Below are 57,671 nucleotides of genomic sequence, written 5' to 3' on the forward strand. Positions count from 1 at the left end.
CTCTACCTATATTGCACTACTTGTATATTTTTGTGATTTTTTTTTTTTCTATCCTATTTCTCCCTCTCCTCTTCATCGACTGCATATCGTCGGTAGCGTCAGATGTGTATCCGTGACATCGCGGAGGTCGAGCCATCACTCACGCGCCCGCGCTCGGCGAGACAATGGTGCTATTCGGCCCCGAGGGGTCGGCTCCAATGAAACACCAGCAGACATACAAAAAGAGCCTCGGCGGGGCCGAGAGCAACGTCGCCATCGCCCTCTCGCGGCTCGGTAACGATGTGGCCTGGCACAGCAAGCTCGGTGCGGACCCACATGGCGAGTACGTCAACTCCTTCGTCCGCGGCGAGGGCGTCGATACCTCGACTGTGAAATTCACCGAGGACGCCCCGACGGGCCTCATGTTCAAGGAGCGCCGCGCGCTCGGCGAGAGTTCGGTGTACTACTATCGGCACGGCTCGGCCGCGAGCACGATGACGCCCGCCGATCTCCCCACCGATGCCATCGCGGAGGTCGATTATCTCCATCTGACGGGCATCACGCCCGCGCTGAGCAAATCCTGCCGCGAGGCGACTCTCGCGGCCATCGAGCGCGCAAGCGAAGCGGACACGATGATATCGTTCGACCCGAACATCCGCCACAAACTCTGGGAAAATGAAAAGCAGATGCGGCGGACGCTACTCGAACTCGTCGAAAAGAGCGATATCGTGCTCCCGGGCATCGAGGAGGGGCGGGCGCTGTTCGACGCCGACACGCCCGAAGGAATCGCGGAAGCGTGTCGCACACGAGGGGCCGCCGTCGCGGTCGTCAAGCTCGGCCCCGAGGGTGCGCTGGTCTCGGATGGAGAGCCGACCCGCGTGCCGGGCTACGAGGTCGAGCGCGTCGTCGACCCCATCGGCGCGGGCGACGGGTTCGCCGCCGGCTTCCTCGACGGCCGTCTCCGTGGACTCGGCGCGATCGAGGCGACGAAACGCGCCAACGCCGTCGGTGCGTTCGCCACGACCGTGACCGGCGACGTCGAGGGGCTGCCCACCGAGCGTGAACTCGACGTGTTCCTCGGCGAGCGCGAGGCGCTCCGGCGGTAGCCCCGTTCCGAGACCGTCGCCCGCAGCTACCGCCAGCGCTCCTGGAGGCGTTCGAGTAGCCCCAGCAGTCGTTCGTGGCCGGCCGGTGCGTACGCCAGTACGAGAAGGGCGAGCGCACGCGGATCGCGCTCGCCGGCGGCGACCGCTCGCTGGAGTTCGTGCCGTGCCGCCGAACTCCAGCCGGCGCGCAGCAGTCGCTTGCCGTACTTGTATCTCGCCTTGCGTTCGAGCGCCGCGCGGTGGGCTGCGAGACCGGGCAGTCGATCGGCGAGATCCGCAATCACCGTCAGTTCGGTCTCGTACATCAGTTCGAGGTCCGAACTCAGCGAGTCCTCCCGGCGGGTGTAGCACGCGAGCGGTTCGGCCACGCGCGCGGGGCGGTAGCGAGCGAACAGCCGCGCCCAGAGGTGACGGTCCTCGGCGACCGGCAGGCGCTCGTCGAAGTGCTCGTCGGCGAAGCAGTCTCGACGGGCGAGCACGGTCGGCATCGGCACGCCACCCTCGTAGAGGAAATCGATGTGGTGGGTTTCGGGATTCCGGATCGGCAGCGCGGACTGTCGGCGTTTTTCGCCATCCTCGACGAGATAGACGTCCGAGTAGACGATATCGGCACCGCCCGCGACGGCCGCGAGCTGTCGGTCGAGCTTTTCGGGGAGCCAGCGGTCGTCGGCGTCGAGGAAAGCGATTATCTCGCCGGTGGCAGCGTCGAGCCCGCGATTGCGTGCCGCCGCGAGACCCTGTGGCTCCTGAAACAGGTAGGTGAACCCATCGACGCGATCGGCGAGGTCGCGCAGCCAGGACACGTCGGAGCTATCGACGACGATCAGTTCAACGTTCCCGTAGGTTTGGGCCGCGATGGATTCGAGCGCCGGACCGAGCAACTCGCTGTCGCCGTAGGTCGGGACGATCACCGACACGAGCGGTCCCTCGCCTTCCTGGAGCGACTCGGGCAGCGAGACCGCTGGCTCGGGCATCGCTGACCCTGGTCGGGCCACTCGCTTGAACGTTCGGAGTCCGTTCGATAGGCGTCGGCGACGGAAAGGTACTAACCGATGTGGTGAGGACACGGAAGCGAATGCGGGACGTGCTGCTCATCACCGTCGATTCGCTCCGGGCCGACCATCTCGGGTGTGACGGCTACGAGCGGGAAACGACGCCGGCCATCGACGCGCTCGCGGCGAACGGTCACCGCTTCGAGAACGCCTTCGCCCACGCCTGCGCGACTCGGGCCTCGTTCCCGTCGATCCTCACCTCGTCGACCGCGCTCATGTACGGCGGCTACGAATCCCTTTCCGAGAATCGAACCCTCGTCACCGAGGCGCTCCCCGCCGCCTACCGAGCGGGGGGCTTTCACTCGAACCTCTATCTCTCGGCGGAGTTCGGTTATTCGCGGGAGTTCGACGCCTTTTTCGACTCGAAGAGTGACCCATCGCCGGCGGCCCGGGTGAAGGGAGCCGTCGAGGAGCGCCTCGACGAGGACGGCTGGCTCTACGGCGTTCTGTCGAGAGCGGTCGACACGGCCGAAAAGGAAGCCGGCATCAACGTCGGCTCGGCCTACGTCAGGGCCGACGACATCACCGAGAAAGCCATCGACTGGGCCGAGAACGAGCACGATGGCCCTCGATTCCTCTGGACGCACTACATGGACGTCCACCATCCCTACCGCCCGCCCGAGCGCCACCAGCGCGCGCTCGGCATCGACCCCATCTCCGAGCGCGAGGCGATCAGGCTCCGCCGGAAGATGATCGAGGCCCCCGACGAGATCACCGACGACGAACGTGGGACGTTGATCGACCTCTACGACGCCGAGATCCGCTTCACCGATGCGGAGATCGGTCGTCTGATCGAGCGCGTTCGTAAGTCCTGGGGCGACGACACGATGGTGATCGTCACCGCCGACCACGGCGAGGCATTTGGCGAGCACGGCGGCTACAGCCACACACAGACCTTCCACGACGAGATGCTCCACGTCCCGCTGATCGTGAGTTTCGGGGGCGATTCCCGAGCAATGACCCACGACGAACTCGTCGGGCTGGCCGACCTCACGCCGACCATCGTCGATTACGCGGGCGGCGAGCAGGCGAATTCGTTCGTCGGCCACAGTCTCCGTCCGCTGCTCGACGGCGAGGGCGACTGGCCGCGCGAGCACGTCGTCGGCGACTGGGCCGACGGAAATCGTGGCGGCGGCGAGCGCCGCTTCGCCTACCGCGACCACCGCTGGAAATATATCGAGCGCGGGGACGGACACGTGCTCTACGACCTCGCGGCCGACCCTGGCGAGCACGAGAACGTCGCCGACGGCCACTCCGAGGTGTGCGAACGGCTTCACAGCGTGCTCGACGAGCATCGAGAGCGGATCGCGGCGAGCGCCGACGACCTGCGGACCGTCGAGATGGACGAGAGTACCAGAAAACGCCTCCGCGACCTCGGCTACGCGGAGTGACCGGCAGCGATGCGCATCGGCCAGACGTCGATCGTCAACTTCCTCTCGCAGATAGCGACGTCGATTTTCGGCTTCGTCGTCACCGTCTATCTCGCGCGCGAACTCGGCGACGCGGTGCTCGGCAACTACTTCCTCGTCGTCGCGGTGTTGGTCTGGCTGAAGGTGCTCGGCGGGCAGGGCATCCAGATGGCTATCCGCAAGCGCGTGAGCGAGGGAGAATCGGAGGCGGCGTTCTTCGGTGCGGGACTCACCCTCCAACTGGTCGCGTTCGTCGTGCTCGCGGGTGCGATTCTCGTCTTCCGCGGCCCGGTCAACGACTACCTCAGAACCGACGCGGCGCTCGGGCTGATCGCGCTGCTCGCCACGGGACTCCTCGTTTGGCAGGTGCGAGCGGCGATCGAGGGCCGTCATCGAGTGGCGCTGTCCTCGCTGCTCGGTCCGTTCGACCGCACCGCCCGCGGCGCGCTCCAAATCGGCGTCGTGGTCGTCGGCCTCGGCACTGTTGGCTGGCTGCTGGCTGGCTACGCGGTCGCCGAACTGCTGACGGGCCTCGTCGGCCTCTCGCTGCTCGCCATCCGTCCGCGGCTGCCGACCCGCAAGCACCTCCGGAGCTTGCTGGGCTACGCAAAATACTCCTGGTTCTCCGGCATCGAATCGCGCACCTTCGCCTCGATGGACACACTCGTGCTCGCGATCCCCGCCTTCGCGATCTCGTCGGGCCAGATCGGCGTTTACGAGGTCGCCTGGAACCTCGCATCCGTGCTCGCGGTGTTCGGCGCGTCGGTCAGCACGACGCTGTTCCCGGCGATCAGCAAGCTGTCGAGCGCCGGCGAGGACGGTATCGATGGCCTCATCGACGACGCGGTAGCCTACTCCGGACTCTTCGTCATTCCTGGATTCGTCGGCTGTGTGGTCGTCGGCCGGCGCGTGCTCGCCATCTACGGCGCGGAGTTCACCCGTGGCTACACGATCCTGCTCGTGCTCGTGGCCGCCAGACTGCTCTACGTCTACCAGTCGCAGTTCACGAACGTGCTCGCGGCGATCGACCGGCCCGACAGCGCCTTCCGGATCAACGTCACCTTCGTCGCCACGAATCTCGTGCTCAACGTGGCGCTCGTCGCGCTCGTCGGCTGGCTCGGCGCGGCCGTCGCCACCGCGACCTCGGCGACGGTCGGACTGGTGCTCTCGTACTGGTATCTCCAGAAATACGTCACGATTCCGATTCCGATCGGCGAACTGGCGAGTCAGGCGTTCGCAGCCGTCGCGATGGGTGTCGTCGTCTTCGTCGGCCGCGGGTTCGCCGGTGCGGGCGTCGCGTGGACGGTCGCGCTTGTCGCCGTCGGTGGTGGGGCGTATTTCGCCACGCTGACCGTGCTCTCGCGGCGCTTCCGGGCGACCGTCCGGCGGAATCTGCCAATACCGAGTTGAGTCGGCGCATCGGTGCGTTCAAGCGCTCGTGGCCACGACTACCCCGAAACGCTTCATGAACGCGACCCGTGATTCGCCGAACCTCCTAGTCATTTGTGTAGACTGCCTGCGCGGCGACGCCATTCGGGAGGGCTGGGGCGAAACGCCGTTCATCGATTCGCTCGTCGAGCGCGGCCGTTCCTACACCGAGCTCTACGCGTCGGCAACGACCACCACCCCTTGTGTGGCGAGCCTCATGACCGGCCAGTACGCCGAACACAACGGCGTGCGCTCGCTCCGCGAGGCACGACTCGCACCCGAGGCGACGACGCTCGCCGAGCATCTGCGCGACGCGGGCTATCACACGAGCGCGATGGTCACCGGCCCGCTCGTCGACGAGACCGATCTCGACCGCGGGTTCGACGAGTACCGCTACCGCGAGAACGACCGCTCGCTGTTCGACGACTGGTCCTGGACGGCGGCCGACGAACTCGAAACCCTCGACAGTCCTTTCTTCTGCTATCTCCACCTCTGGGAACTCCACGAGCCGATCTCGGTGCCGGCGCGGTACGACGACGAGCAATACGGGCGCTGGCCGTACGAACGGGCGCTCTCGGCGCTCGACGCTCAGCTCGAACGGCTCGTCGAACGCGTTCCCGAGGACACGGTCGTGGTGCTCCACGGCGATCACGGCGAGTCCATTACGTGGCGCGGCCACCCGCTCCACGACGCCGCGAAGCGCGTCCGCGACAAGATCCGCTACGAGTTCGGGCTCGACACCCGCCGCGCGGAGCGGATGCTCGATCGGTTCGCCGAGCACCTCGTGCCGGCCGGCATCGCCGATCGGTTCGTGGAGAGCGGCCACGGCGAGACGGTCTTCGACCACGCCGCGAACGTCCCGCTGGTGCTCGCCGGCCCCGGGATCGAGGCGGGCCGCGAGTCGGCCGTCTGCCGCCAGATCGACGTGCTGCCGACGCTGCTCGACGTGCTCGGGATCGATTCCACTCTCGATATCGATGGTGAGACGCTCGTCGGTGGGATCGACGACCGCGACGCCTACATCCGGGCCTGCGGGGCGGCGCTCCGCGGGCGAGAGAACTGGCTGCGTGCCGTGCGGACTCCCCGTTCGAAATATATCGAGCATCCGGGTCGCGATTGGGATTCCGAGTTGTACGATCTCGCCGCCGATCCGGCCGAACGACGACCGATCTCCGATCCCGAGCGCGAGCGGGAGCTCGAAGCACGGCTACCCGATCTTGAGGAGGTCGATTCCGAACGGCTCGCCATCGACGAGCGGCTCCGGGCGCTCGGCTATCGCTGACGCCTCTGGTATGGAGGCGGTGGCCAATGGGGCCGACGGGGCGGCAGAAGCCGAAGGCGTTTGTCGCTGCGGCGCGTCCTCAGGACGATGACGTTCGCCGACTGGCTCGCCGAAACCAAAGCGCGGGTCGATCGCGACGGGATGGCCGGTGTGCGCACGAGCGCCGACGAACTGTGGATCGGCGCGCTCCGCCGGGCCGATCGCTTCGCCGACCCCGGCGTCAACATCTACGACCGTTCGTGGGACGCGCTCGTAATCCTCGATGGCTGTCGCGCCGACGTCCTTCGCGGTGTTGCCCACGGGTACGAGTTTCTCGACGATCCAGGAACCCACCGCTCACCCGGCTCGACCTCCTACGAGTGGATGGAGCGGACGTTCACCGACGAGTACGCCGACGAGATCGCGAACACCGTTCACGTGAGCGCGAACCCATTCACCCACCAATTCCTCGATGCCGACCGGTTCGCGCTGCTCGACGAGGTCTGGCGCGACGCGTGGGACGAAGAGGTGGGCATCGTGCCGGCCCGCCCCGTGACCGACCGCGCGATCCGCGCCGGCCGCGAACGAGGCTCCGACGAGCGCCTATTGGTCCACTACATGCAGCCACACTTCCCGAGCGTGCCGCGCCCGCTCGGCGGCTCAGCGACCCTCGACGAGTGGCGCGACGGCCGCGAGATGGCGTGGCAGGGGCTTCGTCGTGGTGAGTTCACCGAGCGCGAGGTCTGGGGAGCTTACGTGGCGAACCTCCGCTACGTGCTCGACGACCTCGAAATCCTCCTCGACAATCTCGACGCCGAGCGCGTCGCCATCACCGCCGACCACGGCAACGCCAAGGGCGAGTGGGGCATCTACGGCCACCCGAACGTTCCCCTCGACGTGCTCCGGACGGTCCCGTGGTTCGTGACGAGCGCGACCGACCGTCGGACTCACGAACCCGAAATCGAGTCGGGAAAGCGAAGCGACCCCACCGACGAGACGGTCGCCGAACGGCTCCAAGCGCTCGGCTACACCGAAGACGAAACGGGCTGAAGTCGGCCGAAGCGGGCGTCAGGATTCGTGCCGTGGATACTCGCCGACGCTTTCGTACTCCCAAAGCAGGTCGAAATAGCGTTTGAGGCCCGCTACGAACGAGCCGTTCTCGGTGAGCGCGGCCTGTCGCATCGACAGCGGGACGTCTTTCTCCTCGACGAGGACGATCGCCCGGCCCGTCTCGTAGTCCATGCTCGGGTCGGCGAGCGTGCCCCGCCACGGGAGCTTGCCGGTGCTGAAGCGCAGCCCCACGGCCGGATACTCGTGCTCGATGCGCTCGACGACCGCGGCCTGAGTCGCGGCGTTGTCGGCATCCAGATGGTCGGGATGGAGCATGAGCACCGCGACGTCGATATCGCGCTCGGTGGCCGCCGTGAGCGCCGGTGCGACGGTATCCAGATACTCGAAGCTCTTGGTGATGATGCGGAGCTGCTCGTCGGCTTGATGGTACAGCCGCCGGGTTTCGGCCTCGCTCGGTTCGCCGACGTCGACCACCGAGAACAGCTCTTCAGTAGGGGTGACGCCCTCGCTCGCGCGCTCGTAGCGTGGTTCGAACTCCTCCAGAAAGGCCCCGCGGCGCTCGTCGAGGGTGGCGCGAAATCCCTCGTAGTCCTGTCGGCGGTTCTCGACGGCGCGTTCGAGGATCGCTCCGGGTGAACGGGGTTGGTAGCGTTTCGGCCGTTCGGGGATCACCTTCACGAACCCGCGGTCGGCGAGCGCGTCGAGCACGCCGTAGATGCGCGCCTTCGGAACGCCCGTGCTCTCGGCGAGCGTCGGCGCGGTCGTCCGGCCCAGCGTGAAGAGTTCCGTGAGCGTGCGCTCTTCGTACTCGGTGAGACCCAGCCTGTCGAGGGTCCCCGTGGGGTCGACGTCGGTCATGAAAACCGTCCGGCGGGCGGGGTTGTAAACGCGCCGCCGGGGAAAGATATTTATTATTACGTCACAACCGGTTACTCGGAGAGCGAGTAACTATGGGATCCGATACAACGGAGGACGTCGACGAGCATCTCGCGGACGTGCCGGATGGCTGTGGCTGTGCTGAGGTCTGGGAGCACCTGAGCGAACGGCGCGAAGAGTGAGCGTAGCGAGAAAGAGGACGAAGCGGGTGCCAAAGGGTTTTGCGCGTGGCCCGAGGAGGGTCGGGCAATGGCCGAGTGCGGCGACGTCTGCGTACTGATTCCGACCTACGAGGAGGCCGCGACCATCGGTAGCGTCGTCGACGGCTTCCGCGAGCGGGGCTTTTCGAACATCTTAGTGATCGACGGTCACTCGACCGACGAGACGAGGAACATCGCCCGCGAGCACGGTGCGCGCGTCGTCGAGCAGTCCGGCCGGGGGAAGGGCACCGGCAAGGGGCAGGCCGTCCGCGAGGGCGTCGCCCGCACGACCGCCCCGTACATCCTCCTGCTCGACGGCGACGGAACTTACCGGCCGGCCGACGCCGAGGCACTACTCGACCCCCTCCTGAGTGGGAAGGCCGACCACGTCATCGGCGACCGCTACGCCGACATGGCCGACGGTGCGATGACCCGTTTCAATGGCGTCGGCAATCGGATGATCAATCGCGCCTTCCGCACCGTCCACGGCCGCGACGTCGGCGACGTGCTGAGTGGGTATCGCGCGTTCACCCGCGAGTCGTTCGAGCGCTGTCACCCCACCGCGGAGGGGTTCGGCATCGAGACCGAACTCGCCGTCGAGTGCGTCAAACAGGGCGTCGAGATGGTGACCGTCCCCATCACCTACCAGGCCCGACCCGCGGACTCCGAGACGAACCTTCGACCCGTGCGCGACGGCGCGCGCATCCTGCTCACGCTCTACCGGTTGGCCAAGACCAACAACCCCCTGTTCTACTTCGGCAGCGCCGGCGCGCTCTCGGGGTTCGTCGGCGTGGTGCTGGCCACGTACGTCCTCGTCGAGTGGCTCACCCTCCGCATCTCCCACGAGGTGCTCGCGGTCGCGGCGGCCTTCGCGGTCATCGTCGGCGTCCAGTTGGTGATGTTCGGCGTCCTCTCGGACATGATGCTCGCCATCAACCGCGAACAGACGCGCCGCTTCGAGGCGCTCGTCGAGAACGCCCGGCCAGACGGACGTGAGTCGGCCGTCGAGAGCGAGCCACGAACCGAGGGCGCTCGGCTGGACGATCGGCGTGTGAGCGGACGGGCGGGCGAGCGCGACTAGAACAGCGACCGAAGTCGCCCCAGCAGTCCGCTGGGGGCCGACCGCCGCTGCTTTTCGAAGACCGGATGGAGCGCATCAAGCAGTTCGTCCTCGGAGTCGAACCGTTCTTTTCCTACTCGTTCGAGCGCCGTCGAGAGCGCCAGTCCGTTGCCGGCCGGGTCACAGGGGACTTTCGGGTCGTCGAGCGCGCGCACCAGTTCCGCCGAATCGACCGGGTAAGAGACGTCCGCGCGGTCGAGACGCTCGGCGAGCGCGGCGATACCGAACGCGAGACTCTCCGGCTCGTCCGTGTCGTCCTGCGGCGGTCGGACACCCATGTCCGGACGTGGCGACCGACCGACGAAAACCCTCCGGCACTGCTCGCGGCCATCGGTCAAGGATTCGGTCGCCTCGCTGTGTGGGTTCGAGTAGCCGGGAAGTGAAGTGTCGAATGAAGTTATCGGGGATACCGAATGAAAATCCCATCGCACCGAAATCGGCGACAGGTCGCGTGAAATCGGCCGTTCGAGCGCTACTCGACGGTTATCCGTCCCGTGCGAGTGCTCGCGTTGACCGTCACCGAGTAGGCGATCTCGCCGGTCTTGAAGGTGCTCGTGTCGATGGTGAACGTCACCTCCTGCGATTCGCCCGCGTCGAGCGTGACGCTCTGTTCGTCGGTGACGTTCTGGCCGACGGACGTGATGACCTCGTTGGTGAACTTGTCGGTGAAGCTCCCCGGCGCGAGGAGGTCGAACCACGCGCCGTCGGCGACGCGCTCGGCGAGCACGCGCAGGTCGAGTGCGGGGTCGTACGCCTCGCCACGCCGGTTGTTGTAGTTCCGGATGTAGTCGACGTCCGGCGAGACCGAGATGAGCTTCGCCTTCTTGTCGTCGATGAGGGTGACCAACTCGTCCTGTGTCGGGTCCGACGAGATCCGGTCGCTGTCCTCGTTCGTGATGTCGATGAGCACGGTTTTGGCGTCCGAGCGCGCCGAGAGCGCGTTCAGCGAGCCACGGATCGCCCGGTAGTTGGCCTCGAACGCCCCGCTTGCGGAGATACCGTCGATGGTCCGTTCGGTCTGGCCGACGTCGCTGGTGTAGTCCTGTCGCAGCGTCGCCGAGCCTTTGCCGTAGGTCACGACCGCAAAGCGGGCGTCGATGCCCTGACTGTCGAGTTCGTTGTTGAACCCGCGAATGTCGTCTCTGACCTGATCGATGTAGGGCTGCATGCTTCCCGAGTCGTCGAGCAAGAACACGACGTCGACCTTCCCGCTACTCTGTCCGGCGGCGGTGAGCGTCGCGTTCTCGGTGCAGCCGTTCGCCCGGCCGGTGTTGGTGACGTTCGCGGTGACCGTTGCCTGCTCGCCACGCGTCACGGTGTCCGGTGCCGTGACGTCGCTCACCTCGACGCTACACCGCGGGACGAACCCACTGCCCGAGAGGGGTATCGTCACGGCCTGCTGGTTCACGGCGTCGCTTTCGATCGCCAGACTCGCCGCCTTCGGACCGGCCGAGGTGGGCGAGAAGCCGACGGTGATCTCTCGCACCTCGCCGGGTGCGAGCGTGAACGGGCCACCGCCGTCGACGATGCTGAACTCCTCGCCGTTCGCGCCGACGATGCTCGTGTCGGTCACTGCAAGCGGCGCGCTCCCGTCGTTCGTGACCGTAATCGTCGTCGTGTTCGTGGTCCCGGTTGCCACCTCACCGAAGTCGTGCCGAGCCGGGTCCGCGACGAGGTTCGACGCGGTGCCCGTCCCGGTGAGCGCCGCGGTGACGGTGGACTGCTCGGGATCGTTGCTCTGCACTTCGATGGTCGCGCTCTTTGCGCCGGCGGAACCGGGCGCAAACTCCACGGTTATCTCTCGACTCTGGCCCGGTTCGACCGTGAACGGGGCGTCGGGACCGATCACGGTGAACTCGCTCGCGTCCGCGCCGACGACGTTCACCGCACTCACGTCGAGTCCTGCGGTGCCGTCGTTCGTGACGGTGAACGTCGTGGTGTTCACCGACCCAGCCGGCACTTCGCCCAAGTCACGCGTCTCGGGTGTGAGCGAGATGGATGGTGCGATGCTTTCGCCCGACAGCGGTACCGTCACGGTTGGCTGGTTCGCGGCGTCGCTCTCGACGACGAGCGTCGCCTTCTTCTCGCCCGTCGTCGTCGGCGCGAAGTCGATGCGCACCTCGACGCTTTGCGATTCGCCGGGCTGGAGCGTGAACGGCCCACTCCCATCGACGATGGTGAAGTCGCCGGCGTCCGGACCCACGATGCTCGTCGACGAGACTGACAGCGGTGCGTCCCCGTCGTTGGTGACGGTGAAGTTCTTCGTCTGACTGCCACCGTTTGGCACCTGCCGGTAGTCGTAACTCGGTGGGTCGACGACGATATTCGACGCGGTGCCCGTCCCGGTGAGAGCCGCGGTGACGGTGGGCCGGTCGGGGTCGTCGCTTTCGAGTTCGAGGGTCGCGCTCTTCGCGCCCGTCGAGTTCGGAACGAATCTGACCCGGATGTCGCGCGATTCGCCGGGAGCCAGCATGTACGACCGTCCACCGTCGACGAGCGCGAACTCCTCGGCGTTCGCACCGGAGATGGTCGTCCCCGAGACGGTGAGCGGCGCATTGCCGTCGTTCGTGACCGTGAACGTCGTGACGTTACCCGTGTTGACCGCCACGTCGCCGTAATCGTAACTCTCCGACGAGAGACCGATCGTCGGCTTGACGCTCTGGCCGGTGAGTGGCACCGTCACGGTCGGCTGGTCGGGATCGTCGCTCTCGACGACCAACTGTGCGTTCTTCTCGCCGGTGGTCGTCGGCGCGAACTGCACTGTCACTTCCTGTGACTCGCCCGGTGCAAGCGTGAACGGTCCACCGCCGTCGGTGATCGTGAACGCACCTGCGTCGTCACCCCCGATGCTCGTTCCCGAGATCGCAAGCGGCGCGGTGCCGTCGTTCGTGACGGTGACCGTCTGGGTGGCGTTCCCGTCGTTCACCACGTCGCCGTAGTCGAGGTTCGCGGGATCGACGGCGATGTTCGACTCGATACCCGTTCCGGAGATGTCCGACGAGACGGTCGGTTGGTCGGGATCGTTGCTCCGCACTTCGAGTCTCGCGCTCTTCGTGCCCGTCGATTCGGGAGCGAACTCGACGGTTAGCTCCCGACTCTCGCCGGGACCGAGCGTGAACGCGCCGCCACCGCCGACGACGGTGAACGCAGCCGCGTCCGCCCCGGTGATACTCGTTCCGCTCACGTCGAGCGGTGCAGTGCCGTCGTTCGTGACCGTGAACGTCGTCGTGTTCGCCGATCCCGTGGGAATCTCGCCGTAATCGTTGCTTGACGGGGAGAGAGCGACGTTCGGTGCGACGCTCTCACCGGCGAGTGATACCGTGACGGTTGGCTGGTCGCCGTCGTCGCTGTCGATGGCGAGTGTCGCGCTCTTCGAACCGGTCGAGGAGGGCGCGAACTGGACGGTGACTTCGCGGGACTCGCCGGGACCGAGCGTGAACGGTCCACCACCGTCGGTGATGGTGAATTCGCCGGCATCCGCACCCGAGAGCGTCGTCCCGGAAACCGACAGCGGCGCAGTCCCGTCGTTCGTCACCAGGAACGTGCGCGTGCTCTCTCCGTCGTCGGGAACCTCACCGTAGTCGAGGCTCGTGGGGTCGACCACGATGTTCGACTGGGTGCCGGTGCCCGACAGCGAACTCGTCAGCGTGGGACTGTCCGGGTCGTCGCTGTCGATGGCGAGTGTTGCGTTCTTCGCGCCCGTCGAGGTGGGTGCGAACGCCACAGTGACTTCGCGCGATTCGTCCGGTGCGAGCGTGAACGATCCGTCACCCGAAACGAAGGTGTACTGGTCCGCGTCGGCACCGATCAATCGGGTTCCGCTCACGTCGAGCGGCGCAGTGCCGTCGTTCGTGACGGTGAACGTCTGCGTATCGCCGGAACCGACCGCCACGTCACCGTAGTCGTACGTTTCGGGGGTGAGCACCGCGTTGGGTTCGACGCTGCCGCCGGAGAGCGGTACCGTCACCGTGGGCTGGTCGGCGTCGTCGCTCTCGATGACGACTTCCGCCGTCTTGTCACCCGTCGAGGAGGGCGCGAACTGGACGGTGACTTCGCGGGACTCGCCCGGTGCGAGCGTGAACGGTCCACCGCCGTCGGTAATGGTGAATTCGCCGGCATCCCGCCCGGAGATGGTCGCCCCGGAAACCGACAGCGGTGCGTCGCCGTCGTTGGTCACCGTAACCGTCTGCGTCGCCTGGCCGTCGTTCGAGACGTCACCGTAGTCGAGGCTCGCGGGATCGACGGCGATGTTCGACTGGGTGGCCTGTCCCGTGAGCGAACCCGTGACCGTCGGGCTGTCCGCGTCGTCGCTCGCGACTTCGAGCGTCGCGCTCTTCGCGCCCGTCGAGGTCGGCGAGAACGCGACGGTTATCGTTCTGGTTTCGTTCGGTGACAGCTCGAAGGAGCCACCGCCGTCGGTGATCGTGAACTCGCCGGCGTCCGCACCCGCGATGGTGACGTCCGAAACCGACAGCGGCGCGCTTCCATCGTTTCGGACCACGAAGGCCCGTGTCTCGGCCGACTCCACCGGCACGTCGCCGTAGTCGCGTGCATCTGGCGTGAGCGTGATGTCCGGTTCGGTGCTCGTTCCTCTCAAGGGGATCGTCAGCGTCGGCTGGTCAGCATTGTCGCTCTCGACGACGAGCTGGGCGGCTTTGTCGCCTGTCGTGGTCGGGGCGAATCGTACCTCGATCTCGCGTGACTCTCCCGGTTCGAGGTCGAACGCTCCGCCGCCCGAGAGGATGGTGAACGAACCTGGATCCATCCCGGCGATGGTAACGCTCGAGGCCGACAGCGGCCCGTTGCCGTCGTTCGTGATGGTGAAGGTTTGCGTTGCATTTCGGTCGTTGGGAACCTCACCGTAGTCGTGGCTCGGGGAGTCGACCGCGACGTTCGATTGGGTGCCGGTTCCCGACAGCGCCGCCGTGAGTGTCTCGCCCGCGTTGTTGTCGACGGCGAGAGTGGCACTCTTCGCACCAACCGAGGTGGGTGCGAATCGCACTCTGATCTCTCGGGATTCACCGGGTGCGAGCGTGAACGCCCCACTACCGTCAGTGATCGCGAACTCGCCCGCGTTCGGGCCAGTGATAGTCGTCTCCGAAACCGACAACGGCGCAGTGCCGTCGTTCGTGACCGTGAACGTCGTGACGTTCGTGGACCCGGTGGCTACGTCGCCATACTCGTGTTCGGTGGGTGAAATCGTGATGCCCGGTGCGACGCTACTGCCCGCCACCGGCACCGTCACGGTTGGCTGATCGCCGTCGTCGCTCTCGACGACGACGTTGGCGTTTTTCGCTCCCGTCGAGGTGGGCGCGAACTGGACGGTGACTTCGCGGGACTCGCCCGGTGCGAGCGTGAACGGTCCACCGTTGTCCGTGATGGTGAACTCGCCGGCACCACCCTCGACCGACGTCCCGGTGACGTCGAGCGGCGCGTCGCCGTCGTTGGTCACAGTGAACGTCTGCGTCGAGGTGTCACCGTTCGAGACATCCCCGTAGGCGAGGCTCGCTGGCTCGACGACGATGTTCGACTGCGAGCCGGTACCGGACAGCGCCGCCGAGAGGACGCCGCCATCCGCCGCTTCGCTGACGACTTCGAGGGCTGCGTTCTTCGCTCCCGCCGAAGTAGGACCGAACCGTACTCGGACTTCGTGTGACTCGCCTGGGGCAAGCGTGAACTGCCCGCCACCGGCAGTGACGGTGAACTGGTCTGCATCCGCCCCGGTGATCCGGGTCGCGGTCACGCTGAGCGGTGCAGTACCGTCGTTCGTGACCGTGAATGTCTGCGTATCGCCGGAGTCGACCGGCACGCTCCCGTACTCGTGCTCCGTCGGCGTCAGTCCGATCGTCGGCTGGACGCCGGTCCCGGAGAGCGTGGACGAAACCGTGGGGCTATCCGGGTCGTCGCTTGCGACGTCGAGCGTCGCGGTCTGCTGGCCGGTCGCGGTCGGCGAGAATCGGACGGTGACGTCGTGCGAGTCGCCGGGTGCGAGCGTGAACGAGCCACCGCCGTCGGTGATCTCGAACTGGTCGGCGTTCGAACCCGTCAGTGTACTTCCGGCGACCGCAAGGTCGCTGTCACCGTCGTTGGTGATGGTGAACGTCTGGGTTCCGTTCGTCCCGACGAGCGTCTCACCGTAGTCCGACGTCGCGGGTGAGAGGGCGATGTTCGGCGACCCAGGCGGTTCCGGAGTAGTGGTTTCGGTCGGTGGCGTCGTTGTGGTCGTCTGAGTAGTCGTGATTGGCGTCGTGGCCGTGGTTGTCGAAGTGACGGTTTCGGTCGGCTCCGTCGTCGGCGACGGATTCGTCGTAGCCGGCGGAGTGGAAGTCGTCGTGGTGTCCGTCGGCGGGGTGGCGGTTGCTGTCGCGGTCGGCGAAGCGGTAGGCGTTGGAGTCGTCGTCGGGGCTGTGCTGGTTGGGTTCGGTGCTGTCGTGGGTGTTCCCGGCGACTGAGTTGCCGTCTCCGTTGCCGTGCCCGTTTCTGTGGGCTGTTCCGCCGTCGGCGATGACGTCACGGTGGCGGTGTTCGTCGTCGGGGATTCGGTCGTCGTGTCCGATGGCGTGGTCGTGGACGCCGTCGTCGGTACCGTCTCGGTCGAGGTCGAAGGCGGTGATTCGGTCGGTGTGCTGGTCTCGGTGCGTGTGGACGACGGCGGTTGTGTCGTCGATTCGGACGGTTGCGTGGTCGTCGACGTGTCCGGGGACGCCGTCGTCGTGTCGGTTGCCGTCGGCGCTGGTTCGGCAGTCGCTGTCGCCGTCGGTTCCGGTTCGCCGGGCGATTCGGTCTGCGGAGCGGTGGGTGATTGCGAACCGCTACCGGGAACCGTCGGCATCGCCGGTGAGGTGGACGGTGGGGCGGTCGGCTCCGAGGGCGTCACGCCCTCGTCGGTCCCCGAAACGTCGCTGTCGACGGTCGTGTTCGACGGGATCGTCGCGCCGTCGTCGATCGAGACACCTGGACGAATCTTCACGTTTTGACCGATGAGTACGTTCTGACCGATCGAGACGCCGCTCCCGATCCGTGTTCCCGAACCTATCTGAGTGCCGTCGCCGATGGACACGTCACGGCTCACGATGACGCCGGCACCGATGGTGACGCCCGACCCGACCGTGACGTTGCGCCCGAGGAGCGTTCGATGACTCACGCTCGTCTCGCTTGCGACGGTCGCGTTGTCACCGACGACGACGCCGGGACCGAGCGTGACGTTCTCGCCGAAAGTGGCGGAGTCACCGGCGACGGCGGTTCGGTCGCTGGTGGTATCGTAAGCGTCGGGGAGGGCGACCGAGAACGTGTGCGTTCCGGGACCGAGAGTGGCCGAGTCCGCATCGACGAAGGTCTGGTCCGGCTCGGTCTCCGGGCTCCAGCCGGGACCGGGTTTCCGGTAGCTCACGAGCGAGAGAGGGACGTTACACCCGTCTCGAATCGTGACTGTCGTCGTCGCAGTGCCGTCTTTCACGGTGATCTCCCGACTTTCGATACACTCGGTGTAGCTCTCGTTCGAAGCCGTGAGGTTGCCGGAATGACGCGTCAGCGCACGCTTGCTATCGCCGTGGGCGAACCGAATCAGTCGATCGTCCGCATAGGTCCCCTCGTCGTCCCCGAACTGCTTGATCGGAGCCCCGAAGACAAGATCCACTTGGTAGAACGCGACGACTCGGTCCGTTTCCGCAACGGTTGAGACCGACGATCCCGTCCGGGAACCGTTTGGAGCGCCGGACGAGCGATTCGTCGCCGCCGAATCGGACTGGCTGACTGAAATGCTCTCTCCCGAAGCGCTGTCGGAGCGAGAGTCGGCCAGTGATGTATTGGGTTGCGTCCCTCCCGCCGCAGTATCCATCGAAGACCGTGGCTGCGAAGCCGGAGTGGCAAGTATTCCGGCCGGGACCGTCGAGACGACGACTATGAGCGAAACGATAACCACAAGAGAATGTTTCTTGCTTACCATTCGTTAGTAGATTTGCACCTCTCGTGAAGTAAAACAACGATCATAGTGGAAACATCTGCTGGTAGCCACATTATTTTATAGTGGTTGCGGAGCATAGATGTGATACGCACACAAAATTCTACAGGGTGAATATCAGCATCCAACCTCTAAATATTCGCGACGATGATGTTCTACTCTGTATGGCCGACTCTATACCGATAGTTCTCTACCGTTCACGACCGTCTACTCTCGGCTCGAATTGTCGAGAGATCAGCCGTTGAGTTTGTCGATGTCGCGTGCAGCCTCGGCTTGCTCACGAACCGATTCGAGCGTTGCGCTCGGACTCGTTGCGGCGACGGCCGCGTTGACGGCCCCTTCGAGAACCGGCCCATCGGCGATCGCCGCCTCGACGTCGCTCGTCTCGATAGCCACCTCGGCGTTCATGACCGCACTCCCGAGGTCGACGAGGACCACGACACCGTTGCCGTCGTCGGCTGCCACGAGCGCATCCTGGATGTCGTCCGGCACGGTGCCGATGCCGCCGCTTCCGTCGCCCCCGACCGGTTCGATGCGAACGTCGGTGGCCATCTCCGCCGCCACCTCGACGATGCCAGCGGCGGCGGTTTCGCTGTGAGAGACGACGACGAGTCCGATCATGCGTCCGGCTCCTCGTCGGGCACCGTCGGTGAGGTGGCGTCGGTGGCCGATTCCACAGCCACATCGAGTCGGTCCTCCGCCACCGCCGACAGCGTCTCGATGATGAACAGCGTGCTCGTTGCCCCCGGGTCCTGATGACCGACCGACCGCCACCCGAGATACGACGCCCGGCCCTTCGATACGCGAATCGGGACGGTGAACGCAACCCCGCGCTCGGCCGCGTCGACCGCTTTCGCAAGCGCTCGTGCTGGGGGGATGTCGTCGACTTCGATGGATTTTTTGAACGTCTGGACGGCCGGTGTGAGTGCGTCGACCATCGTCCCGTCGCCGACCGCAGCGCCACCACGATCCTGTACCTTCTCCAGATAGGTCTCGGCGAACGCGACGGCACTTTCGGCCGAAAGGCCGTCTTCGAGTTCCGTACTGGCAAAGATTATCGAGCCGCCATACAGCGGTCCGGAGGCCCCGCCGATTTCCGAGAGAAGCGTTCTGCCGACCGTTTCCACGACTGTCGCGACGTCGGGATCGTCGAGGTCCGCGACGGCCGTAACGGCCTTCGACCATCCACGAGCCATGTTGCCACCGTGGTCTGCGTCACCGATCGCCGAATCGAGATCAGTGAGATGATCACGTTCGGCTTCGAGCCGTTCGGCGACGGCTTCGATCGCCTCGATGGCTGCCTCGGCCGCCCCGCTCATCGTTCCGTCAGTGCGGGCGTATCGACCGGCTCACCCAGTAGTTCCTTGAGTTCCTCGTCGACGGCACAGATCGTGATCGAGCAGCCCGCCATATCGAGCGAGGTCATGTAGTCCCCGACCCATGCGTCCCACGTCTCGATGTCGTGGCCGTCGAGCAATGCTTGCAGGCGGCGGTTGACGACGAACAGTTCCATCAACGGTGTCGCCCCCATCCCGTTGACGATGGTGACGACCTCGGTGCCTGAATCGAGATCGAGGTCGTCGAGCACCGTTTCGGTCAACTCGTCGATGATCTCGTCGGCGGACGTGATTTCGGCTCGTCTGACGCCGGGTTCGCCGTGGATACCGATGCCGAGTTCGATCTCGTCGTCGTCCAGATCGAAGGTCGGTTCCCCCTTCTCGGGTGTGACACAGGACGTCAGCGCCATCCCCATCGTCCCGACGTTGTCGATTACTTTCTGGGCAACCCGTTCGACCTCGTCGAGTTCTGCGCCCTGTGCGGCTTTCGCTCCCGCCGCCCTGTGTACGAGAATCGTTCCACAGACACCACGGCGACCGGATGTATACTCGGAATCCTCGACGGCGACGTCGTCGTTGACCACGACCGTTGCGACCTCGACGCCATCCATCTCGGCGAGGTCGCTCGCGGTATCGAAGTTCATCACGTCGCCCTCGTAGTTCTTGACGACGGCGAGAACACCCTCGCCGGCGTCACAGGCATCGAGCAGCGCTTCGAATTCGTCGGCCGTTGGGGAGGAAAAGACGTCACCGGCCGCCGCCCCGTCGAGCATCCCGTCGCCGATGTAGCCGGCATGCGCCGGCTCGTGGCCACTGCCGCCGCCGCTGACGACGCCGACCTTCCCCTCGACCGGGGCGTCCTCACGGACAAGCACCTCCGTTTCCGGGAGACGTCGGAGACGGTCGGGGTACGCCGCGACCATGCCATCGAGCATCTCGTCGACGACGTCGTCCGTGTCGTTGATGAGTTTCTTCATAACTCACCTCACATATACTGTTCACGCATGTAAAGTATAGCCCTGTTCGATCGGTCCGTCGACGACTCGTGGTTACGATCGTTTCGGATTGTTACTTACCACCGAATCCGGGATCAAAACCGTTCGGCGGCTAACGACAGCCCTTTTCACACGCTACCGCTCCAGGACGCGACTGTGATGGGGTCTCATCGGTCGGTTCCCCGCGCCCCTTCGGCGAGTATGTCGTCCACTTCGCGTTTCGTGCTCGCTGCAAGCGCGCGCTCGGCGAGGGTTCGCGCCATCGACGAATCGATCTCCCCGATGCGTGCTTTCACCTCCGGGACGGTGAGCGCGCTCATGCTCAGTTCGTCGAGACCGAGACCGACGAGTAGTTCGGTCAGTTCGGGATCGCCGGCCATCTCGCCACACATCCCGATCCACGTCTCCATCCCTTCGGTTGCCTCGATCGTCCGCCGGAGTGCTCGCAACACGGCGGGATGGCGAGGGTCGTGAAGGTCCCCGACACGCTCGTTACCTCGGTCGGCGGCCATCACGTACTGGGTGAGGTCGTTGGTGCCGATCGAGAGGAAGTCCGCGCGCGCGGCGAGATCGGGGGCCAGGAACACCGTCGCCGGCGTTTCGATCATCGTTCCGACCTCGGGCGTCTCGATTGACTGTCCATCGGCTTCGAGGTCGGCGATCACCGTCTCGACGCGCTCGCGGCCGGTTTCGAACTCGTCGAGTGTGGCGACGAGCGGAAACATGATCGCGAGGTCGCCCGTGGTCTCGATCGCCGCGCGGACGAGTGCGCGCAGCTGTGTCTCGAACAACTCGGAATCGGCATCGAGCGACCGTCGAATCCCACGCTCGCCGAGAAACGGGTTGTCCTCGCTCGGCAGGTCGAGATACGGGATCGGTTTGTCACCGCCGATATCGAGTGTTCGCACGACGACGCGACCGTCCGGGAACGACGCGAGCGCTTCCCGATAGATCTCGTACTGTTCGTCCTCGCCGGGAGGCGCTTCGCGGTCGAGAAAGAGGAACTCGGTTCGATAGAGACCGATCCCGTCCGCCCCGCGATCGATTGCAGCCTCGATCTCGCTCGGTCGACCGACGTTCGCTGCCACTTCGATCGCCGTGCCGTCGGCGGTCGTCACCGGTTCGCTGCGGATCGCTGCACGGGCAGTCCGGGTGGCCTGCTCACGGATTTCATCGCTCGGTTCGGGGATCACGGTACCCGCCTCGCCGTCGATGGCGACCGTCGTCCCCTCGTCGATCGCGTTGAGACCGTCGCCGACACCGACGACGGCCGACAACGCGAGCGAGCGGGCGAAAATCGACGCGTGGGAGGTTCGTCCGCCCGTGACGGTCACGAAACCGGCCACGGTATCGGGGTCGAGGTGGGCGGTATCGCTCGGAGTGAGCCGCTCGGCGAAGACGATCGATTCCCGAGGGAGATCGGAGAGATCCGTCCGGTCGGTATCCGTGAGGATTCGAACGAGGCGATCACGAACGTCCCGTAAGTCGTCAGCGCGGTCCGCCATCCGCCCGTCCATCCCTTCGAATTGCTCGATACCGCTCTCGAACCCGTTTTGCACGGCGTGTTCTGCCGGTAGCCCTTCGTCGATTTCGCCGACGATCGCCCCCTCGATCTGTGGATCGCCGAGGAACTGGCTGTGCGCGTCGAACACCGCTGCCTCGTCCGCTCCGACGCGCTCTGCGGCCCGGTCGCGTTCGGTCTCTAGTTCCTCACGCGCGCGCTCCTGTGCCTCGGTAAACCGTTCGCGTTCGGTTTCCGGATCGACGGTGTCGGCCGGTGGCTGCGCCGGTAGTTCGACGTTCTCGTCGGGACGATACCAGACGACCGAACCGACGGCGCTGAGAGGGGTCGCACCGATGCCGGTCAGCGTGTGGTCGCTCATCCTGTGGTCTCTTCGTCGCCACCTTCCGGCGTCGAGAGCACGTCTTCGAGTGCATCGAGTGCTTCGTCGGCGTCGTCGCCGTCGGCGACGAGCCGGAGCTGTTCGTCGTGACCGACGCCGAGGCCCGTCACCGCGAGCATGCTCCGGGCGTCCACGAGGGTTCCGTCGTCGGCCACACCGACTTCGATGTCACAGTCGTACCGGTTTGCGGTCTCGACGAACTTCGACGCCGGGCGGGCGTGAAGTCCTGCTTCCGGGACGACCGTGACGATGCGTTCGCTCATTCTTCGAGTGTCTCCATCACGGCTTGTATCTCGGAGGGTATATCGCCATCGTAGGATCCGTCCCGAACGCTTCCATCCATCGGTGACCGACAGGAAAGCGAGAACGTCGAGATGCTCGCCGGTACTGCCGACGGTCTCGACGAGAACCGAACCTGTTCGGGACTGCGTTTTTTGCTGTGTCAGTCACAGCATCACCTATCGATGGAACTCAGCCGAAAGACGCTGGCAAAGGCACTCGTCGCGGCCTTCGTCTTCAATCTGATCGTCATGGGTGCGGGCGCGTATCTCACCTACGAACAGTCGCCCGACCGCCCCGATCGGATCGTCGGCCCGAACGGCGGCACGCTCACGACGGACGAAGGAATCGTGAGCGGCAAGGCCGCCTTCCAGCGGAACGGTCTCATGAACCACGGGTCGATACTCGGCAACGGCGCGTACTTCGGGGACGACTACACTGCCGACGCGCTCGACCGGATGGTGGTGCACATGCGCACGTACGTCGCCCGCGAGCGCTACGGGACGCCTTACGCGAAACTCAACGATGCCCGGAAAGCGGGCGTAGATGCGGTCGTCGAACGGCAGCTTTCGGACAACACCATCGACGACACCGTCGAACTCGGTCCTGCCGAGGCCTACGCCTACCGGCAAGTCCGCGGCGAATACGTCGATAAATATCACGGCGGTGCGCCCGAACACGGCATCCCTGCGGGGTTCGTCTCGTCGCCCGACGACGCACGCCGGTTCGCGGATTTCGCCCTCTGGACGTCGCTGTTCTCCGTGAGCGACCGCCCCGGCACCGACCACTCCTACACCAACGAGTGGCCGTTCGACGCCGGCGCGGGCAACGATGCCCCGGCCTCGGCGATGCTGTGGAGCGTGTTCGCGATGGTGATACTCGTTCTCGGCGCCGGGGGCGGCATCTGGCTCTACAACACCATCCAACTCTCCGAACCCGAAACCGAAGGTATCGACGTTCCGCACCCCGATGAAGTCACACTCTCGCCGAGCCAGTTCGCCGCCATCCGCTTCGTGCCGGTCGCGGCCCTCCTCTTTCTCGTCCAGACGCTACTTGGTGGGTTGATGGCCCACTACTACATCGAACGCGAAGGGTTCTACGGCATCGCGCAGGCGCTCGGCATCGACGCGATGGCGACGCTTCCCTTCGCCATCACGAAGGCGTGGCACATCGACCTCGCAGTGCTCTGGATCGCGACGCTCTGGCTCGGTATCGGACTGTTCCTCCCGCCGCTGCTCACGGGCTACGAACCCGACCATCAGAAGACGCTTATCCACGTCCTGCTGGGCGCGCTGTTCGTCGTGGTCGTCGGGGGATTGGTCGGTATCTGGCTCGGCGCGCAGGGCTATATCGATGGTTCGCTCTGGTGGCTGCTGGGCAACGAAGGGCTCGAATACCTCGAAGTCGGGCGAGTCTGGCAGGTCGGTCTCCTCATTGGGTTCGCCCTCTGGACGGTCCTCGTCGCCCGCGGGTTCAAACCGCTGCTCGAACGAGAGAGTCGGTACGGACTCGCCCATATGATCATCTACGCCGGCGGGTCGATCGGACTGCTATTCACCGCGAGCATGCTGTACACGCCGAAGACGAGCATCGTCGTGACCGAGTTCTGGCGGTGGTGGGTCGTCCACATGTGGGTCGAGGGGGCCTTCGAGTTCTTCGTCGTCGCCGTCACCGGCATCGCCCTCGTCGCGATGAACCTCCTGTCGCGCCGGAGCGCGGAGAAGGCCGTCATCATCGAAGCGCTGCTGGTGATGGGTGCGGGCGTCATCGGTGTCTCCCATCACTACTGGTGGATCGGACTGCCCCAGTACTGGGTGCCCATCGGGAGCCTCTTCTCGACGTTAGAGTTCATTCCGTTGGTATTCATCCTCTTCGAGGCGTTCAACCAGTACCGCGCGTACATGACTGCCGGCAAGCGATTCCCATACAAGCTGCCGTTCATGTTCATCATCGCTTCGGGGATATGGAACTTCGTCGGCGCAGGCGCGCTCGGCTTCTTCATCAACCTCCCAATCATCAACTACTACGAGCACGGAACCTTTCTGACGGTGGGCCACGCCCACGCCTCGATGTTCGGTGCGTTTGGCTTCCTCGCGCTCGGGATGGCGACGTATCTGCTGCGCTTCACCACCAAACCCGGTGCGTGGGACGCGACGAACCTGAAACGCGCGTTCTGGCTGCTGAACGCCGGTCTCGCGTGGATGGTGTTCGTCGGCGACGTTCCGATCGGCTTCCTCCAACTGGAGACCGTCTTCACCCAGGGCTACGACGCCGGCCGCTCGCTCGCGTTCTACAACGGCGATCTCGTCCAGACGCTGTTTTGGGCACGGCTCCCCGGCGACGTCCTCATCATCCTCGGTGCCGCCGTGTTCGGCTACGACGTGGTGAGAAAACGCTTCGTGCGCCGCGAGGAGACGGCGGCCACGCCCGGCGGAACGATCATCTCCCGCCGCATCCTCGGCGAGGAGGCCGACACCGGCCGGAGCCTCGATGACGACTGAATCGAGGGTGCGAACCATCGGAGAGACGAACACGTTCGGCACGAAAGCGATGTCCACGTGGCTGTGAGATGAACGGTGAACACCGATGACAGCGACTCCTGAACCCGCGACCGACCCCGAACGCGTATGTCTCGACGAGTTGGAGGGCGCACCACACGCGGCGGTTTTCGAGCGCGACGCGCCGCGAACCGTCCGACTCAGGCTCGACGCCGACCAGCGACTGCCCGCCCACCGCCATCCGGGGACGGACATCGTCTGTCACCTCGTCAAGGGCGCACTCGACCTCGCACTCGATGGCGAGCGCCACCATCTCGCCGCGGGTGACCTGCTCCGATTCAGCGGCGAGCACGAGGTCTCGCCGGAAGCAATCGAAGACAGCGTCGCCGTCCTCGTGTTCGCTCCGCACGAGGGGTGAACGGGTAGGCCATCATCGCCACCCCCAACACCCTTCGTGTCACTCCGAGTCGATACCACGGATCATGGAATTTACTCGGGGCGAATCGTCCAACGACTCCAGAATTGTGTGGCAAACGACGAACCGATCATCGGTGTCGGGGCGGGAGATCTCAGCGACAGTTGTCACCAGACGTGTCGCAGGAGTGTCGGTGCCTTCAGAATGTCTCGTGGGTTGAGTGGGTACAACCCGAGCAGATCCCGCATCGTCAGTTCGTACTGTTGGAGCCGTTCGGTCTGTTCGGCCGATAGCTCCCCAGTTTTCTCGACGAACCTGTTCTGCTGGCTTGCGTCGAAATCGTACAGTAGTTCGCCGACCATACGCTGCATCTTCCACTTCGACCCTTTCTCACGGTTCCATCGTTGCTCGTATTCGACGAGGGACTCGCGCGACGTGTCGCCCGTCTCAAGTGCATCGATGGCGACATCGGCGGCCATCTCGGCCGACTCCATTCCCGGCCGGATTCCCTCCCCGAAGAGGGGGTTGATACTCGAGACGGCGTCGCCGACGGCGACGAGGCCGGTTTCAGCGCGTTGATTGATAGAGTTGTCCGATATTGCCTCCCCCGCATGCACATCACGAATCGTTTCCACTTCCCACCGCGGGTCGCTCTCGATCCAGTTTCTGACGTAGGTATCGATACTCCCGTCCTCCGGAGGGCTGTGGCGTTCGTAGAAATCGTCAATCCAGCAGACGCCGGCCTTGAATACGTCCTCGCCGGCGGGGAAGACCCACGAGTACCCACCCGGTGCGTACTCGTGATCGAACCGAAACAGCATCGAATCACAATCGAAGTGTCCTTCGACCTCGTACTCTTTACCAATGCCTCGTTGTGCAGCGTCGGGTTCCCACATGTCGAGTCGACTAGTCAGCACACCGGCGGGACCCGTCGCGTCGACGACGAGGTCGGCCGAGAACATGTTGTCGCCGAAACTGTTCTGACAGCTCACGCCGCTAACAGTCCCGTCTTCGACGATCGGTTCCTCGACGCGCACCCCGGTATAAATATCGACACCATAGTTAGACGCATCTTCCCCGAGATACTCCAAGAAGGCCGGAAAATCGAGTACGTAGTTCGGGATGGCGAGCCGTTCACTCGCCGTAGGCCCTTCGAAGATCACCGCGGAACTTGCATCCATAACGACCTCGTCGGGGATGTCAAAGCCATTGATCACTTGATGAAACGTCCCACCTGTCGACTTGTCGTTATCCGAGAGATGGTTATTCGCTTCGAGTACTGCAATAGAATACTCCGTTCGCTGGCCGACCTCCCGTGCAAACTGTAGACCGGACGGACCTCCGCCAGCGATCACGATATCGTATGTTGCCATGCTATAACCACTCTGGTTGTCAAACCATGAATGTACTGCGATACAGATGATTCGTCCCGACCACCGCTGGAGATATGTCTACTCACCTCGGGTTGCCCCGTGAGGGTGTCGAGAGGAATCGACTGTAGTCTCCGCCAGAATCGTGTCGTCGCTATCGTTCCGACGATCAGCCAGGTGAGAGTAATATTAACCAAATTGCCAATACACAGATATGTACTCGAGTTGTCGACCACGGCGTGGATACGGAGTCGGTTGCCGAGCAGTTCGAGAGCAACCGGCGGCAGGTCCAACAACTCGCCAAACCTACCGCGAGACCGGAGAAATCCCACACACGCGTCTCGGGAAGGATGCCTAGCGAACATACCGAATGTTGGCATCGCGAAGCCGTGTGAGCGCACGATCGGTCACCCGACGGTTCGGCTGTGACGACCCATCACTCCGATGGTGAATCGGGGTGTGCTTCGACGAACCGTTTGATGACTGCCCCCTCGGCACGGTGGAGCGTTTCGCTGCACGTCGATTTCGCGATCCCCGCATCCGCCGCGAGTTCGGTCAGCGAACACCGCCGCGGCGTGTCGTAGTAGCCCGCTTCGATAGCCAGTTCGAGCAGTTCGAGTTGACCATCGGTCAGCAGTTGCGTCGGTTCGAGCCGCTGGTGGACCTCGTTGACCGTGTACGGGATGCCGAACTGCTCGAATCGCTCGCCGAGTTCGGAGAGTCGCGGCTGGGAGGCAGTGACCTCCCAGTTGGCCTCGCCCGCCGCGATGGTGAACGGCAGTTCGAGCGGCACGCCCGAGTCCTGTACCGGGAGCAAGAGCAGGGGCGTCGTGGTCTCGAACTGGATCAGCGCCTCGTCGTCCTGCCGACGGAGGACGTCGAGTTCGGACACCGCATCGCTCGTCTCGATGGTCGGGAGTATCGCATCGAGGTCTCGACTCGTGATTTCAGCGAGACCGACGCCGGCGGATTCGCCGGCCAGCGCTGCGAGGATCCGGAACGTCGCCGTCGGGTGTGCGCGTGAGACGTCGCCGATCCAGACGCCCTCCGGAATCGTGAGCGTGAGGTTTGCTCGTGGCATCGGGGTCGTCCGAACGTATTCGCCCCACCACTCAATCAATGTTCCCGAACACGTTCGCATGATCGCTTTTCGGCGTACGATTCCAACGGAGAACATGGCACACGCCACCGACGCCGAGGCGGTCACCGACCGGATGCACGACAACTCGTGGTCGGCGAACCTCGAAAAGCCCGTCCACGCCGACGACGAGCGCCTCGTCGTCGAGCAGGCCATCGACGCGATCGACCACACGGTTGCGGGCAATCACGTGAACGTCGTCACGCACGCAAACCACGGCCATCCGAGCGGCTACCTCTTCGGCGCACTCGACGCCGCGTTCGACGACGACATCGAGTACGAGTACGTCGAGCAGTGTGGCTGTGGCGGTCACGTCACCCGTGTCCACGTCTGAGAGAGTTTCCGACCGCGACCGGGTTCTCGAAACCGGCTCTTCTTCCGTTCAACGGGGTCAGACGGCCTCGACGCGCTCGAAGAGGTACGCACCGAGCGAGACCATCACGACCGACGAGAGCACGAGCGCGCCGAGATCCACGACGAGCGGGTAGGTGGATGCGCCGACCAGTGCGGCACGCAACCCGTCAACGCCGTAGGTGAGCGGGTTGACGAAGGCGAGATACTCCACCGGACCAGGAAGCCCCTCGATGGGGTAGATCGCGCCCGAGAGGAAGAAGAGCGGGAAGACGATGAACTGGACGATGAGGCTGAACCCCTCACTGTCGGAGAACTGTGAGGCCAGCACGATGCCGAAGCCCACGAAGGTGACGGCGATGAGCGCGAGGAAGACCGCCGCCAGCGGTATCGACAGCCAGCCAGCGAGTTCGAAGCCGAGCGGAATCGAGAGGGCGAGAACCAGCACGGCCTGTACGATGGCCGTCGTCGAACCGCCAGCGATGCGGCCCAGTACGATCGAGGTGCGACTGACCGGTGCGACGAGGATCTCCTTCAGAAAGCCCACATCCTGGTCGGAGAGGATTGCCAAGCCCGCGAACGAGGCCCCGAGAAGCATTGTAAAGCCCATGATGCCGGGCACGAGATACTGGAGGTAATCGACGCCTTCCGGGAGGCCGGGGATGGCCGCGCCGCTGAAGCCGAAGCCCAGAAAGATCAGGAACATCAGCGGGAAGGTCAGCGAACCGATGATCCGGGAGGGGGTCCGCAGGAACCGTTTGACATCGCGGAGCCAGAGCCCGTAGACCCCGAGCGGATCGACGAGCCTCATTCGACGACCTCCGCGGGTTCGGCCGTCCGGTCGTCGGGATCATCGTCCTCGCGTCGGTCGGCGGCGCTCGCCTCGCGCTCGGTGAACGTGCTGCCGGTCAGCGAGAGGAAGACGTTTTCGAGGCTCGGCTTCCGGAGGTCCACCGAGGCGATGGTCGCGCCCGCCTCGTCGGCGAGGCGAACGAGCTCGGCGACGCGCGTGTCGCCGTGGGCCATCGTGACCGCGACGCCCTCGTCGGTGGCGGTGTGCTCGCGCACCCACGGCTGCTCGTCGAGACGGGCGAACAGCTCCCGGTTCGCGTTCTCTAACCCGAGCGTGACGACGTCGCCGCCGAGGGAATCCTTGAGGTTCTCGGGGGTGTCGACCGCGACGATGTCGCCGTGATCCATGATGGCGACCCGCTCGCAGAGGAAGTCCGCCTCGTCCATGTAGTGGGTCGTGATGACGATTGTCACGCCCGACCGTTCGTTGAGCCGCTGGATGTATTCCCACGTGTCCCGGCGGGTGCGCGCGTCCAGTCCGGTGGTGGGTTCGTCGAGGAAGAGCACCGCCGGTTCGTGCATCAGCCCGCGACCGATTTCGAGGCGGCGCTGCATGCCACCCGAATAGCTCTCGACGGGATCGTCGGCTTTCTCGGCGAGATCGACGAGGTCGAGCACCTCGGGGATACGCTCTTCGCGCTCGGCCTTTCGCTTGCCGTACATCCTGGCGTGAAAGGCCAGGTTTTCGGCACCCGTCAGTTCCTCGTCGACGGCGGGTTCCTGGAAGACGATGCCCAAGCTGTCGCGCACGTCGCCGGTCTCGGTGTCGATATCGTGGCCGTTGACGCGCGCGGTGCCCGACGTCGAGTCCAGCAGCGTCACGAGCATGTTGATGAGCGTCGATTTGCCTGCCCCGTTGGGACCGAGCAGACCGAACACCTCGCCACGCTCGACGCCGAAGGACAGATCGTCGACCGCCGTGACCGATCCGAACTCCTTGGTCAATCCATCGGTGCGTATTGCGTCCATCGGTTACACTAACTGAACAGTCAGTCACCATAAGCCTGTTGTATCGGCCCTCGTTCACACTGGGCACTCCACGAACGGCACCCAGATAGTCCGGCCGTGTTTCCGAGCCAGTTCCGTCCGATAGTATAACGTCCATCGGGTAGTCGTCCCCACATGGTCCGTCTCCTCACCGACGCGGACGTCCGTCGAACGCTCGAACTGGACGCGCTCTTGCCCGTCATCGCCGAAGCGATCCGCAAGCAGGACCGCGGCGCGGTCGAACGCCCCGACCGACCGCACTTTCCGGTCGGTGCTGGCGACGAACCGGCGTCCGGGACCGCACTGACGATGCCGGCGTACATCCACGGCGCGGATACCTACGCGACGAAACTCGCCACCGTCGTCCCGGACAACCCCGACCGTGACCTCCCGACGGTCACCGCGCAGGTGACGCTCACGGACGCGACGACCGGCCAACCGGTGGCGTACATGGCCGGCAATCACGTCACGAACGCGCGGACGGGCTGCATCGGCGGGCTGTCGGCGCGGGCGCTCGCCGACCCGCCCGTCACCGTGGGCGTCGTCGGAGCGGGGACGCAGGCGCGCTGGCAGACGCGGGCCATCGCCGCGGCGACGACCGTCGACGACGTCCGTATCTATTCACCGAGCGGGTCGAAGCACGACTGTGCGATGGACCTGCGCGAAGAAGGGATCGCCGCCACAGCCAGCGAGACCGCAGTCGAAGCGGTTCGTGACGCCGACGTGGTCGTGACCGCGACGACCGCGACCGAACCGGTGATCCCGACCGACGCGCTCGCGCCGAACGCGACGGTCGTCGCCGTCGGTGCCTACACCGCCGAGGGCCAGGAGCTCGAACCCGCGACGCTGACCGGTGCGAGCGACGTATTCGCGGACGTTCCGGCCGAGGCCGCCGCGACGGGCGACGGGCGTGCGGCCGGGCTGAAGGGTGAGGACATGCGGCCGCTCTCGGCGGCGCTCGACGAACAGCCACGCGACGGCCGGCGGGTCGTCCTCAGCGTCGGCTCGGCCGTCTTCGACGCCGCCGCGGCCGCTCACGTCCACGACCGGGCCGTGACCGACGGCGTCGGGCGAACGGTCGAGCTGTAAGCGGGCGTGGCGGCTCACGATGTCCGCGAACCACCCACACGCTTAACTCCGGCGTGGTCGATACTCCCCGCACGAATGATGGGGACGGCTGCTCGTCCGCTCGACTATCGCCGCCGAGACCCGCACCGCCGATGAGTCTCATCGCCACGGTTCACATCGCCCACGCGGACCTCGCGCTCGCGCCGACCATCCGCGAGTGTCCCGACGTGCGGATCCGCGTCATGCCCCAGTCGGCGACCGATCCGGAGACCGGACTGTTCTTCTTCCACGTCGAGAACGGCGGACAGGCGCTCGAAGCGGCCATCGAGCACGATCACACCGTCGCCGAGTGGACGCGGGTCGCCGAGAGTGATTCGGGGAGCGTCTATCGGCTCGAACACGCACCCGAGACGATACTGCTGTCGCCGAAGACGCTCGAACTCGGTGGGCTGATGCGCGAGGCGACCAGCGACGGCACCGGCTGGAGCGTTCGCCTCCAGTTCGACGACCGCGAGGCGCTCTCGCGGCTCTGGAAGCACTGCAAGGACGAGGGCATCGCCTTCGAGCTACAGCGGCTGTTCCGCGATCAGTCGTGGGTCGACGCGGAGATGACGGCGCTGACCGGGCCACAGCTCGACGCGCTGGTGACGGCCTACGAGGCGGGCTACTTCGAGGAACCGCGCACGAGTTCGCTCGAGGAGCTGGCCGACCGGCTCGACATCTCGCCGACGGCCGTCGGCGGGCGTATCCGCCGCGGGACGGCCGCGCTCATCGAAACCACGCTCGCCGAGCGGTGAGGCGACCGTCCGATCGATCGGTCGCCGAGGTCGAGCGGTATAACGATGGCCGGCTATGGGAGGAAAGCTTTATCCGATCGCTTACGAAGGGTTCCAATGCGATAGACTGGCACGGAACGGCCCGCAGTCGCGGTGGCGACGACACACGAATATGGACTGCTGGACCGCCAGCAGACCAGCGAACCGAGAAACGACGGGCCGAACACACTCACCGATCAGCGGACCACCCACAATGACAGTATACCGCCACGAACCGGACCGAACCGAACGCGGACATCGCACGGAGTGCGCCGATGGCTGACCCCGAACACGACGACGCGACGGGCGAGATGTCCGAGGGGCTACAAGTAGAACTGTTCCATCCCGACTCCGACCGGGAGCCGGGTGACACGAACTACCAGGGCTACGGCTTCGATATCCATCCCGTCGTCTTTCCGGTCGCGCTGGCGCTCATCGCGCTGTTCGTCGCGGCGACCGTCCTGCTCGGCGATCAGGCCACCGCCATCTATACCGACATCTTCAACGCCATCAACGCCTACTTCGGCTGGTTTTACATCCTCGCCATAAACGTCTTCATCGTCACCGTCCTCTACTTCGCGCTCGGGAAGTTCGGCAAGATCAGGATCGGCGGCGTCGAGGCCGAGACGGAGTTCAGCACCTTCTCGTGGATGGCGATGCTGTTCAGCGCCGGCATGGGCATCGGCCTCATGTTCTTCAGCGTCGCCGAACCGATGACGTTCTTCGACGAGGTTCCCCCCTACTTCGCGGGCAGCGCACAGGCCAACACCGCCGCCGCGGCCGGGCCGGCGCTCGCACAGACCTTCTTCCACTGGGGCATCCACCCGTGGGTCGTCTACGCGCTGGTCGGTCTCGGTCTCGCCTTCTTCTCGTTCAATCGGGGCCTCCCGCTCACCTTCCGATCCATCTTCTGGCCGCTGCTCGGCGAGCGCATCTACGGCTGGCCCGGCCACGTCATCGACCTTGTCACTGTGTTCGCCACCCTCTTCGGACTCTCGACCTCGCTCGGTCTCGGCGTCGCACAGGTCAATCAGGGTCTCAATGTCGTGGCCGGCCAACTGTTCGGTGCGAGCGTCCCGGTCGAGCCGTGGATGCAGGTCGCGCTCATCGCCGCTATCACGCTCGTCGCCACCGCGTCGGTGGCGGCGGGTCTCGACGGCGGCGTCAAGCGCCTGAGCACGCTCAACCTCTATCTCATGTTCGCCATGCTCGGCTTCCTGCTGATCGTCGGCCCGAGCCTGTACGTTCTCGACGGACTCGTTGGCGGTCTCGGCACCTACCTCGTCAACCTGCCCGGCCTGAGCCTCTTCACCGCCGGGTTCACTGCCGGCGAGGGGGCGAAGGACTTCCTCGGTAGCTGGACCATCTTCTACTGGGGCTGGTGGATATCGTGGTCGCCGTTCGTCGGGATGTTCATCGCGCGTATCTCGAAGGGCCGCACGATCAGACAGTTCGTCCTCGGCGTGCTCGTCCTCCCGTCGCTGTTTTCCTTCGTCTGGCTCGCCACGTTCGGCGGGTCGGCGCTGTCGGCCCAACTCGGCGGTGCCGGCATCCTCGCGTCGCTCTCGAATCAGGGCCAGACCATCGCCATGTTCTCGATGCTGTCACAGTACCCCCTCGGAGCGCTCTCGTCGATCCTCGCGACGCTGCTCGTGATAACCTTCTTCGTCACCTCCTCGGACTCGGGGTCGCTGGTGGTCGACCACCTGACCTCCGGCGGGAAACACGACGTCCCGAGAACGCAGCGGATCTTCTGGGCGCTCGTCGAAGGGCTGGTCGCAGCACTACTGCTCCTCGGCGGCGGTCTCGACGCCCTGCGGACGGCCTCGGTCTCGACCGGGCTTCCCTTCGCGGTCGTCCTGCTGTTGATGTGTTACACCGTCTATCTCGGGCTTCGCAACGAGTACGAGATCCTCGAATCCGAGGAGTTCAGAGAGCACATCGAGGAGATCAGCGACCGCGACGAGGTCGCCGTGACCTCCGCCGGCGGCGACGTCGTGACCGACATCTCCGAAGGCGGCGACACGACGACGGACGACTGAACGCTCCGCGATGCCTCCATCGAGAGCGTTTTACCGCGACGACTTCGACCGAGAGCGAATGAACGTCCCTGCGACGCTACTCGCGGTCGTGGCGGCCGGAGCGATGGCGCTCGCCGTGTTCTTCATGACGGCCGGCGAGTACGGGGTCGCCGGCGGCCTGTTCCTGAGCGCGAGCATCCTCATCTATCTCCGGGAGCGGTGGCTGTAACCGTCACTCGATCGGGACGAAACGCGACCGCGCCGTTCATACTGCACCTCTCCCAACCGGCGAACGATGGCAGCTACACGTCACACACCCGGTCCCGCCGCGGCGGAGGCGTTCACCCTCGGTATGGCGGTCGCAATGACGAGTACGCTCGCCGGAGTCGGATGGTTCCTCTGGGCCGGCGTACTGACGACGACCGGTGCGCTCGCCGCCATCGCGCTGGGATTGCCGATAGTATTGCTCGTCGTCGCGTGTCTGCTCAGCGTCTGGCTCGGTTACGACAAGGACGCCGTCGACGTGGCGCTCTCGTGAGTTGCTACGGTCGCGATTCGCGTTCGCTCATCTTGGTCGAGATCACCGGCACGGTCGCCGTTCGGACGACCTTCTCGGCGATGGTGCCGAGCAGCGCGCCGAAGCGGCCCTGATAGCCCGTGCCCATCACGATGACGTCGACCTCCTCGTTGGCGGCGTATTTGACGATCTCCTCGTGCGGTGTTCCGCTCCGGATGTCGGCGACACACTCGACACCGGCCTCGGTCGCCATGTCGCGGACGTCGCCGGTGACACGCTCGCCGTACTGTTCGTACTCCTCGCGGACCGCCTCCTCGTCGTCCCTGAGCGAGAGGGCGCGGGGAACACCCGGCAGGTCCATGACGTACAGCGTGTGGACCGTCCCCCCGAGCGCACCCGCGAGTTCGATACCGTGTTCGGCGGCTTTTCTGGCCTCGTCGCTGCCATCGGTCGGAATGAGAATCCGGTCGTACATCTTCGATCCCTCGTTGTCGACCCTCCAGTACCCGGACACATAGCGTTTTGGATGACTCGACCCCGTACGAGGTGATCCGCGGGTACGTCCGACTCGCAAGGCAGGTCGGATTCGTGTCGGTGACGAACGCGTTCGAGGTGGAACAGGACGATCCGCCGCTCGTGGACGGTTGGTCGTGGCGGGAGTCGCGGGTCGAAAGAACGGCGACTGCGCCGCGGTGTGCTTACTCGTCGACTCTACTGGCGTTCAGTTTGGCCTGCTCGCGCGCGCTCGGGTTCACTGACTCCTGGAACGGCACCTCGGAGACGGTCGCGTAGACCGGTTCGCCGGGTTCTTCGGCGTACTCGTCGGGGAGATGCACCGCGAACTCGATGTCGGCGTCGGCGTCGTAGATGCTGTCGTCGAGCGGTGCGTCGAGGTCGCGCAGTTTTGCCGCCGGGACGTGCGCGAGCGCGATGTTGGTTTCCAGTTCGGGGCTGTACCACGGCGAAGTGACGTAACCACACTCCTCGCCCGTCTCGGGGTCCGAGACGAGCCAGAAGTCGGGTGCGTAGTCACGGATCGGCTCGCCGGCCATCTTCAATCCGACTAACTTGTGCGTGAACGGGTACTCGCCGTTCTCGATCTGCTCCTGCTGATGTTCGAGCGCTTCCTTCCCGACGTAGTCGACGTCGGTCTCGTCGGGCACCTGATAGCCGAGGTTGACCTGGAACGGCGAGGTCTCGTGGTCCATGTCCTGACCCCACGAGAGGATGCCCGCTGCGATCCGCCGGTGGTGACCGGGCGCGATCTGCATCCCGCCGTGGTCCTTGACGCTTTCGAGCACCGGGTCCCAGACGGCCTCGGCGTTTTCCATTGCATCCTTGACGTAGATCTCGAAGCCCTTCTCGCCCGAAAAGCCCGTCTGGCTCACGAGCACGTCACAGCCGTCGACTTCGGCCTCCATCAGCCCGTAGTAGGGCACTTCCGAGACCGCCTCGCCGACGACGTCGACCATCACGTCCTCGGAGAGCGGCCCCTGGATCTGCATCGGCGCGACGTCGATCTCGTCGATTCCCACCTCGAAATTCTCGCCGACGTTCACGCCCTGCAGCCACTGCATGAGGGTGGAATCGGAGATCGAAAACCAGAATTCGTCCGCGCCGGGCCGCAACAGGACGGGATCGTTCAGGATGCCGCCCTCCTCGTTACAGAGGATGACGTACTTGCCGTGCATGACCTCGATGTCGGTCGCGTCGCGGGTGATGACGCGGTTGACGAACGCCTCGGCGTCGGGACCCTGCACGCGGATCTGGCGCTCGACAGCGACGTCCCACAGCGTGACGCGCTCGGTCAGCGCCTCGTACTCGGCCATCGCGCCGCCGTCTTCCGGTTCGACAAGTCCTCGGGGATGGTAGAGACGGTTGTAGACCGTCGCGCGCCACGCACCCTCCTCGTCGAAGGACTTGTGGAAGAAGGGCGACTTGCGGACCCGCGTCGAGACCAGCATCTCGATGCCGGGGTCGCCCGACTGACGCAGGTTCCGTGGTACCGTTCGATCCGACTGATCGACGTTCGGATGGTTCGGATGCTCCGCTCCGTCCGTTCTCGGTGGCTCGTTCTCGGACATCCCCTCTCGCTACATCCCTCGAAGCCCTAAATCGACCAGTTAACAGAGACACCCATTTATGTTCGTGCGGTTCCAACGGCGCGGTCACCGGACGGATGGGTTCAAGCCCACGCGCGCCGACAGCCCGGTATGTCGCGCGCCAGACGACTGCGTGGCCAACCGGTCGCGGCCACGGTCCGCGAGGCGGTCCGCGGGCGGATTGCGGATCTCGACACACCGCCGACGCTCGCAACGGTGATGATGAGCGACGATGCGAGTGACGAGCGCTTCGTCGCGTTGAAACACGACGCCTGTGCGGAGGTGGGCATCGACGTCGTGGACCGACGTCTCGCCCCCGACGCGCCCGCATCGCGGCTCCATCGTACGCTGGACGAACTCGCCAGCGACTCAACTGTGGATGCCGTGTTCGTACAGGTCCCGCTGCCCGACCACGTCGCCCTCAACGAGGTGCGGCGACGCCTCGACCCCGAAACGGACGTCGACTGCTTTCATCCCACCAATCTCGGCCGACTCGTCGCGGGGAATCCACGATACGTCCCGGCGACGCCCGCCGCCGTCGGCCGGATACTTGCAGCCTACGACGTTCCGGTCGCGGGGCGCGAAGTCGTCGTCGTCGGGCGCTCCGAAGCCATCGGGAAACCGCTGGCGAACCACCTGCTCCGGAGGGGACCGGGCGGCGACGCCACGGTCACGGTCTGTCACTCCCGCACACCCGATCTCGGTAGGGCGACGCGCCGTGCGGACGTGCTCGTGACCGCCTGCGGCGTGCCAGAACTCGTCACCGAAGAGATGCTCTCACCGGGCGTCGTGGTCATCGACGTGAGCGCGAACCGGCGGACGGTCGAGGGTGAAACGACGGTCGTCGGCGACGTCGACCACGAGAGCGCGGCGGCCGTCGCGGCGGCCATCACGCCCGTGCCGGGCGGTATCGGGCCGGTCACGCTCGCCATGCTGACCCAGAACGTCGTCCGTGCGGCCGAGCGGCGTGTCGGGACCTAAAAGGATGGCACGTGTCGAACACGAACCTTGAAGCGACAGTCGGGCGAACTCGAATCGACATGTCCTCCGAAGAGGAAGACCTACCGACGGACTACGAGATCGCCCAGGAGGTCGACACCGACCACATCACCGAGGTCGTCGAGCCGCTCGGACTCACACGCGACGACCTCGAACTCCACGGCGACGACACGGCGAAACTCACGTTCGACGCCATCGAGCGCCTGCGCGAGTCCGACCGCGAGAACGGCGATCTGATTCTCGTCACCGGCATGACGCCGACGCCGATGGGCGAGGGCAAGACCGTCACTACCGTCGGGCTGAGTCAGGCGTTCAATCGACTCGACGAGAACGCGCTGGCGGCCATCCGCGAGCCCTCGCTCGGCCCGGTCTTCGGCGTCAAAGGTGGGGCCGCCGGCGGCGGCTACTCCCAGGTACTGCCGATGGAGGACATCAACCTCCACTTTACTGGTGACCTCCACGCGCTCACGTCGGCACACAACCTGATCTCGACGATGCTCGACAACCACATCAAACAGGGTAACGAACTGGAGATCGCCGTCAACTGGGTCCGGTGGCCCCGCGCCATCGACATGAACGACCGCGTGCTCCGCGAGACGGTCGTGGGGCTGGGTGGGGAGGTCACGGGCGTCCCGCGCGAGGACGGGTTCATCCTCACGGCGGCCTCCGAGCTGATGGCCGTGCTCTGTCTCGCCGACGACCTCGCCGATCTGAAAGAGCGCGTTTCGCGCATCATCGTCGCGTACGACGACGACGGAAATCCTATCACCGCCGACGACATCGAGGCGACGGGAGCGGTCACCATCCTGCTCAAGGACGCCCTGAAACCCAACATCGTTCAGACCGTGGAGGGAACGCCGGCGTTCGTCCACGGTGGTCCGTTCGCCAACATCGCCCACGGGACGAACTCGCTGATCGCCGACGACGCGGCCCGAAAGCTCTCGGACTACCTCGTCACCGAGGCGGGCTTCGGCTCGGATCTGGGGGCCGAGAAGTTCATGGACGTCGTCTGCCGGTTGGGAGACATGGAGCCGGCGGCGGTGACGCTCGTCGCGTCGATTCGCGCGCTCAAATACCACGGGAAAGACATGTGGCCCGCCGACCTCGACGCACTCGACGACCCGGATCCCGAGGCAGTCCGAGGCGGACTCGAAAACCTCGATGCCCACGTCGAGAATCTCAGGGGATTCGGCGTGCCGGTCGTGGTGGCGCTCAACCGCTTCCCCGGCGACACCGACGCGGAGGTTCAAGCCGTGCTGGACCACTGCCGGGACGAGTTGGGGGTCGCGGTCGCCGAATCGACGGTGTTCGAGGAGGGCGGCGCTGGCGGGACCGACCTCGCCGAGAAGCTCATGGCCGCCATCGAAACGAACGACGAGACGTTCGACTACCTCTACGAGGCTGACGCCCCGATTCGGGAGAAAATCGAGACCATCGCCACCGAGATCTACGGCGCGGAGTCAGTTTCCTTCCAGAGCAGTGCGCGCGACGACATCGAACGGATGGAGTCGCTCGGCTTCGACGACGTGCCCATCGTCATCTCGAAGACGTTCCATTCCCTCAGCGACGATGCCGAGAAGAAGGGTGTGCCCACCGGCTGGGAACTCGAAATCCAGAAGATCTATCCGTCGGCCGGCGCGGGCTTTCTCGTCGCGCTCACCAGCGACGTGCTCACGTTACCAGGACTACCGGCAGACCCCGCCGCCGCCGGCATGGACATCGATTCCGACGGGACGGTCTCGGGACTGTTCTGAGATGAGCGACGACTTCGCCATCGTCCACTACACCGACCGAGAGACCGAGCCGTTCAACGAATCGGCGGTCGAACACGTGAAACTGACCGCACCGCTCGGGGCGACCGAAATGCGCGTCAACGCCGTCTCGCTCGACCCCGGCGAGGTGCTCGACCCGCACGCCCACGAGCGCCAAGAGGAGATTTACGTCGCGGTGACCGACGGACAGGTCGAAATCGAGGGCACGGTCCACGACGTTCCGACCGGTGGCGTCGTCCGTCTCGGTCCCGACCCGGTTCGGGGATTGTGCAACGACACCGACGAGACACACGTCTGGATACTGCTCGGCGCGCCGCCGGTCGGCACAGTCGAGAACTTCGGCGAATACGTGCTGCCCGACGAAACCGATGGATGACGATTACTCGTCGAACACGCCGTAGCGCCACGATTCGGTGTCTGCGGTCCGGTTGAACGTGTAGACGTGCAGCCCCCGGATGTCGTAGTGAGGGTCGTCGGCGTACGGCGCGAGACCTTCGACGAGGTCGTCGGGGGTGTATTTCCCGCGCGAGCCGACGAGTTCGCGGACGAATCCCAACAATCCGGTGGTCTTCTGGAGGAACTTCACCGAGTCGCCGACGCCGACCTTCCGCGAGATACCCAGCAGTTTCTCGTACTTCATCACGCCCGGAATCCCGACTTCGACGGGGAGGTCGACACCCCTGTCTCTGACGTCCTCGACCCACTCGACGACGGTCTCGGGGTCGTAGCAGAGCTGGGTGACGATGTAGGTCGCGTAGGGTGCTTTCCGCTGCATGGCGTCGGCGAGCGTCGCGTCGTCGAGGAACTCGTGGCCCTCGGGATAGCCCGTGATGCCCACCTCGTCGAACTCGTGATCGAGTTCCGAGAGCGCATCGAGGAGCGCGTACGCCGAGTCGAACTCACCGATAGGTTCCTCGCGGTCGCCGCCCGGGACGAAGATGTCGGTGACGCCGGCGGCGGTCAGTCGACGGGCGATGTCGTCCAGATGGTCCTCGTCGCGGACGTACCGCGCGGCAACGTGCGGGCTGACGTCGAACCCCCGTTCGGCTGCCTTCTCGGCCCACTCGACGGTGGCATCCAGCCTCAGCTGCGGCGAGGTCGTGATGGCAATGGTCGCGCCCTCGGGGAGGTGGTCCATCTCGCCCGCGAAGCTGTCGAACGGCATCAACTCGAACCGTGGCTCGGCGAGCAGTTGCGCGACTCCGTCGGCGCTCGCGGGCGGGCGCGTCACCGCCACGATTCTCCCGCACCGGGGAGCGTTCGGCGGTCGATTCGGGCGTCGGCGACGAACATACCGGGAGTATTCGGACCGGCCCTTTAGGTCTTGACCGCGACAACCGAACAGGTATAAGTCGAGTCGATGAGCCAACCGACCACCGGGCGTTCCTAAACGGCTGTGGTAGTCCACCCCGTGTTTTAAACCCACGACGGCGGAAGTCACACGGCATGAGCACAGGGATCACACCACCGGAGAGCGCGGGGACCGTCGTCGTCGGCGCGGGCTGTGTCGGCTGTTCGGCGGCCTACCACCTCGCCGAGCAGGGCCGCGAGGACGTCGTCGTCCTGGATCGGGGGCCACTGTTCGAGACGGGTGGCTCGACTTCGCACGCACCCGGACTCGTCTATCAGACCAACGGCGGCAAGCTGATGACGGAACTGGCCGCGTACACGCGCGACCTCTACTACGACCTCGACAGCTATCGCATGGCGGGCGGCATCGAGGTTGCCTATACCGAGGACCGCTGGAAGTTCCTCAAACGAAAGTACGAGTGGGGCCAGTCCTACGGGCTCGACGGCGGCGAACTGCTCTCGCCCGCGGAGGTCGAAGTGCGCGTCCCGCAGATCGATTCGACCGTGATCCACGGGGGCTACTACCTCCCGACCGACGGCAAAGCCCACGCGGTCGACGCCTCGCGGAAGATGGCCGAACGCGCCCAGGAGGCGGGCCACGAGTTCTACGGTGACACGCTCGTCACGGACGTCGAGACGAGCGACGGGACGGTCCAGGCGGTCGTCACCGAGAACGGCCGGATCGAATGCGACGAACTGCTGGTGGCGACGAACATCTGGGGGCCGCTCTTTGGCGACATGGTAGGCACGGACATCCCATTGGTTCCCTGTTCGCATCAGTATCTCGTGAGCGAACCGCTCGACGAGTTGGCGGGAGCCGAGCGCGAGATCGAACAGCCCCTCCTCCGCCACCAAGATTACTCGGAGTACTTCCGCCAGCACGGCGACTCCTATGGAGTAGGGTCGTACAACCACGAACCACTGCTCGTCGCTCCCGAGGACATCTACGGGCCCGAAAAACTGGACGACCTCGGGCTCGAATATCCCTCGCTCCGTGAGTTCGCCGCCGAGCATTTCTACGAAAATACCCATCTCGACCACGACAAGAGCGCGTACGACGCCGCACGCGAACTGATTCCGGCGTTCGACGGCGTCGAATGGGAGACCGAGATGAACGGGATGTTCTGCTTCACCCCCGACGGAATGCCGATTCTCGGTCCCGACGAGGAGACGGATGGACTCTGGTGGTCGCTCGCTATCTGGGTCACCCAGTCGGGTGGCGTTGGCAGTGTCATCGCGGAGTGGATGGACGAAGGTGTGCCACGCCTCGACGGCGAGCGCGTCAACGCCGACCCCGCCCACATCAGTCGGTTCCAGCCCCATTCGGGGAGTCGGGAGTTCACGTACGGTCGGGGTGCCCAGCAGTATCAAGAGGTCTATCAGCTGATCCATCCGCGCGAGCAGCCCGCAGACCAGCGCGCGCTCCGACGAAGTCCCTTCTACGACCGTCAGGACGACCTCGGCGCGGAGTTCTACGACACCAATGGCTGGGAGGTCCCTCAGTGGTACGAGACGAACGAGTCCCTGCTCTCCGAGTACAAAGTGCCCGACAGACCCGACTGGCTCGCGCGCAACTGGTCGAAAGCGCAGGGTGTCGAACATCAGGCCGTCCGGGATCGGGTGGCGATGTTCGACATGACGACGTTCACCGGCATCGAAGTCAGCGGCGAGGGAACGATGGAGTTCCTCCAACGATTGCTGACAAACGACATGGACTGTCCGGCCGGGCGGATGCGGTACGCGGCGATGCTGAACGAAGACGGCGGAATCCTCGCGGATCTGACCGTCGCACGGCTCGACGAAGATCGGTATCTGCTGACGACCGGCGGCGGCAACTCCGCGACGCTCCACTCGCGGTGGATCCGCGAGCACGCACCCGAGTCGCTCTCGATCACCGTCCACGATTCGAGCCGCTCCGGGATAGGGGTCTGGGGACCCGAAGCACGGAAGCTGCTCGGGCCGCTCGTCGAGGTGGATCTCTCGAACGATGAATTTCCGTTCTACGCGGTACGCGAGACCTATCTGGAGAGCCTGCCGGTGACGATGCTTCGACTCTCCTACGCCGGCGAACTCGGTTGGGAGATCTACACACCCACCGAGTACGGCGCGCGGCTCTGGGACACCGTCTGGGAGGCGGGCCAAGAGCACGGGATCGTCCCGATGGGCTGGGAAGCACTCGCATCGACCAGCCTGGAGAAGGGCTATCGGCTTTGGGGCACGGATATAACGCCCGAATACACGCCCGACGAGGCCGGAATCGGCTTCGCGGTCGATACAGATACCGAGTTCATCGGGAAGGAGGCGCTGCTCGCGGCGCGCGAGGCGGGCGTCGACCGAAAGCTTACTCCGCTCACGCTCGATGGATCGGGAATGGTCGTTGATTCGGGTCATCCGGTCCTCGACGACGAGGACGTGGTCGGCTACGGCTGTCGCGCCGGCTACGGCTACAGCATCGACGCGGGCATCGTCTACTCGTACCTGCCGACCGAGTACGCGGAGGCGGGCACGTCGCTCGACGTACGCTACGAGGGCGAGCGCTACGCCGCGACGGTGCGCGACGAGCCGCTGTTCGACCCCGAAATGGAACGGATGCGTCAGTGATTCGATGAGCGAGTCAGTCACCTTCGCCGACATCGAGGCGGCCCGCGAGCGCCTCGGCGACGAGTCGGTCGTCAAGCGAACCCCGGTCGAGCGGAGCACCTCGCTCGGCGAGCTGACCGACAGCGAGGTCCACCTCAAGATGGAGCACCTCCAGTGGACCGGCTCGTTCAAGACGCGCGGTGCGTACAACAAGATCGCCCAACTCGTCGAAGACGGGGAAACCGACCGCGTGGTCGCCGCGAGCGCCGGCAACCACGCCCAGGGGGTCGCGCTCGCGGCGACGACACTCGGCATCGATTCGACCATCGTGATGCCGACGGCTGCCCCGCAGGCGAAAGTCGACGCGACCCGGGGCTACGGCGCGCGAGTCGAACTCGTCGGCCAGGACTTCCAAGAAGCGATGGACCACGCCCAGGGACTCGTCGAGGACGACGCGACCGCGTTCGTCCACGCCTACGACGACCCCGCGATCGTCGCCGGACAGGGTACTCTCGGAATCGAGATGTGCGAGGACTGTGCCGACGTGAATACGGTCGTCGTCCCCATCGGCGGCGGTGGACTGATTTCCGGGATCGCGACGGCGTTCTCCGAACTCTCGCCCGATACGCGCGTCGTCGGCGTCCAAGCGGAGGGAGCCGCCACGGTGCCCGACAGCCTCGACAAGGGGATTCCCGTGACGCTCGATTCGGTCAACACCATCGCCGACGGCATCGCCACCGGCGGCGTGTCGGAACTCACGCTCTCGCTCATCGAGGAGCACGTCGACGAGATCGTTACCGTCACCGACGGCGAGATCGCCCGTGCGGTCCTCCTGCTCATGGAGCGCGCCAAGCAGGTCGTCGAGGGGGCCGGCGCGGCGTCGGTCGCGGCCCTGCTGAGCGACGAGTTGGATGTCGAGGGCGAGACGGTGTTCGCGTTGCTTTGCGGTGGGAACCTCGACATGACGATGCTGCGCACGGTGTTGATCCACGCGCTCACCGACCGCGAGCAGATCCTCCGCCTGCGCGTGCGCATCACCGACCGCCCCGGTGAGATGAACACGATATCGAGCCTCATCGGCGGTCACGACGCCAACATCCGCAGCGTGCGCCACGACCGCTCGGTGCCGGAACTCGACGTCGGCGAGGCCTACCTCGTCTTCGAGATCGAGACCAGCGGCACCGGCCACGCGCGCACCGTCATCCGGTCGATACGCGACCACGGCTACGAGGTCAGCCACGAGAACGCCTGACCACCGACCGACGAGAGCACCGACTTCGGCATATCGACGATCGACGATATCGGAGTCGACGGAATCATATATCCCGTGGTCACTTACGGAGTTCATGAACAGCGTCGGCATCGACGCGGTCGCCATCCACGCCGGAAAGCTCAGGCTCGACCTCGCGGAAACGTTCGCGCCAGCGAAGGGCGAAGACCCCGAAAAGTACACGAAAGGGCTCGGACTGCACGCGAGTTCGTTCCCCGACGTCGAGGAGGACATCGTGACGATGGGCGCGAACGCCGCCCACAAACTGATGACGCGCAAGGGTCTCGAACCCGACGACATCGGGCGCATCGACGTCGCCACCGAGAGCGCCTTCGACAACTCCAAACCCGTTTCGACCTATATTGCAGGCTGTCTCGAAGCGGTCTTCGAGGGTGACTTCCACCACGCGAACAAGGGCGAGCGCAAGTTCGCCTGCATCTCGGGAACCCAAAGTTTGGACGACGCCTACAACTGGATTCGTGCCGGGCGAAATAGGGGTCGAGCGGCGCTCGTCATCGCCACCGACACCGCCCTCTACGCGCGCGGCGACGCCGGTGAGGCCACGCAGGGCGCGGGCGCGGTGGCGATGCTCATTGCCGAGGACCCGGACCTCGTCGAGTTGAGCCTCGAACAGGGCTTCGGTAGCGCCGACGAGACCGACTTCCTCAAACCTAACCAGCAGTTTCCCAGTGTGGACGGCAAGCGCTCGGTGCAGGTCTACCTCGCTCGGATGCGCGAAGCGCTCGAAGATTACGAGAGCGTTGCCGGCGACGTCCGCGCCGAGGACTTCGTCTACGCGCCGTTCCACACGCCGTTCCCTGGCATGGTCCGCAAGGCCGCGCTGCTGGCCTACCGACACGTCACCCGCGACACCGAGATCGAAGACTCGCTCGCCGCCCGCATCGGCCGCCAGCCGAGAGCCGAAGCGTTCGACGACGAGGACGCCTTCTTCGAGAGCGTCCGCGAGTACATGGACGCGCTGAAAGAAACCGAGCAGTATCAGGAGTGGTACGAGCAGGCCATCGAGCCGACGCTCGACATCGCCCGCCACGTCGGCAACTGGTATACTGGGTCAGTTCACATCGCCCGCGCGAGCGCGCTCCGCAACGCCCGCGAGAACGGTATCGACATGGCCGGCGAGTCCCTACTGGTCGGTTCGTACGGCAGCGGCGCACAGGCCGAGATCCACGCCGAGACGGTTCGAGAGAACTGGACCGAGGAGATCGACGCCCTCGACATCGACGACCAACTGGCCGCGCGCCGCGACATCTCCTTCGAGGAGTACGAGGAAATCCACGACGTCCACAACCACGACAAGGAGATCGACATCGATGCGTTCACCACTCCCAGCGAGGAGTTCATTCGCGACGGACTCGGCCCGATGGACGAGCGCACCTATCGGTACGTCGAGTAGTCTACGGCAATTCGCCCATCGTCTCCAGCATCGCCTCCAGTTCGCCGTCCGCGACCGCCAGCGAGAAGCCGTCGGCCCGGGCGAGCGTCGGCGCGTGCTCCCAGAGGTCCTCAGTACCGAGTCCGTGGAGAACGACCGCACTCGGGGTCGGCGTGACCACCCGCAGCGCGACCAGCGCGCCCTCGCCGTGGGTCACGCCGGTGAACACGAGCGCACGATTGGTGCTCTGGCCGTAGAGACGATAGAACTCCTCCGAGGAGAGTCGCGTGATGGCCTCGATGGAGTTGATGACGGTGTGGCCGGCAACGGTGTTCTGTGAGCCCGCGACGACTTCGGACGCACCGATGGCGTCGTAGAACTCCCCGATGGCGATCGCGGTGGGATACTCCCGCAGATCGCGGACGATATCGCCCTCAAAGCCTGCCGAGAGCACGCGAGCGTACTGGCGAAGATGCTCGCCGCCGCGCGCCTCGTCGATGTCCAGTAGTGCCTCGATGACCCGGCGGACGACCGCGATGCCCGGGCTTCGCCGCCGGCCGCTCTCGTAATCCGAAACGACCGAGGCCGAGACGTCGAGTTCGTCGGCGAGCGTGGTTTGAGCGACGTCGAAATCGGTCCGCCACTTGCGGATCGTCGCACCGGGATCGTCGCTCAACACCACGTCGCCAGCGATCTTCCCGGCGAGGGTCCGCCGCGCGCGCTCGGTCATGGCTGTCTCTCGACGGTTTCGGGCAAAAGCCTGCTGGCATCTCATCGCCTCACAGCCCGCGGCGCAAGGGCTATCCACGGCTGTACCGAATCCGGCCTGTGCCATCGACGGTCGTCCACTGCGCGCTCGCGGGGTTGCTTGCGGCAGCGCTGCTCGACGAGTTCGACGCGCAGGCGGTAGCGGTCGTGCTCGTGGCCACCATCGTCCCGGACCTCGATGCCTTCGCCGGTTTCGTGATTCCGGGCGGCCACCGCTCGGTGCTCCACACCCTCTTGTTCCCACTCACCGGCGCGGCGCTGCTCTCCTACGATACTCGAATACGAGAGTCGTCGTTCGTCCGCCGGCGCTGGCGCGCTCGTGGGGTTCGGGTGGCGTGGGTTTCGATTGCGGCCGTCGCTTTCGCGGGCATCGGTCTCGACCTCATCGGCGGCGGTGTGAACCTCTTCTATCCGCTCTACGACCAGTTCTACGAGCTGTCGGGCGAACTCGTGCTCTCGAACGACCGTGGTCTCGTCCAGACGTTCGTCGAGTTCGGCCACGGGGGTGAGGCGGCGCGTGGCTCGACCAAACAGGTCCACATCAACAGCGGTATCGACCCAAACCGGGGAGCCGAGCCAACGAACGTCGAGCGCATCTTCCCCGTCGCTCAGTCAGGCTGGCAACTGCTCTTGATTCTCACGAGCAGCTTCGTCCTCGCCGTGCGGCTGTGGGAGACGCGCTAGGCGAATCCACTTTTGAGCCGGGCGTAGCCGCCACGATAGACGAGATGGAAGGCGAGTGCGTACGCCACGCCAACGATGACGACGCCCGCCAGCGTTCCGAGCGACGCTATCCGACCGACGAACGCCCGACCGATGATTCCGATGCCACCAATCACGAGTCCCACGGGAACGACGAGAACGTTGACCGCGAGCAGGTATCCGTAGAGGCATTTGAGCGAGTACGACCGTCGAACGAAGACGATTGCGACCGGGATAGTGACGGGCGTGACTGCTCCGAGAAAGATGAGTTGACTGAACGGGTCCGGCGGGGTGAATATCGCCGAAAACGGGCTCAAGAGGACGACGAACGCGACCAATGCCAGCACGAACCGCAAAAGAAGTTTCATTCGAGACACGTCCTTCCGTCGAACAGACCGTTCATAGCCGTTGTGATGTCGACGGAATACGTGACTCCGGTCGGTCACGGCTTCGAACCGTGGAGAATTTCGCGCTCACGACCGCCGAACGGCGACGGCGAGCGCGCCGCCGAGCGGACCGAAGACGAGCGGGTAGACGAACCCGGCGGCGAGCGCGCGCGTGAGTTCCGGGCCGACCGACGCGATGACCACGGTGATCTGTGTGAGGAAGGCCCCGACGAACGCGAGCGCGAAGTAGCCTGGAAGGGGAGTGAGGCCCGCCACGGCGGCGACCGTGACCCGCTCCGCACCGGTGCGACGGGCGGCGAGCGCGCCGGCGACGAGCAGGAAGAGCGGCGGGAGGACGAAGAGCAGCGTGCGCCAATCGCCCGCGCTCACCTCGACGACGTCCGTCGAGAGGTCCATCGCGCTGCTCGTGACCGAGACGTCGACGAAGTGTGCGCCGTAGAAGAACCAGCCCGTGACCTTCCACGGTGCGATTCCGCTACTGCCGAACAGCGAGAGCGTCGCGTCGACGTCCATCCGCGATAGCTCCGCGCGCACCCGCTCGACCGTGAGGAGGTAGGTGAAGAGATAGCCACACAGGTAGGCAGCGGCCCCGGCAAGCGCGCCCACCCTGAACGGAAGTCGGGCGACCAACCGACGCCGTTGGCTCATCGTCGCCTCCTCGCATCCGCCGTGGAAGTAGCTTCCGGCGGACGGGGAGGGCGCTTTATCCGGTCGCCGCCCGATACTCCTCTTGCGTGATGGTGTAGCGGTACTCGTCGGCGACTTCTTCGCCGTACGGAACCCAATTTCTGAGTCGGCCCTCACAACGCCCGCCGTGCGATTCGACGTATTTCTCGATGGCGCGCCGGGATTTCTCGTTGTCGACGTGATGGGTGACGGCGACAACTTCGAGGTCGAGGCGCTCGAAGGCGATTTCGATGAGCGCCGCGGCGCGCTCGCCCGAGTAGCCACGACCCCAGAATCGCTTGCGGAGCCACGTGCCGAGTCGAGCGGTTCGGCGCTCCCAGTCGAGATGCAGCCCGCCAGCGCCGGCGAACTGGCCCGCTCCCGCCTCACCCTTTCGGGGACGGATGGCGTAGGTCGCAGCCTCGCCCTCCTCCCATTGGTCCTCGCAGCGGTCGACGAACTCCTTCGACTCGTCGACCGTCACGTGAGGGTCCCACGGCATGTACCGGGTGACCTCGGCCATCTCTTCGACGCCGTCGGCGTCCGAGCAGACCCGATAGAACTCGAAGAGGTCGACGTTCTCCTCGCAAAACCGTTCGAGAACGAGCCGGTCGGTTTCGATGCGCTCGGGGAACATACATCCGACAACAAGCACGCAGGCAAAAGTGTTCGTCCGCGCTCCGGAATCACTAAACGCGGCTCCCACATAGGCACGCGCAATGGATTGGACCGAGAAGTATCGACCCTCGACGCTCTCGGAAGTGCGGGGCAACAACAAGGCCCGCGATGCGCTCGCCGAATGGGCCGAGACGTGGGAATCCCATCGAGAGGCGGTTATCCTCCACGGCGCGCCCGGCGTCGGCAAGACGTCGGCGGCGCACGCGCTCGCGTCGGACATGGACTGGCCGACCATCGAACTCAACGCCTCGAACCAGCGCACGAAGGCCGTCGTCGAGCGGGTGGCGGGCGAGGCGGCGAAATCCGGTACACTCACCGGCGGGAGCGCGGGCCGGCGACTCGTCGTGATGGACGAGGCCGACAACCTCCACGGGAACGTCGACCGCGGCGGGTCGCGGGCCATCACCGAACTCGTGAAAGAGGCCGGCCAGCCGATGGTTCTGATCGCCAACGAGTTCTACGACATGTCCAAGAGCCTCCGGAACGCCTGCGAGACGATCGAGTTCCGCGACGTCTCCGCACGTTCGATTCTGCCCGTGCTCCGTGACATCTGTCGGCGCGAAGAAGTCGAATACGAGGACAGCGCGCTCGAAGCGATCGCCGAACAGAACAGCGGCGACCTCCGGGGCGCGGTCAACGACCTCCAGGCGCTCGCCGAGAGCACCGAGAAACTCACCGCCGACGACGTCGTCACCGGGGACCGCGACCGCACGACCGGTATCTTCGACTTTCTGGACGCACTCATCAAAGAAGAGGACGCCGAGGGCGCTCTCAGAGCCTCCTACGACGTCGAGGAGACGCCCGATGATCTCATCAACTGGATCGCAGACAACGTCCCCAAGGACTTTCATGGACCCGAACTCGCCGACGCCTACGAGAACCTGGCGAACGCCGACCGCTGGCTCGGACGGGTTCGCGCGACCCAGAACTACTCGTACTGGCGGTACGCAGGTGACGCCATGACCGCCGGTGTCGCCGCTTCGCGCCGCGAATCGAAGGGAGGGTGGACGCGCTACGGCCCGCCGAGTTACTGGTCGAAACTCGGCCGCTCGCGCGGCACGCGCGACAAACGCGATTACGTCGCCCGGCAGGTCGCCGAGACCGGTGGGATGAGCATGGCGAGCGCGCGCCGGCAGGTCATGCCCTTCCTCTCGACGATGACGCACCACTGCAAGAACCGCGAGCTGACTGTGGCGATGACCGCCCGCTACGACATGGACGCCGACCACGTCGCGTTCATCACCGGGAGCGGCGAGGACACCAACAAGGTTCAGGACATCGTCGAGGATGCCGCCCGACTCGGCGAGGAGGCCGCCGTCGCGGGATCGGACGGCGCGTTCGAGGGCGCGACACGCACGACCACGGACGAAGTCGACGATTCGGACGGCGAATCGGCCGAAATCGAGGCTGACGACGAGAGCGAAACCGAAGACACCGACGAGAGCGAGGACGACTCCCAGTCGGGACTCGGCGATTTCTCCTGATCGCAGAGCGAGGTTACAGGATCTTCGAGAGGAACTGCTGGGCACGGTCGGTGTCGGGATTCGAGAAGAACCGTTCCGGTTGTGCGGTCTCGACGATGCCTCCTTCGGACATCAGCACCACTCTGTCGCCCACTTCGCGGGCGAACCCCATCTGATGAGTGACGACCATCATCGTCATCCCTTCCTCGGCGAGCGTGCCCATCACGTCGAGGACTTCACCCACGAGTTCGGGGTCAAGCGCGCTCGTCACCTCGTCGAACAGCATGACTTCGGGTTCCATCGCCAGCGCGCGGGCGATGGCGACGCGCTGTTGTTGTCCCCCCGAGAGCTGACTGGGATAGGAGTCGCTCTGTGCGGACAGTCCGACACTATCGAGTAGTTCCTCGGCGCGCTCATGCGCCTCGTCCGTCGAGAGACCGCGCACCTTCATCGGCCCGAGCGTGACGTTTTCGAGCGCCGTCTTGTGCGGAAAGAGATTGAAGCTCTGAAAGACCATGCCGATCTGCTGGCGCAGGTGGTTGATGTCCGCCTTCGGGTCCGAGACGGACGTCCCTTCGAGTCTGATCTCGCCCGACTGGATCTCCTCCAGCCGGTTGGCACAGCGAAGCAGGGTGGACTTCCCGCTGCCGCTCGGTCCGATGACGACACACACCTCTCGGTTCTCGACGTCGAGGTCGACGTCCCGGAGCACGTGTGCCTCGCCGAAGTACTTGTTGACGCCCTCGAATTCGAGGACGGGGACGGTGCTCACGAACTCCCTCCCGCGGGGTCGGCACGCCGTTCGAGGTAGCTGACGACCCGCCCGAGCGGAATCGTTATCAGGAGGTAGGCGACCGCGACGATGAGGATCGGCGTCCACGCGTCGAAGGTGTTGCTGTTCACGTTGCGAAAGGCACTGATGAGTTCGGGGACGGCGATCACCGTCAGCAGCGAGGTGTCCTTGACGAGGATGACCTGGTCGTTGCCGATGGCCGCCAGCGCGTTGCGCCACGCCTGCGGGAGGACGACCTCACGCATCGACTGGATGTAGGAGAGACCGAGCGAGCGCGCGGCCTCCATCTGGCCGTCCGGCACGGACTCGATGCCGCCGCGGATGGCCTCGCCGATGTAGGCGGCGTGGTTCAACGTCAGTCCGATGATGGCAGCGGGAACCGCGAAGTTCGAGATCGGGAACTCGCCGGGCGGCCAGAAGGTTGGCACACCCAAGAAAACGACCATCAACTGAAAGAGCAGCGGCGTTCCCCGGAAGAACTCGATGTAGCCCTTCGCGATCGCGCGCGTAAAGCGCGTCCGCGAGACGCGGCCGAGACCGACGACGACGCCGGCGACGACCGACAGCACGCTGCTGACGACGACGATGCGAAGCACCGTCAGAAAGGCGTCGGTGAACTGCGGGTAGACCACCTCGACGAGCAGCGAGAAGTCGACCTGCACGACGACGATGTACGCGAGAAACGCCGCGATCGCGAGCGTGAACGTGCCCGCGACGGCGACGCCGACCCACTTGAGCGTCGTATCGTCGAAGAGGCGATTGCCCACCGACTCGCTCGCCGTCGAGTCCGAGTATGATTCGGCCATGATGGATATTGGCAAGCAGCGACGTTAGCTTTGGGTGGTCCCGGTCGAACTCTCGAAGTACTCGCCGTAGATCTCGTCGTAGGTGCCGTTGTCCCGGATGGTCGCGATCGCCTCGTTGACCCGCTTTCTGAGCTTGTCGTCGTCTTTCCGGAAGGCGATGCCGTACTCCTCGACGGTGAGAGTGAGATAGGGCGGTGCCTTCTTTCCCTGCTCTGCGGCCGCGCCCTTGCCTTCGAGAAAGCGCGCCGTGTCGGGGTTCTCGTTGACGAACTGGGCGTTGACGGTGTTGTCGTTGACCACCGCCGTGACCTGGTTGTTCGTGAGCGCGCTGAACGCACCGGGAATCTGGTCGTACGACTGAATCGTCAGGTTCCCGTCGAACTCCTTTTTCAGCTCCTCGGCGGCGGCTTCACCCGTAGTGCCCTTCTGGACGCCAACGGTCTTGCCTTTCAAGTCCTCCTTCGAGGAAATATCGCTGTTTGCGAGCACGACCACCGTCTGGTAGGCCGTGAAGTACGGGTCGGAGAAGTCGACCTGCTTTGCGCGCTCGTCGTTGATGGTCATCGCGCTCATGATGACCCTGAAGTTGCCGTTGTTGAGCGAGGGGATGATGGTGTCGAAGGCGGTCGGCTTGAACTCGGGTTTCATGCCCAACTGCTCGCCGAAGACCGCATCGGCGATACCGACGTCGAAACCGACGAGGTCGCCCTTGTTGTTCTCGAACTCGAACGGCTTATAGGGGATGTCCGAGCCGATGACGATGGTCTGGCCGCCCGAGTCGCCCCCGCCGCCGCTTCCGTTACTACCGCCACCGCTCCCGTTCGCTCCGCCGCTGCCGTTTCCACCGCCGCTTCCGTTACTACCACCATCATCGCCGCCACCGTCGCCACCGCCCACACAGCCGGCGAGCGACAGTCCCGCGATACCCGCGCCAGTCACCTTCAGATACCCGCGTCGCGTCGTCGTATTCTCCCGAGCCATACGGCTTGTGTGAAGAATGAGTATTTCAAACTTTCGGCGAGTGTGACAAACCAACACGGTGGGCCGACGGCCGCTCGAACGGTGAGTTCTCAGTCGGCGGTCGTCGGAGCGGCGGTGTCGGTGCTCGCGTGGCTCTCGTCGGACGATTCGTAGGCCCAGACGGTGGTCGCCACGAGCGCGGCGAAGATGACGAGCGCGGCGGCGTGGTGGGTCACCTGCACGAGTGCCGTGTAGACGGTGACGGTGGCCCCGCCGAGCAGTATCTGGACGGGGAGGACGACTAGCGCGAGCGCGCTGGCGAGACGGGTCCGGCGACTCCTCCCACCGCGCCAGGCGGCGTAGGTCGTCCCGAGGATCATGAACCCGGTGATCATCGCGACCAACCGGTGAAACCACTCGATGAAGCTCGGCCAGTTCGCCGGGAACAGCCCGAAGACGCCGCCGTTACAGAGCGGCCAGTTAGCCCCGCAGGACAGGCCCGCGCCCGCGGCGGCGGTATAGACCCCCAGAAGGATGAGCGCGAACGTCATCCCGGTGGTGACGGCAGCGAGGTGGCGGAATCGAACCATCGCCGGAGTTTGGAGGCGGTGGTACTTCACTCCCACCTTTTTACTGCGGGGAATCGCTCACTCGCTGCGTCTGCTCACGGGCGCTCCGCGTCCGTTCGCACGGCCAGTGGGACCTTCGGTCCCGCTCGGCTCGTTCGCTCAACCCCTTGCAAAAATTGGACCAAAAGCTTCCGCTCGCTCGGCCTGCGGCCTCGCTCACGGTACAACCGCTCATTCGTTCTGCCGGCACACCGCGCCACCCCTCACCAGCCGATTCGCTCGCTACGTTCGCTCATCCCTCGCGCGTTCTGCGCCTTCGACGCATTCATCGCGCGCCACCGCCGCCGTCGGCAAACGGATTTGACTGATGACGGAACGGACCCGTTTTAGCCCGCTCGCCCAGTGTGACGACGTGACCATCGACCCCGCAAAGACCGACCGGCTCGACAACTATCTCGCCGAGGCGGGTCTCGAAGCGGTCTGGTTCGCCCGGCCAGCCAATTTCGCGTGGCTCACCGGCGCGAACAACATCGTCGACCGCGAGGCAGGCGTGGGCGTTGCGGCGGCCGGCTACGACGGTTCCCTCCGAATCCTCACCAGCAACAACGAAGCCCCACGATTCGCCGAGGAAGAATTCGGCGATGTCCCCGTCGAATCGTTTCCGTGGCACGAGGGAACGCTAGCAGAAGCCGTCGCCGAGCGCTCGGAGCGACCCTTCGAGACCGATTTCGACGTCTCTGGAGCCGAGCGCGTCCCGGCGACCCGGCTCCGCACACCGCTCACCGATACTGACATTGAGCGCTACCGGGAACTCGGGAACGAGACCGCGACGGCGCTCGAATCGGTCTGTCGAATCATCGAGAGCACCGATTCGGAGCGGGCGGTTGCCGCCCGCCTTCGGGAGCGACTGGTCGCCCGGGGCATCGACTCGCCAGTGCTGCTCGTCGGTGGCGAGGAGCGCGCACACGCGTATCGCCACTTCCCGCCGACCGACACCGACATCGGCGGCTATGCGCTGGTATCGGTGACCGCACAGCGGGGCGGACTCCACGCGAGCGCGACGCGCACGGTGGCGCTCGACCCGCCCGACTGGCTCGCAGCGCGCCACGAGGCAGCCATGAGAGTCGAAGCGGCGGCGGTCGCGGCGACGAAACGCCTTTCGAACGAGGGAACCGCTGGCGACGTCTTTCGGGAGATTCGGAACGCCTACGCAGAGATCAGGTATCCCGACGAATGGCAAAAACACCATCAGGGCGGGGCGACGGGGTTTGCGGGCCGGGAGTGGAAGGCGACGCCGGCGAGTACTGCGGACCTCCAAACACCGATGGCGTACGCGTGGAATCCGACGGTCGAGGGTGCCAAAAGCGAGGACACGGTTCTCGTCGGAGACGGTGTCGAAACGCTGACGGCGACCGGCGAGTGGCCGGTTCGTGAGATCGACGTCGACAGCGCGACGGTCGTTCGTCACGCCGTCGGTCCGTAACCCGGAGTTCGTCGTTCGTCGAATATCGCTTTCGGTTGGTTTTTTAATCCCATCCGCCGAGAGTGGCGACATGGGACTAGACGAGGATTCGCTCGAATACCACCGCGAGGAGCCACCCGGCAAGATAGAGATCTCGACGACGAAACCGACCAGCACGCAGCGCGACCTCTCGCTAGCCTACTCCCCGGGAGTGGCCGCCCCCTGCAACGAGATCCACGAGAATCCCGACGACGCCTACAGCTACACCGCGAAGGGCAACATGGTCGGCGTCGTCTCCAACGGCTCGGCCGTACTGGGACTGGGCGACATCGGCGCACAGGCCTCCAAACCCGTCATGGAGGGCAAAGGCGTCCTCTTCAAACGCTTCGCCGACATCGACGTCTTCGACATCGAACTCGACGAGGCCGACCCCCAGGAGATCATTCGGACTGTCGAGGCGATGGAGCCGACCTTCGGCGGCATCAATCTGGAGGACATCAAAGCGCCCGAGTGCTTCGAGATCGAGGAAGGCCTGCGCGAATCGATGTCGATCCCCGTCTTCCACGACGACCAGCACGGAACGGCCATCATCAGCGGGGCCGCCCTCCTGAATGCCGTCGACATCGCCGACAAGGACATCGAGGAGTTGGAGATCGTCTTCTCGGGCGCGGGCGCGAGCGCGATCGCGACCGCCCGATTCTATCTCTCGCTCGGCGCGAAGCGCGAGAACATCACGATGTGTGATTCGTCCGGGATCATCACCACGGAACGCGCCGCGAACGACGACATCAACGAGTACAAGACGGAGTTCGCCCGCGACATTCCCGAGGGAAGCTTGGAGGAGGCGATGGACGGAGCCGACGTCTTCGTGGGGCTGTCGGTCGGCGGCATCGTAAACCAAGAGATGGTGCGCTCGATGGCCGACAATCCGATCATCTTCGCGATGGCCAACCCCGACCCGGAGATCCCCTATCCCGACGCCAAGGCCGCTCGCGACGACACCGTGATCATGGCGACCGGGCGCTCCGACTACCCGAACATGGTCAACAACGTGCTGGGGTTCCCGTTCATCTTCCGTGGCGCACTCGACGTGCGCGCCAGCGAGATCAACGAGGAGATGAAAGTCGCCGCCGCCCGCGCGCTCGCCAAACTGGCGCGCAAGGACGTCCCCGACGCGGTGGTGAAAGCCTACGGCGACCAACCGCTCCAGTACGGCCCCGAGTACATCATCCCCAAGCCAGTCGATCCGCGCGTGCTCTTCGAAGTGACGCCCGCGGTGGCGCAGGCGGCGGTCGACAGCGGCGCGGCCCGTTCGGCGATCGACATCGGCGAGTACACCGAGGAGCTCGAAGCCCGGTTGGGCAAGTCCCGCGAGATGATGCGGGTGGTGTTGAACAAGGCGAAATCCGACCCCAAGCGGGTGGTGCTCGCCGAGGGCGACGACGAGAAGATGATCCGCGCAGCTCACCAGATAGACGAGCAGGGACTCGCTCAGCCCGTACTCATCGGCGACCGCGAGACCGTCTGGGAGACGATGGACTCGCTGGGACTGGATTTCGACCCCGAGATCGTCGACCCGCACGAGGAGAACCTCGACCCCTACGCCGACCGACTGTACGAACTCCGCCAGCGCAAGGGCGTCACAAGACGCGAGGCCGCGGATCTCGTCCACGACGAGAACTACCTCGGTAGCGTGATGGTCGAGATGGGCGATGCCGACGCAATGCTCACGGGGCTGATGCACGACTACCCCTCGGCGCTGCGCCCACCGCTCCAGGTCGTCGGCACCGCCGAGGACGCGAACTACGCCGCCGGCGTCTATCTGCTCGCGTTCAAAAATCGCGTGGTCTTCTGTGCCGACGCAACGGTCAATCAGAACCCGAGCGCGGACGTGCTCGCGGAGGTCACCCAGCACACCGCCGACCTCGCCCGGCAGTTCAACGTCGATCCGCGCGCGGCCCTGCTCTCGTATTCGAACTTCGGCAGCGTCGACAACGAGGGAACCCGCAAACCACGAGAGGCCGCGCGAGCGCTCAGCGAGAATCCAACTGTCGACTTCCCGGTCGACGGCGAGATGCAGGCCGATACGGCCGTGGTCGAGGATATCCTCGAAGGGACCTATGGGTTTTCGGACCTCGACGGTCCGGCGAACGTGCTCGTCTTCCCCAATCTCGAAGCCGGGAACATCGGCTACAAACTGCTCCAGCGACTGGGTGGGGCGGCCGCCATCGGTCCGATGCTGGTCGGCATGGACAAACCGGTCCACGTCCTCCAGCGAGGCGACGAGGTCAAGGACATCGTGAATCTCGCGGGCGTCGCCGTGGTCGACGCCCAAGAGAACGGTATCGAGGACTGACCCCTCAACGCGGTCGCGGCCTGCGGTGCGGCTGCGGTGGCGTAGCGGTGCGGTCCTGGCGGATGAAGGGCGAACGAGCGAACGTAGTGAGCGAGTGAGGGCTTCTGCGGTGCTGTCCGGTTTATTGTAGAAAATGGTTTGGAGTCCGCGCGAATGAAGTGAGCGCGGTTCACCACTCGCGCGGTTTGCGAGCGGGAGTTTTTCATGAGCGTTTTGCGAGGGGTTGAACGCGAGCGAAGCGAGCGTGATGCCCCGAAGTAAAAACGTTCAGTCGAGAACAACGAGCACGTCGCCCATGTCGACCGACTCGCCCTCGGTCGCGGCGACCTCGACGACCTCGCCGCCGCGGGAGGCGACCACGTCGTTTTCCATCTTCATCGCTTCGAGCACGCAGAGCACGTCGCCCGCCGCGACCTCGTCGCCCTCGGCGACGTTCACACCGAGAATCGTGCCCTGCATCTCGGCGGTGACCTGCTCGCCCTCGGCGGTGCTCGCGCTCGCGCTGCTGTCGCCATCGTCGTCCCCGCCGCTCGGACCGGCGGAACCGAGCTGTTGAGTGTTCCCAC

The 57,671-nt window shown here is 65.2% G+C and carries 49 protein-coding genes (1 of these 49 running past the window's edge); 24 read left to right on the top strand and 25 right to left on the bottom strand.

The annotated features are described in order from the left end of the window. Positions 1-134: 134 nt before the first annotated feature. Positions 135-1,085 carry a sugar kinase gene (locus tag ACP97_RS07260; protein WP_272913439.1) on the top strand — a complete coding sequence of 317 codons (951 nt, stop codon included), beginning with the start codon at positions 135-137 and terminating at the stop codon, positions 1,083-1,085. A 26-nt stretch (positions 1,086-1,111) separates the two neighbouring features. On the opposite strand, the gene ACP97_RS07265 is transcribed toward ACP97_RS07260, so the two are convergent. After that, positions 1,112-2,059, bottom strand: coding sequence for a glycosyltransferase (locus ACP97_RS07265; RefSeq protein ID WP_049997176.1), 948 nt, complete (start codon positions 2,057-2,059; stop codon positions 1,112-1,114). A 101-nt stretch (positions 2,060-2,160) separates the two neighbouring features. On the opposite strand from ACP97_RS07265, the gene ACP97_RS07270 reads away from it, so the two are divergent. The 4 genes from ACP97_RS07270 to ACP97_RS07285 all read left to right on the top strand — a co-directional run bounded on the left by ACP97_RS07270 (position 2,161) and on the right by ACP97_RS07285 (position 7,285). Then, the gene (locus ACP97_RS07270; RefSeq protein WP_049997177.1) at positions 2,161-3,528 is read left to right on the top strand and encodes a sulfatase; all 1,368 of its coding nucleotides are present in this window, start codon (positions 2,161-2,163) and stop codon (positions 3,526-3,528) included. Positions 3,529-3,537: 9 nt separating this feature from the next. Beyond that, positions 3,538-4,956, top strand: coding sequence for an oligosaccharide flippase family protein (locus tag ACP97_RS07275; RefSeq protein ID WP_049997178.1), 1,419 nt, complete (start codon positions 3,538-3,540; stop codon positions 4,954-4,956). Positions 4,957-5,011: 55 nt separating this feature from the next. Beyond that, positions 5,012-6,256 carry a sulfatase family protein gene (locus tag ACP97_RS07280; protein ID WP_049997179.1) on the top strand — a complete coding sequence of 415 codons (1,245 nt, stop codon included), beginning with the start codon at positions 5,012-5,014 and terminating at the stop codon, positions 6,254-6,256. An 87-nt stretch (positions 6,257-6,343) separates the two neighbouring features. Beyond that, positions 6,344-7,285 (top strand): alkaline phosphatase family protein, encoded by a 942-nt coding sequence (locus tag ACP97_RS07285; RefSeq protein ID WP_049997180.1) that lies wholly within the window; start codon positions 6,344-6,346, stop codon positions 7,283-7,285. A gap of 18 nt (positions 7,286-7,303) precedes the next feature. Here ACP97_RS07285 and ACP97_RS07290 read toward each other — a convergent pair whose 3' ends face one another. After that, positions 7,304-8,164 (bottom strand): TrmB family transcriptional regulator, encoded by an 861-nt coding sequence (locus ACP97_RS07290; RefSeq protein ID WP_049997181.1) that lies wholly within the window; start codon positions 8,162-8,164, stop codon positions 7,304-7,306. Between the two features lie 267 nt (positions 8,165-8,431). Here ACP97_RS07290 and aglJ point away from each other — a divergent pair, with 267 nt between their 5' ends. Beyond that, positions 8,432-9,463 (top strand): S-layer glycoprotein N-glycosyltransferase AglJ, encoded by a 1,032-nt coding sequence (gene aglJ / locus ACP97_RS07295; RefSeq protein ID WP_049997182.1) that lies wholly within the window; start codon positions 8,432-8,434, stop codon positions 9,461-9,463. Here the strand turns inward: aglJ and ACP97_RS07300 are convergent. The 7 genes from ACP97_RS07300 to ptsH1 all read right to left on the bottom strand — a co-directional run bounded on the left by ACP97_RS07300 (position 9,460) and on the right by ptsH1 (position 21,961). Beyond that, entirely contained in the window at positions 9,460-9,780 is a 321-nt protein-coding gene (locus ACP97_RS07300; protein WP_049997183.1) for a DUF5789 family protein, read from the bottom strand. The genes aglJ and ACP97_RS07300 overlap by 4 nt on opposite strands. 194 nt (positions 9,781-9,974) lie before the next feature. Next, positions 9,975-17,138 carry a choice-of-anchor D domain-containing protein gene (locus ACP97_RS07305; RefSeq protein WP_161782621.1) on the bottom strand — a complete coding sequence of 2,388 codons (7,164 nt, stop codon included), beginning with the start codon at positions 17,136-17,138 and terminating at the stop codon, positions 9,975-9,977. Between the two features lie 558 nt (positions 17,139-17,696). Continuing rightward, complete coding sequence (locus ACP97_RS07310; RefSeq protein ID WP_049997185.1) at positions 17,697-18,083, bottom strand: PTS-dependent dihydroxyacetone kinase phosphotransferase subunit DhaM; 387 nt, start codon at positions 18,081-18,083, stop codon at positions 17,697-17,699. Continuing rightward, the gene (gene dhaL, locus ACP97_RS07315; RefSeq protein WP_049997186.1) at positions 18,080-18,781 is read right to left on the bottom strand and encodes a dihydroxyacetone kinase subunit DhaL; all 702 of its coding nucleotides are present in this window, start codon (positions 18,779-18,781) and stop codon (positions 18,080-18,082) included. The genes ACP97_RS07310 and dhaL overlap by 4 nt, the downstream gene beginning before the upstream one ends. Next, positions 18,778-19,776 carry a dihydroxyacetone kinase subunit DhaK gene (dhaK, locus tag ACP97_RS07320; RefSeq protein WP_049997187.1) on the bottom strand — a complete coding sequence of 333 codons (999 nt, stop codon included), beginning with the start codon at positions 19,774-19,776 and terminating at the stop codon, positions 18,778-18,780. The genes dhaL and dhaK overlap by 4 nt, the downstream gene beginning before the upstream one ends. Positions 19,777-19,961: 185 nt before the next feature. Beyond that, positions 19,962-21,677: a phosphoenolpyruvate--protein phosphotransferase gene (gene ptsP / locus ACP97_RS07325; RefSeq protein WP_049997188.1), complete on the bottom strand. Its 1,716-nt coding sequence runs from the start codon at positions 21,675-21,677 to the stop codon at positions 19,962-19,964. Continuing rightward, positions 21,674-21,961 carry a phosphocarrier protein HPr gene (gene ptsH1 / locus ACP97_RS07330; protein ID WP_049997189.1) on the bottom strand — a complete coding sequence of 96 codons (288 nt, stop codon included), beginning with the start codon at positions 21,959-21,961 and terminating at the stop codon, positions 21,674-21,676. The genes ptsP and ptsH1 overlap by 4 nt, the downstream gene beginning before the upstream one ends. Before the next feature lie 201 nt (positions 21,962-22,162). On the opposite strand from ptsH1, the gene ACP97_RS07335 reads away from it, so the two are divergent. Next, a complete protein-coding gene (locus ACP97_RS07335) occupies positions 22,163-24,478 on the top strand; it encodes a nitric-oxide reductase large subunit (protein WP_049997190.1) in 2,316 nt (771 codons plus the stop codon). An 85-nt stretch (positions 24,479-24,563) separates the two neighbouring features. Then, on the top strand, positions 24,564-24,893 hold the full coding sequence (locus ACP97_RS07340; RefSeq protein WP_049997191.1) for a cupin domain-containing protein: 330 nt from the start codon (positions 24,564-24,566) through the stop codon (positions 24,891-24,893). 164 nt (positions 24,894-25,057) lie between these two features. Here the strand turns inward: ACP97_RS07340 and ACP97_RS07345 are convergent, their stop codons facing one another. Both ACP97_RS07345 and ACP97_RS07350 read right to left on the bottom strand, forming a co-directional pair. After that, positions 25,058-26,263 (bottom strand): NAD(P)/FAD-dependent oxidoreductase, encoded by a 1,206-nt coding sequence (locus tag ACP97_RS07345; RefSeq protein ID WP_049997192.1) that lies wholly within the window; start codon positions 26,261-26,263, stop codon positions 25,058-25,060. Between the two features lie 433 nt (positions 26,264-26,696). Then, on the bottom strand, positions 26,697-27,341 hold the full coding sequence (locus ACP97_RS07350) for a helix-turn-helix domain-containing protein (protein WP_049997320.1): 645 nt from the start codon (positions 27,339-27,341) through the stop codon (positions 26,697-26,699). Between the two features lie 94 nt (positions 27,342-27,435). On the opposite strand from ACP97_RS07350, the gene ACP97_RS07355 reads away from it, so the two are divergent. Continuing rightward, a complete protein-coding gene (locus ACP97_RS07355) occupies positions 27,436-27,732 on the top strand; it encodes a CGCGG family putative rSAM-modified RiPP protein (RefSeq protein WP_202593579.1) in 297 nt (98 codons plus the stop codon). Between the two features lie 57 nt (positions 27,733-27,789). Here ACP97_RS07355 and ACP97_RS07360 read toward each other — a convergent pair whose 3' ends face one another. Both ACP97_RS07360 and ACP97_RS07365 read right to left on the bottom strand, forming a co-directional pair. After that, on the bottom strand, positions 27,790-28,560 hold the full coding sequence (locus tag ACP97_RS07360; RefSeq protein WP_049997194.1) for an ABC transporter permease: 771 nt from the start codon (positions 28,558-28,560) through the stop codon (positions 27,790-27,792). Further along, complete coding sequence (locus ACP97_RS07365) at positions 28,557-29,570, bottom strand: ATP-binding cassette domain-containing protein (protein ID WP_049997195.1); 1,014 nt, start codon at positions 29,568-29,570, stop codon at positions 28,557-28,559. Before ACP97_RS07365 ends, ACP97_RS07360 begins: the two co-directional genes overlap by 4 nt. Positions 29,571-29,723: 153 nt before the next feature. Between ACP97_RS07365 and ACP97_RS07370 the strand changes: the two genes are divergently transcribed. The 5 genes from ACP97_RS07370 to ACP97_RS07385 all read left to right on the top strand — a co-directional run bounded on the left by ACP97_RS07370 (position 29,724) and on the right by ACP97_RS07385 (position 34,030). Continuing rightward, a complete protein-coding gene (locus tag ACP97_RS07370) occupies positions 29,724-30,677 on the top strand; it encodes an ornithine cyclodeaminase family protein (RefSeq protein WP_049997196.1) in 954 nt (317 codons plus the stop codon). A 131-nt stretch (positions 30,678-30,808) separates the two neighbouring features. Beyond that, entirely contained in the window at positions 30,809-31,453 is a 645-nt protein-coding gene (locus ACP97_RS07375; RefSeq protein WP_049997197.1) for a helix-turn-helix domain-containing protein, read from the top strand. Positions 31,454-31,746: 293 nt separating this feature from the next. Next, on the top strand, positions 31,747-33,513 hold the full coding sequence (locus ACP97_RS07380) for a BCCT family transporter (RefSeq protein WP_049997198.1): 1,767 nt from the start codon (positions 31,747-31,749) through the stop codon (positions 33,511-33,513). A gap of 58 nt (positions 33,514-33,571) precedes the next feature. After that, positions 33,572-33,721 (top strand): hypothetical protein, encoded by a 150-nt coding sequence (locus tag ACP97_RS20385; protein ID WP_202593580.1) that lies wholly within the window; start codon positions 33,572-33,574, stop codon positions 33,719-33,721. A gap of 66 nt (positions 33,722-33,787) precedes the next feature. Further along, positions 33,788-34,030: a hypothetical protein gene (locus ACP97_RS07385; RefSeq protein ID WP_049997199.1), complete on the top strand. Its 243-nt coding sequence runs from the start codon at positions 33,788-33,790 to the stop codon at positions 34,028-34,030. Between the two features lie 4 nt (positions 34,031-34,034). Here ACP97_RS07385 and ACP97_RS07390 read toward each other — a convergent pair whose 3' ends face one another. Beyond that, positions 34,035-34,484, bottom strand: coding sequence for a universal stress protein (locus ACP97_RS07390; protein WP_049997321.1), 450 nt, complete (start codon positions 34,482-34,484; stop codon positions 34,035-34,037). Between the two features lie 223 nt (positions 34,485-34,707). Next, entirely contained in the window at positions 34,708-36,093 is a 1,386-nt protein-coding gene (locus ACP97_RS07395) for a glycine cleavage T C-terminal barrel domain-containing protein (RefSeq protein ID WP_049997200.1), read from the bottom strand. A 129-nt stretch (positions 36,094-36,222) separates the two neighbouring features. Here ACP97_RS07395 and ACP97_RS07400 point away from each other — a divergent pair, with 129 nt between their 5' ends. The 3 genes from ACP97_RS07400 to ACP97_RS07410 are packed head-to-tail and all read left to right on the top strand — an operon-like array spanning position 36,223 to position 39,258. Further along, positions 36,223-37,092, top strand: coding sequence for a bifunctional 5,10-methylenetetrahydrofolate dehydrogenase/5,10-methenyltetrahydrofolate cyclohydrolase (locus ACP97_RS07400; RefSeq protein WP_049997201.1), 870 nt, complete (start codon positions 36,223-36,225; stop codon positions 37,090-37,092). 59 nt (positions 37,093-37,151) lie between these two features. Next, on the top strand, positions 37,152-38,864 hold the full coding sequence (locus ACP97_RS07405; RefSeq protein WP_049997202.1) for a formate--tetrahydrofolate ligase: 1,713 nt from the start codon (positions 37,152-37,154) through the stop codon (positions 38,862-38,864). Between the two features lies 1 nt (position 38,865). Next, on the top strand, positions 38,866-39,258 hold the full coding sequence (locus ACP97_RS07410; protein ID WP_049997203.1) for a cupin domain-containing protein: 393 nt from the start codon (positions 38,866-38,868) through the stop codon (positions 39,256-39,258). Between the two features lie 3 nt (positions 39,259-39,261). Here the strand turns inward: ACP97_RS07410 and ACP97_RS07415 are convergent, their stop codons facing one another. Continuing rightward, complete coding sequence (locus tag ACP97_RS07415; protein WP_202593581.1) at positions 39,262-40,122, bottom strand: methylenetetrahydrofolate reductase; 861 nt, start codon at positions 40,120-40,122, stop codon at positions 39,262-39,264. Between the two features lie 206 nt (positions 40,123-40,328). Between ACP97_RS07415 and ACP97_RS07420 the strand changes: the two genes are divergently transcribed. From ACP97_RS07420 to hmgB, 3 genes are all read left to right on the top strand, one after another. After that, positions 40,329-42,833, top strand: a complete 2,505-nt coding sequence (locus ACP97_RS07420) for a GcvT family protein (protein WP_049997205.1) — start codon at positions 40,329-40,331, stop codon at positions 42,831-42,833. A gap of 4 nt (positions 42,834-42,837) precedes the next feature. Beyond that, positions 42,838-44,064 carry a threonine ammonia-lyase gene (gene ilvA / locus ACP97_RS07425; protein WP_049997206.1) on the top strand — a complete coding sequence of 409 codons (1,227 nt, stop codon included), beginning with the start codon at positions 42,838-42,840 and terminating at the stop codon, positions 44,062-44,064. Between the two features lie 94 nt (positions 44,065-44,158). After that, complete coding sequence (gene hmgB, locus ACP97_RS07430; RefSeq protein WP_049997207.1) at positions 44,159-45,496, top strand: hydroxymethylglutaryl-CoA synthase; 1,338 nt, start codon at positions 44,159-44,161, stop codon at positions 45,494-45,496. Between the two features lies 1 nt (position 45,497). Here hmgB and ACP97_RS07435 read toward each other — a convergent pair whose 3' ends face one another. After that, positions 45,498-46,205: a helix-turn-helix domain-containing protein gene (locus tag ACP97_RS07435; RefSeq protein WP_049997208.1), complete on the bottom strand. Its 708-nt coding sequence runs from the start codon at positions 46,203-46,205 to the stop codon at positions 45,498-45,500. Between the two features lie 98 nt (positions 46,206-46,303). Here ACP97_RS07435 and ACP97_RS07440 point away from each other — a divergent pair, with 98 nt between their 5' ends. After that, the gene (locus ACP97_RS07440) at positions 46,304-46,927 is read left to right on the top strand and encodes a metal-dependent hydrolase (RefSeq protein ID WP_049997209.1); all 624 of its coding nucleotides are present in this window, start codon (positions 46,304-46,306) and stop codon (positions 46,925-46,927) included. On the opposite strand, the gene ACP97_RS07445 is transcribed toward ACP97_RS07440, so the two are convergent. The 3 genes from ACP97_RS07445 to ACP97_RS07455 form a co-directional block, all read right to left on the bottom strand. Next, positions 46,924-47,313 carry a hypothetical protein gene (locus tag ACP97_RS07445; RefSeq protein ID WP_237561124.1) on the bottom strand — a complete coding sequence of 130 codons (390 nt, stop codon included), beginning with the start codon at positions 47,311-47,313 and terminating at the stop codon, positions 46,924-46,926. The two genes, ACP97_RS07440 and ACP97_RS07445, sit on opposite strands and share 4 nt — an antisense overlap. 105 nt (positions 47,314-47,418) lie before the next feature. Beyond that, positions 47,419-48,000, bottom strand: a complete 582-nt coding sequence (locus ACP97_RS07450; RefSeq protein ID WP_049997211.1) for a hypothetical protein — start codon at positions 47,998-48,000, stop codon at positions 47,419-47,421. A gap of 55 nt (positions 48,001-48,055) precedes the next feature. After that, a complete protein-coding gene (locus tag ACP97_RS07455; protein WP_049997212.1) occupies positions 48,056-48,655 on the bottom strand; it encodes a GNAT family N-acetyltransferase in 600 nt (199 codons plus the stop codon). Positions 48,656-48,737: 82 nt separating this feature from the next. Between ACP97_RS07455 and ACP97_RS07460 the strand changes: the two genes are divergently transcribed. Beyond that, positions 48,738-50,180, top strand: coding sequence for a replication factor C large subunit (locus tag ACP97_RS07460; protein ID WP_049997213.1), 1,443 nt, complete (start codon positions 48,738-48,740; stop codon positions 50,178-50,180). 13 nt (positions 50,181-50,193) lie between these two features. Here ACP97_RS07460 and ACP97_RS07465 read toward each other — a convergent pair whose 3' ends face one another. The 4 genes from ACP97_RS07465 to ACP97_RS07480 form a co-directional block, all read right to left on the bottom strand. After that, positions 50,194-50,931: an amino acid ABC transporter ATP-binding protein gene (locus tag ACP97_RS07465; RefSeq protein ID WP_049997214.1), complete on the bottom strand. Its 738-nt coding sequence runs from the start codon at positions 50,929-50,931 to the stop codon at positions 50,194-50,196. Further along, complete coding sequence (locus ACP97_RS07470) at positions 50,928-51,758, bottom strand: amino acid ABC transporter permease (RefSeq protein WP_049997215.1); 831 nt, start codon at positions 51,756-51,758, stop codon at positions 50,928-50,930. The genes ACP97_RS07465 and ACP97_RS07470 overlap by 4 nt, the downstream gene beginning before the upstream one ends. Before the next feature lie 24 nt (positions 51,759-51,782). After that, positions 51,783-52,739 (bottom strand): basic amino acid ABC transporter substrate-binding protein, encoded by a 957-nt coding sequence (locus ACP97_RS07475; protein WP_049997216.1) that lies wholly within the window; start codon positions 52,737-52,739, stop codon positions 51,783-51,785. Positions 52,740-52,828: 89 nt separating this feature from the next. After that, positions 52,829-53,308, bottom strand: a complete 480-nt coding sequence (locus ACP97_RS07480) for a COX15/CtaA family protein (RefSeq protein ID WP_049997217.1) — start codon at positions 53,306-53,308, stop codon at positions 52,829-52,831. A gap of 346 nt (positions 53,309-53,654) precedes the next feature. On the opposite strand from ACP97_RS07480, the gene ACP97_RS07485 reads away from it, so the two are divergent. Then, entirely contained in the window at positions 53,655-54,770 is a 1,116-nt protein-coding gene (locus ACP97_RS07485) for a M24 family metallopeptidase (RefSeq protein ID WP_049997218.1), read from the top strand. Positions 54,771-54,840: 70 nt separating this feature from the next. Further along, positions 54,841-57,105, top strand: coding sequence for an NADP-dependent malic enzyme (locus tag ACP97_RS07490; RefSeq protein ID WP_049997219.1), 2,265 nt, complete (start codon positions 54,841-54,843; stop codon positions 57,103-57,105). Positions 57,106-57,372: 267 nt separating this feature from the next. Here ACP97_RS07490 and ACP97_RS07495 read toward each other — a convergent pair whose 3' ends face one another. After that, positions 57,373-57,671, bottom strand: partial view of an acetyl-CoA carboxylase biotin carboxylase subunit gene (locus ACP97_RS07495; protein ID WP_049997220.1) — the end only. The gene runs 1,540 nt beyond the window's last position; only the last 299 of its 1,839 coding nucleotides appear in the window; its start codon lies off the right edge, out of view — the gene reads right to left on this strand; its stop codon occupies positions 57,373-57,375.

Source organism: Halococcus sediminicola (assembly GCF_000755245.1).
Taxonomy (GTDB): domain Archaea; phylum Halobacteriota; class Halobacteria; order Halobacteriales; family Halococcaceae; genus Halococcus; species Halococcus sediminicola.

Excerpts from the sequence above, each read along its gene's own strand:
- ACP97_RS07265 (WP_049997176.1), bottom strand. The coding sequence starts at position 2,059 with ATGCCCGAGCCAGCGGTCTCGCTGCCCGAGTCGCTCCAGGAAGGCGAG.
- ACP97_RS07270 (WP_049997177.1), top strand. The coding sequence starts at position 2,161 with ATGCGGGACGTGCTGCTCATCACCGTCGATTCGCTCCGGGCCGACCAT.
- ACP97_RS07275 (WP_049997178.1), top strand. The coding sequence starts at position 3,538 with ATGCGCATCGGCCAGACGTCGATCGTCAACTTCCTCTCGCAGATAGCG.
- ACP97_RS07280 (WP_049997179.1), top strand. The coding sequence starts at position 5,012 with ATGAACGCGACCCGTGATTCGCCGAACCTCCTAGTCATTTGTGTAGAC.
- ACP97_RS07285 (WP_049997180.1), top strand. The coding sequence starts at position 6,344 with ATGACGTTCGCCGACTGGCTCGCCGAAACCAAAGCGCGGGTCGATCGC.
- ACP97_RS07290 (WP_049997181.1), bottom strand. The coding sequence starts at position 8,164 with ATGACCGACGTCGACCCCACGGGGACCCTCGACAGGCTGGGTCTCACC.
- aglJ (WP_049997182.1), top strand. The coding sequence starts at position 8,432 with ATGGCCGAGTGCGGCGACGTCTGCGTACTGATTCCGACCTACGAGGAG.
- ACP97_RS07300 (WP_049997183.1), bottom strand. The coding sequence starts at position 9,780 with ATGGGTGTCCGACCGCCGCAGGACGACACGGACGAGCCGGAGAGTCTC.
- ACP97_RS07310 (WP_049997185.1), bottom strand. The coding sequence starts at position 18,083 with ATGATCGGACTCGTCGTCGTCTCTCACAGCGAAACCGCCGCCGCTGGC.
- dhaL (WP_049997186.1), bottom strand. The coding sequence starts at position 18,781 with ATGAGCGGGGCGGCCGAGGCAGCCATCGAGGCGATCGAAGCCGTCGCC.
- dhaK (WP_049997187.1), bottom strand. The coding sequence starts at position 19,776 with ATGAAGAAACTCATCAACGACACGGACGACGTCGTCGACGAGATGCTC.
- ptsP (WP_049997188.1), bottom strand. The coding sequence starts at position 21,677 with ATGAGCGACCACACGCTGACCGGCATCGGTGCGACCCCTCTCAGCGCC.
- ptsH1 (WP_049997189.1), bottom strand. The coding sequence starts at position 21,961 with ATGAGCGAACGCATCGTCACGGTCGTCCCGGAAGCAGGACTTCACGCC.
- ACP97_RS07335 (WP_049997190.1), top strand. The coding sequence starts at position 22,163 with ATGGAACTCAGCCGAAAGACGCTGGCAAAGGCACTCGTCGCGGCCTTC.
- ACP97_RS07340 (WP_049997191.1), top strand. The coding sequence starts at position 24,564 with ATGACAGCGACTCCTGAACCCGCGACCGACCCCGAACGCGTATGTCTC.
- ACP97_RS07345 (WP_049997192.1), bottom strand. The coding sequence starts at position 26,263 with ATGGCAACATACGATATCGTGATCGCTGGCGGAGGTCCGTCCGGTCTA.
- ACP97_RS07350 (WP_049997320.1), bottom strand. The coding sequence starts at position 27,341 with ATGCCACGAGCAAACCTCACGCTCACGATTCCGGAGGGCGTCTGGATC.
- ACP97_RS07355 (WP_202593579.1), top strand. The coding sequence starts at position 27,436 with ATGGCACACGCCACCGACGCCGAGGCGGTCACCGACCGGATGCACGAC.
- ACP97_RS07360 (WP_049997194.1), bottom strand. The coding sequence starts at position 28,560 with ATGAGGCTCGTCGATCCGCTCGGGGTCTACGGGCTCTGGCTCCGCGAT.
- ACP97_RS07365 (WP_049997195.1), bottom strand. The coding sequence starts at position 29,570 with ATGGACGCAATACGCACCGATGGATTGACCAAGGAGTTCGGATCGGTC.
- ACP97_RS07370 (WP_049997196.1), top strand. The coding sequence starts at position 29,724 with ATGGTCCGTCTCCTCACCGACGCGGACGTCCGTCGAACGCTCGAACTG.
- ACP97_RS07375 (WP_049997197.1), top strand. The coding sequence starts at position 30,809 with ATGAGTCTCATCGCCACGGTTCACATCGCCCACGCGGACCTCGCGCTC.
- ACP97_RS07380 (WP_049997198.1), top strand. The coding sequence starts at position 31,747 with ATGGCTGACCCCGAACACGACGACGCGACGGGCGAGATGTCCGAGGGG.
- ACP97_RS20385 (WP_202593580.1), top strand. The coding sequence starts at position 33,572 with ATGAACGTCCCTGCGACGCTACTCGCGGTCGTGGCGGCCGGAGCGATG.
- ACP97_RS07385 (WP_049997199.1), top strand. The coding sequence starts at position 33,788 with ATGGCAGCTACACGTCACACACCCGGTCCCGCCGCGGCGGAGGCGTTC.
- ACP97_RS07390 (WP_049997321.1), bottom strand. The coding sequence starts at position 34,484 with ATGTACGACCGGATTCTCATTCCGACCGATGGCAGCGACGAGGCCAGA.
- ACP97_RS07395 (WP_049997200.1), bottom strand. The coding sequence starts at position 36,093 with ATGTCCGAGAACGAGCCACCGAGAACGGACGGAGCGGAGCATCCGAAC.
- ACP97_RS07400 (WP_049997201.1), top strand. The coding sequence starts at position 36,223 with ATGTCGCGCGCCAGACGACTGCGTGGCCAACCGGTCGCGGCCACGGTC.
- ACP97_RS07405 (WP_049997202.1), top strand. The coding sequence starts at position 37,152 with ATGTCCTCCGAAGAGGAAGACCTACCGACGGACTACGAGATCGCCCAG.
- ACP97_RS07410 (WP_049997203.1), top strand. The coding sequence starts at position 38,866 with ATGAGCGACGACTTCGCCATCGTCCACTACACCGACCGAGAGACCGAG.
- ACP97_RS07420 (WP_049997205.1), top strand. The coding sequence starts at position 40,329 with ATGAGCACAGGGATCACACCACCGGAGAGCGCGGGGACCGTCGTCGTC.
- ilvA (WP_049997206.1), top strand. The coding sequence starts at position 42,838 with ATGAGCGAGTCAGTCACCTTCGCCGACATCGAGGCGGCCCGCGAGCGC.
- hmgB (WP_049997207.1), top strand. The coding sequence starts at position 44,159 with ATGAACAGCGTCGGCATCGACGCGGTCGCCATCCACGCCGGAAAGCTC.
- ACP97_RS07435 (WP_049997208.1), bottom strand. The coding sequence starts at position 46,205 with ATGACCGAGCGCGCGCGGCGGACCCTCGCCGGGAAGATCGCTGGCGAC.
- ACP97_RS07445 (WP_237561124.1), bottom strand. The coding sequence starts at position 47,313 with ATGAAACTTCTTTTGCGGTTCGTGCTGGCATTGGTCGCGTTCGTCGTC.
- ACP97_RS07450 (WP_049997211.1), bottom strand. The coding sequence starts at position 48,000 with ATGAGCCAACGGCGTCGGTTGGTCGCCCGACTTCCGTTCAGGGTGGGC.
- ACP97_RS07455 (WP_049997212.1), bottom strand. The coding sequence starts at position 48,655 with ATGTTCCCCGAGCGCATCGAAACCGACCGGCTCGTTCTCGAACGGTTT.
- ACP97_RS07460 (WP_049997213.1), top strand. The coding sequence starts at position 48,738 with ATGGATTGGACCGAGAAGTATCGACCCTCGACGCTCTCGGAAGTGCGG.
- ACP97_RS07470 (WP_049997215.1), bottom strand. The coding sequence starts at position 51,758 with ATGGCCGAATCATACTCGGACTCGACGGCGAGCGAGTCGGTGGGCAAT.
- ACP97_RS07475 (WP_049997216.1), bottom strand. The coding sequence starts at position 52,739 with ATGGCTCGGGAGAATACGACGACGCGACGCGGGTATCTGAAGGTGACT.
- ACP97_RS07480 (WP_049997217.1), bottom strand. The coding sequence starts at position 53,308 with ATGGTTCGATTCCGCCACCTCGCTGCCGTCACCACCGGGATGACGTTC.
- ACP97_RS07485 (WP_049997218.1), top strand. The coding sequence starts at position 53,655 with ATGACGGAACGGACCCGTTTTAGCCCGCTCGCCCAGTGTGACGACGTG.
- ACP97_RS07490 (WP_049997219.1), top strand. The coding sequence starts at position 54,841 with ATGGGACTAGACGAGGATTCGCTCGAATACCACCGCGAGGAGCCACCC.